At 70.4% G+C, this 56375-nt stretch carries 53 protein-coding genes (2 of these 53 only partly in view); 25 read left to right on the forward strand and 28 right to left on the reverse strand.

The genetic code is table 11. The annotated features are described in order from the left end of the window. The 4 genes from AB0I38_RS03640 to AB0I38_RS03655 all read left to right on the forward strand — a co-directional run. On the forward strand, positions 1-336 hold the 3' end of the coding sequence (locus AB0I38_RS03640; RefSeq protein WP_358461279.1) for an ABC transporter permease. The gene continues 708 nt to the left of window position 1, outside the view; 336 of the gene's 1044 nt are visible here — the last part of the coding sequence; its start codon lies beyond the left edge, outside the window; it ends in the stop codon at positions 334-336. Then, positions 333-1751: a S41 family peptidase gene (locus AB0I38_RS03645; protein WP_358461282.1), complete on the forward strand. Its 1419-nt coding sequence runs from the start codon at positions 333-335 to the stop codon at positions 1749-1751. The genes AB0I38_RS03640 and AB0I38_RS03645 overlap by 4 nt, the downstream gene beginning before the upstream one ends. A 12-nt stretch (positions 1752-1763) precedes the next feature. Then, positions 1764-2918: an alpha/beta hydrolase family protein gene (locus AB0I38_RS03650; RefSeq protein ID WP_358461285.1), complete on the forward strand. Its 1155-nt coding sequence runs from the start codon at positions 1764-1766 to the stop codon at positions 2916-2918. Positions 2919-3257: 339 nt separating this feature from the next. Continuing rightward, positions 3258-3827: a dihydrofolate reductase family protein gene (locus tag AB0I38_RS03655; protein ID WP_030925166.1), complete on the forward strand. Its 570-nt coding sequence runs from the start codon at positions 3258-3260 to the stop codon at positions 3825-3827. A 494-nt stretch (positions 3828-4321) separates the two neighbouring features. On the opposite strand, the gene AB0I38_RS03660 is transcribed toward AB0I38_RS03655, so the two are convergent. The 4 genes from AB0I38_RS03660 to AB0I38_RS03675 all read right to left on the reverse strand — a co-directional run bounded on the left by AB0I38_RS03660 (position 4322) and on the right by AB0I38_RS03675 (position 7260). Beyond that, entirely contained in the window at positions 4322-4861 is a 540-nt protein-coding gene (locus AB0I38_RS03660) for a DUF1062 domain-containing protein (protein WP_358461288.1), read from the reverse strand. A gap of 174 nt (positions 4862-5035) precedes the next feature. Further along, a complete protein-coding gene (locus tag AB0I38_RS03665; protein ID WP_358461290.1) occupies positions 5036-5314 on the reverse strand; it encodes a VOC family protein in 279 nt (92 codons plus the stop codon). Between the two features lie 181 nt (positions 5315-5495). Further along, positions 5496-6554, reverse strand: a complete 1059-nt coding sequence (locus tag AB0I38_RS03670; protein ID WP_358461292.1) for a sensor histidine kinase — start codon at positions 6552-6554, stop codon at positions 5496-5498. A gap of 10 nt (positions 6555-6564) precedes the next feature. Continuing rightward, positions 6565-7260, reverse strand: coding sequence for a response regulator transcription factor (locus AB0I38_RS03675; RefSeq protein ID WP_358461295.1), 696 nt, complete (start codon positions 7258-7260; stop codon positions 6565-6567). Positions 7261-7410: 150 nt separating this feature from the next. Here AB0I38_RS03675 and AB0I38_RS03680 point away from each other — a divergent pair, with 150 nt between their 5' ends. Together AB0I38_RS03680 and AB0I38_RS03685 are read left to right on the forward strand one after the other, a co-directional pair. Next, on the forward strand, positions 7411-8115 hold the full coding sequence (locus AB0I38_RS03680; RefSeq protein WP_358461298.1) for an ABC transporter ATP-binding protein: 705 nt from the start codon (positions 7411-7413) through the stop codon (positions 8113-8115). Next, positions 8115-10526 carry an ABC transporter permease gene (locus AB0I38_RS03685; protein ID WP_358461301.1) on the forward strand — a complete coding sequence of 804 codons (2412 nt, stop codon included), beginning with the start codon at positions 8115-8117 and terminating at the stop codon, positions 10524-10526. The genes AB0I38_RS03680 and AB0I38_RS03685 overlap by 1 nt, the downstream gene beginning before the upstream one ends. 115 nt (positions 10527-10641) lie before the next feature. Here AB0I38_RS03685 and AB0I38_RS03690 read toward each other — a convergent pair whose 3' ends face one another. Genes AB0I38_RS03690 through AB0I38_RS03705 form a run of 4 tightly spaced genes read right to left on the reverse strand, consistent with a single transcriptional unit; the run spans position 10642 to position 15412 of the window. Next, positions 10642-11796, reverse strand: coding sequence for a serine hydrolase domain-containing protein (locus tag AB0I38_RS03690; RefSeq protein WP_358461304.1), 1155 nt, complete (start codon positions 11794-11796; stop codon positions 10642-10644). Positions 11797-11798: 2 nt separating this feature from the next. Beyond that, entirely contained in the window at positions 11799-12800 is a 1002-nt protein-coding gene (locus AB0I38_RS03695; protein ID WP_358461307.1) for an ABC transporter permease, read from the reverse strand. Positions 12801-12809: 9 nt separating this feature from the next. Then, positions 12810-14321, reverse strand: coding sequence for a sugar ABC transporter ATP-binding protein (locus tag AB0I38_RS03700; RefSeq protein WP_358461310.1), 1512 nt, complete (start codon positions 14319-14321; stop codon positions 12810-12812). Further along, entirely contained in the window at positions 14318-15412 is a 1095-nt protein-coding gene (locus AB0I38_RS03705) for a sugar ABC transporter substrate-binding protein (RefSeq protein WP_358461313.1), read from the reverse strand. Before AB0I38_RS03705 ends, AB0I38_RS03700 begins: the two co-directional genes overlap by 4 nt. Positions 15413-15917: 505 nt before the next feature. Here AB0I38_RS03705 and AB0I38_RS03710 point away from each other — a divergent pair. From AB0I38_RS03710 to AB0I38_RS03720, 3 genes are all read left to right on the forward strand, one after another. Further along, positions 15918-16151: a DUF2945 domain-containing protein gene (locus AB0I38_RS03710; RefSeq protein ID WP_358461316.1), complete on the forward strand. Its 234-nt coding sequence runs from the start codon at positions 15918-15920 to the stop codon at positions 16149-16151. Continuing rightward, positions 16148-16477 carry a DUF3140 domain-containing protein gene (locus AB0I38_RS03715; protein WP_358461319.1) on the forward strand — a complete coding sequence of 110 codons (330 nt, stop codon included), beginning with the start codon at positions 16148-16150 and terminating at the stop codon, positions 16475-16477. The genes AB0I38_RS03710 and AB0I38_RS03715 overlap by 4 nt, the downstream gene beginning before the upstream one ends. A 203-nt stretch (positions 16478-16680) precedes the next feature. Beyond that, positions 16681-18144, forward strand: a complete 1464-nt coding sequence (locus AB0I38_RS03720; protein WP_358461322.1) for an MDR family MFS transporter — start codon at positions 16681-16683, stop codon at positions 18142-18144. 182 nt (positions 18145-18326) lie between these two features. Here AB0I38_RS03720 and AB0I38_RS03725 read toward each other — a convergent pair whose 3' ends face one another. Further along, positions 18327-18755 (reverse strand): hypothetical protein, encoded by a 429-nt coding sequence (locus AB0I38_RS03725; RefSeq protein ID WP_358462266.1) that lies wholly within the window; start codon positions 18753-18755, stop codon positions 18327-18329. A 55-nt stretch (positions 18756-18810) separates the two neighbouring features. Then, positions 18811-19401: a TetR/AcrR family transcriptional regulator gene (locus AB0I38_RS03730; RefSeq protein WP_358461325.1), complete on the reverse strand. Its 591-nt coding sequence runs from the start codon at positions 19399-19401 to the stop codon at positions 18811-18813. Positions 19402-19500: 99 nt separating this feature from the next. Between AB0I38_RS03730 and AB0I38_RS03735 the strand changes: the two genes are divergently transcribed. Both AB0I38_RS03735 and AB0I38_RS03740 read left to right on the forward strand, forming a co-directional pair. Continuing rightward, on the forward strand, positions 19501-20730 hold the full coding sequence (locus tag AB0I38_RS03735) for a glycosyltransferase (protein ID WP_358461328.1): 1230 nt from the start codon (positions 19501-19503) through the stop codon (positions 20728-20730). A 210-nt stretch (positions 20731-20940) separates the two neighbouring features. Further along, positions 20941-21333: a peptidase inhibitor family I36 protein gene (locus tag AB0I38_RS03740; protein WP_358461331.1), complete on the forward strand. Its 393-nt coding sequence runs from the start codon at positions 20941-20943 to the stop codon at positions 21331-21333. A 374-nt stretch (positions 21334-21707) separates the two neighbouring features. On the opposite strand, the gene AB0I38_RS03745 is transcribed toward AB0I38_RS03740, so the two are convergent. Both AB0I38_RS03745 and AB0I38_RS03750 read right to left on the reverse strand, forming a co-directional pair. Further along, the gene (locus AB0I38_RS03745; RefSeq protein WP_358461334.1) at positions 21708-22802 is read right to left on the reverse strand and encodes a sensor histidine kinase; all 1095 of its coding nucleotides are present in this window, start codon (positions 22800-22802) and stop codon (positions 21708-21710) included. Further along, entirely contained in the window at positions 22799-23461 is a 663-nt protein-coding gene (locus AB0I38_RS03750; RefSeq protein WP_358461337.1) for a response regulator transcription factor, read from the reverse strand. The genes AB0I38_RS03745 and AB0I38_RS03750 overlap by 4 nt, the downstream gene beginning before the upstream one ends. 151 nt (positions 23462-23612) lie before the next feature. Here AB0I38_RS03750 and AB0I38_RS03755 point away from each other — a divergent pair, with 151 nt between their 5' ends. After that, the gene (locus AB0I38_RS03755; protein ID WP_358461342.1) at positions 23613-25169 is read left to right on the forward strand and encodes a hypothetical protein; all 1557 of its coding nucleotides are present in this window, start codon (positions 23613-23615) and stop codon (positions 25167-25169) included. Between the two features lie 122 nt (positions 25170-25291). Here the strand turns inward: AB0I38_RS03755 and AB0I38_RS03760 are convergent, their stop codons facing one another. From AB0I38_RS03760 to AB0I38_RS03775, 4 genes are read right to left on the reverse strand one after another with little or no spacing between them, the layout of a single operon-like run. Continuing rightward, positions 25292-27007 carry an ABC transporter ATP-binding protein gene (locus AB0I38_RS03760; RefSeq protein WP_358461344.1) on the reverse strand — a complete coding sequence of 572 codons (1716 nt, stop codon included), beginning with the start codon at positions 27005-27007 and terminating at the stop codon, positions 25292-25294. After that, positions 27004-28275 carry an ABC transporter ATP-binding protein gene (locus AB0I38_RS03765; RefSeq protein WP_358461346.1) on the reverse strand — a complete coding sequence of 424 codons (1272 nt, stop codon included), beginning with the start codon at positions 28273-28275 and terminating at the stop codon, positions 27004-27006. The genes AB0I38_RS03760 and AB0I38_RS03765 overlap by 4 nt, the downstream gene beginning before the upstream one ends. Then, positions 28211-28645: a hypothetical protein gene (locus AB0I38_RS03770; protein ID WP_358461349.1), complete on the reverse strand. Its 435-nt coding sequence runs from the start codon at positions 28643-28645 to the stop codon at positions 28211-28213. Before AB0I38_RS03770 ends, AB0I38_RS03765 begins: the two co-directional genes overlap by 65 nt. Further along, positions 28642-29664, reverse strand: coding sequence for an alpha/beta hydrolase (locus AB0I38_RS03775; RefSeq protein WP_358461352.1), 1023 nt, complete (start codon positions 29662-29664; stop codon positions 28642-28644). The genes AB0I38_RS03770 and AB0I38_RS03775 overlap by 4 nt, the downstream gene beginning before the upstream one ends. A gap of 86 nt (positions 29665-29750) precedes the next feature. Here AB0I38_RS03775 and AB0I38_RS03780 point away from each other — a divergent pair, with 86 nt between their 5' ends. Further along, entirely contained in the window at positions 29751-30053 is a 303-nt protein-coding gene (locus tag AB0I38_RS03780; RefSeq protein ID WP_358461355.1) for a TetR-like C-terminal domain-containing protein, read from the forward strand. Positions 30054-30262: 209 nt separating this feature from the next. Here the strand turns inward: AB0I38_RS03780 and AB0I38_RS03785 are convergent, their stop codons facing one another. The 5 genes from AB0I38_RS03785 to AB0I38_RS03805 form a co-directional block, all read right to left on the reverse strand. Beyond that, a complete protein-coding gene (locus tag AB0I38_RS03785; RefSeq protein WP_358461358.1) occupies positions 30263-31246 on the reverse strand; it encodes a threonine ammonia-lyase in 984 nt (327 codons plus the stop codon). A 132-nt stretch (positions 31247-31378) separates the two neighbouring features. Beyond that, on the reverse strand, positions 31379-32338 hold the full coding sequence (gene bla, locus AB0I38_RS03790) for a class A beta-lactamase (protein WP_358461360.1): 960 nt from the start codon (positions 32336-32338) through the stop codon (positions 31379-31381). Between the two features lie 211 nt (positions 32339-32549). Then, complete coding sequence (locus AB0I38_RS03795; protein WP_358462269.1) at positions 32550-33308, reverse strand: MFS transporter; 759 nt, start codon at positions 33306-33308, stop codon at positions 32550-32552. Then, entirely contained in the window at positions 33200-33871 is a 672-nt protein-coding gene (locus AB0I38_RS03800) for an MFS transporter (RefSeq protein WP_358461363.1), read from the reverse strand. The genes AB0I38_RS03795 and AB0I38_RS03800 overlap by 109 nt, the downstream gene beginning before the upstream one ends. Positions 33872-34003: 132 nt before the next feature. Continuing rightward, positions 34004-34282, reverse strand: a complete 279-nt coding sequence (locus tag AB0I38_RS03805) for an aldo/keto reductase (protein ID WP_358461366.1) — start codon at positions 34280-34282, stop codon at positions 34004-34006. Here AB0I38_RS03805 and AB0I38_RS03810 point away from each other — a divergent pair. Continuing rightward, positions 34249-34692 (forward strand): winged helix-turn-helix transcriptional regulator, encoded by a 444-nt coding sequence (locus AB0I38_RS03810; protein WP_358461369.1) that lies wholly within the window; start codon positions 34249-34251, stop codon positions 34690-34692. The two genes, AB0I38_RS03805 and AB0I38_RS03810, sit on opposite strands and share 34 nt — an antisense overlap. 203 nt (positions 34693-34895) lie before the next feature. Then, positions 34896-37172: a hypothetical protein gene (locus AB0I38_RS03815; protein WP_358461372.1), complete on the forward strand. Its 2277-nt coding sequence runs from the start codon at positions 34896-34898 to the stop codon at positions 37170-37172. Positions 37173-37257: 85 nt separating this feature from the next. Here AB0I38_RS03815 and AB0I38_RS03820 read toward each other — a convergent pair whose 3' ends face one another. The 3 genes from AB0I38_RS03820 to AB0I38_RS03830 all read right to left on the reverse strand — a co-directional run bounded on the left by AB0I38_RS03820 (position 37258) and on the right by AB0I38_RS03830 (position 41297). Next, positions 37258-37989 (reverse strand): VOC family protein, encoded by a 732-nt coding sequence (locus AB0I38_RS03820; protein ID WP_358461374.1) that lies wholly within the window; start codon positions 37987-37989, stop codon positions 37258-37260. A gap of 189 nt (positions 37990-38178) precedes the next feature. After that, positions 38179-40560, reverse strand: a complete 2382-nt coding sequence (locus AB0I38_RS03825) for an ABC transporter permease (RefSeq protein WP_358461377.1) — start codon at positions 40558-40560, stop codon at positions 38179-38181. Beyond that, entirely contained in the window at positions 40554-41297 is a 744-nt protein-coding gene (locus tag AB0I38_RS03830; RefSeq protein ID WP_358461380.1) for an ABC transporter ATP-binding protein, read from the reverse strand. Before AB0I38_RS03830 ends, AB0I38_RS03825 begins: the two co-directional genes overlap by 7 nt. Positions 41298-41500: 203 nt before the next feature. Here AB0I38_RS03830 and AB0I38_RS03835 point away from each other — a divergent pair, with 203 nt between their 5' ends. Continuing rightward, positions 41501-42709, forward strand: a complete 1209-nt coding sequence (locus tag AB0I38_RS03835; protein ID WP_358461383.1) for a sensor histidine kinase — start codon at positions 41501-41503, stop codon at positions 42707-42709. Then, the gene (locus AB0I38_RS03840; protein WP_358461386.1) at positions 42691-43380 is read left to right on the forward strand and encodes a response regulator transcription factor; all 690 of its coding nucleotides are present in this window, start codon (positions 42691-42693) and stop codon (positions 43378-43380) included. Before AB0I38_RS03835 ends, AB0I38_RS03840 begins: the two co-directional genes overlap by 19 nt. Before the next feature lie 97 nt (positions 43381-43477). On the opposite strand, the gene rox is transcribed toward AB0I38_RS03840, so the two are convergent. Next, the gene (gene rox / locus AB0I38_RS03845) at positions 43478-44914 is read right to left on the reverse strand and encodes a rifampin monooxygenase (RefSeq protein WP_358461389.1); all 1437 of its coding nucleotides are present in this window, start codon (positions 44912-44914) and stop codon (positions 43478-43480) included. Between the two features lie 271 nt (positions 44915-45185). Then, on the reverse strand, positions 45186-46265 hold the full coding sequence (locus AB0I38_RS03850) for a helix-turn-helix transcriptional regulator (RefSeq protein ID WP_358461392.1): 1080 nt from the start codon (positions 46263-46265) through the stop codon (positions 45186-45188). Between the two features lie 114 nt (positions 46266-46379). On the opposite strand from AB0I38_RS03850, the gene AB0I38_RS03855 reads away from it, so the two are divergent. The 3 genes from AB0I38_RS03855 (at position 46380) to AB0I38_RS03865 (ending at position 49077) form a co-directional block, all read left to right on the forward strand. Beyond that, positions 46380-46802 carry a VOC family protein gene (locus AB0I38_RS03855; RefSeq protein ID WP_358461395.1) on the forward strand — a complete coding sequence of 141 codons (423 nt, stop codon included), beginning with the start codon at positions 46380-46382 and terminating at the stop codon, positions 46800-46802. A gap of 317 nt (positions 46803-47119) precedes the next feature. After that, positions 47120-48034, forward strand: coding sequence for a TIGR03619 family F420-dependent LLM class oxidoreductase (locus AB0I38_RS03860; RefSeq protein ID WP_358461398.1), 915 nt, complete (start codon positions 47120-47122; stop codon positions 48032-48034). A 119-nt stretch (positions 48035-48153) separates the two neighbouring features. After that, positions 48154-49077: an endonuclease/exonuclease/phosphatase family protein gene (locus AB0I38_RS03865; protein ID WP_358461401.1), complete on the forward strand. Its 924-nt coding sequence runs from the start codon at positions 48154-48156 to the stop codon at positions 49075-49077. A 58-nt stretch (positions 49078-49135) separates the two neighbouring features. On the opposite strand, the gene AB0I38_RS03870 is transcribed toward AB0I38_RS03865, so the two are convergent. Both AB0I38_RS03870 and AB0I38_RS03875 read right to left on the reverse strand, forming a co-directional pair. Beyond that, a complete protein-coding gene (locus AB0I38_RS03870; protein ID WP_358461404.1) occupies positions 49136-50281 on the reverse strand; it encodes an acyl-CoA dehydrogenase family protein in 1146 nt (381 codons plus the stop codon). After that, positions 50278-50826, reverse strand: a complete 549-nt coding sequence (locus AB0I38_RS03875) for a DUF4242 domain-containing protein (protein ID WP_358461406.1) — start codon at positions 50824-50826, stop codon at positions 50278-50280. Before AB0I38_RS03875 ends, AB0I38_RS03870 begins: the two co-directional genes overlap by 4 nt. 139 nt (positions 50827-50965) lie before the next feature. Here AB0I38_RS03875 and AB0I38_RS03880 point away from each other — a divergent pair, with 139 nt between their 5' ends. The 5 genes from AB0I38_RS03880 to prfH all read left to right on the forward strand — a co-directional run. Beyond that, on the forward strand, positions 50966-51550 hold the full coding sequence (locus AB0I38_RS03880) for a TetR/AcrR family transcriptional regulator (protein WP_358461409.1): 585 nt from the start codon (positions 50966-50968) through the stop codon (positions 51548-51550). A 136-nt stretch (positions 51551-51686) separates the two neighbouring features. Beyond that, entirely contained in the window at positions 51687-53696 is a 2010-nt protein-coding gene (locus tag AB0I38_RS03885; RefSeq protein WP_358461412.1) for an ABC transporter substrate-binding protein, read from the forward strand. Beyond that, entirely contained in the window at positions 53693-54502 is an 810-nt protein-coding gene (locus tag AB0I38_RS03890) for an ABC transporter permease (RefSeq protein ID WP_358461415.1), read from the forward strand. The genes AB0I38_RS03885 and AB0I38_RS03890 overlap by 4 nt, the downstream gene beginning before the upstream one ends. 255 nt (positions 54503-54757) lie before the next feature. Continuing rightward, positions 54758-55957, forward strand: a complete 1200-nt coding sequence (locus AB0I38_RS03895) for an RNA ligase RtcB family protein (RefSeq protein ID WP_358461418.1) — start codon at positions 54758-54760, stop codon at positions 55955-55957. Beyond that, positions 55954-56375, forward strand: partial view of a peptide chain release factor H gene (gene prfH / locus AB0I38_RS03900; RefSeq protein ID WP_358461421.1) — the 5' portion only. Its footprint extends 235 nt past the window's final position; only the first 422 of its 657 coding nucleotides appear in the window; its start codon is at positions 55954-55956; its stop codon lies beyond the right edge, outside the window. Before AB0I38_RS03895 ends, prfH begins: the two co-directional genes overlap by 4 nt.

Here is a 56375-nt window from a genome sequence, read left to right on the forward strand (position 1 = left end):
GGATATGTGGAGATTCAACTAAAATCGGCCGTTCCCGGCCACGCGGGCGCCTGGGTCCTGTCCGCCAACCTGCTCGATCCGTCCGGGCGTACGCTCGGCACCGGCGGCGAAGGCGCCGCCAAGATCTCCACCACGTCGGGCCCCTGCGCACCGTCGGCGGCCGGCGGGGGCGGCTGCATTGTCGAGATCAACCGGCTCGGCTATCGGCAGCAGGCGACCTACCAGCCCCTTGAGCGCTTCTGGCCCTTCCAGTGGATCGAGACCGGGATCTACTCCCTGCTCACCCTCGGCCTGACCGGGTTCTGCTTCTGGTGGATCCGCAGGCGCCTGTCATGACCATCATCAGGATCGCGGCCGCCGGGCTCGCCCTCGCGACGGCGGCGGGCTGCACGGCACCGCCGCCGCCGCGCGGCCAGGCGAGCACGGCAGCCAGTACGGTCTGCGCAGCGCCCCGGGGAGCTCCCGGGGCGGAGACGGCCACCACGATCGACGTCATCGAGCAGGCCTACTTCTGCATCCTCGGCAACTACTACAGCGGCGCCACGCTGGACGCCCGCTCGCTGCTGAGCGCCGGATTCGCCGCCCTGACCCAAGAGCTCAACCGCAATGGCCGCGACGTGCCCGACGCCACCATGCCCGCGCTGACCGGTGACCGCAAGACCGACTGGACCGCCTTCGAGGCCGCCTACCGCAAGACCACCGATCAGGTCCCCGACCTTCGCGACAAGCTGGCCGTCGTCACCCTCGAAGCCATCGTGGCCGGCCTCGATGACAACCACGCCCGCTGGGCGCAGGGCGTCAAGCGGCCACCCGACTACTACGACGGCGACGGCTACGGCCTGGGTTTCCAGGCGAACGTCAATGGCCCACAGGTGGACGGCAACCCCGGCGTCGCCCTCCCCCCGCTGTTCGTCACCACCGTGCAGGGCGGCGCGGCGCAAGCGGCAGGGCTGCGCCCGGGCGACATCATCGAATCGGTCAACGGATCGGCGCCCTTCATCGACGGGAAGGCCACTCCCGCGATCGCCGCCCTCTACCCGGGGTACCCGGAGGCGCGCCCGGTCCGGTTACGGCTCCTGCGGCAGAGCACCGGCCGCCGCTGGAGCGTGACGCTCAAGCCCGGCCTCTACCAGCGGGATCTGGCCGCCCTGCAAATGGTGCAGTCGAAGCTGCTGGACGACGACATCGCCTATGTACGGCTGCGCGGGTTCGCTCCAGACGCCGCGGACAGGGTCTTCAAGGCGATCTCCAGGCTGCGTACCGGCCGGACCCTGTCCGGCGTCGTGCTGGACCTGCGCGGCAACGGCGGCGGCAGCCCCGTGGAGGCGACCCGGCTGGTGAGCGCGTTCGGCCACGGCAAGGTCACCGCCTACCAGTGCACCGTGGACGGCAAGTGCGCGACTTCGCGGACCGACGACACCGTCGAGCTGGTCGACCTGCCGCTGATGGTGCTCACCGACCGCAGTTGCGCCTCGGCGTGCGAGCACTTCAGCTCCGCGGTCAAGGACCTGCGCCTCGGCCGGCTGGTCGGCACCAGAACCGCCGGCGTCATCTCCGGCCCTGCGCAGCCGTACCTGCTCAGCAACAACACCACGCTGAGCTTCCCGACCAGGCACCACCTCGGGCCCGATCGCGAGGTGATCGACCGGGTCGGCGTGCCGCCCGACCACCACGTGCCCCTGACCCCGAAGGACGCGGCCGCCGGGCGCGACCCCGCGCTGGCCAAGGCCCTGACCTTGCTGAACCGGTGAAGGGACCTCTCGATGAGACACCTCCTGGCAGTCGCCGCGGGACTGGTCGTCCTGGCCGCGTCCGCCTGCTCCGCGCCCACGCCGCCCCGGTCCGCCGCCCCGTCGGCCACGCCGACCGGCCCTGCCACCCTGCCCGTCCCCACCGGCGCCCATCCGGTCGGCACCACCGCCCTGTATCTGAAGGACACCTCCCGCCCCGATCCCTGGAACCTCGACGTCGACGCCAGGGAGCTCAAGGTCACCCTGTGGTATCCGACAGAGCAGCGAGACGGGCAGCGGGCGCCGTACATGACGCCGAAGGAATCGGAGCTCGCCATGAGGCGCTATGGGATCATGGGCGTCCCGGACGACACGCTGAGCAAGACGCGCACGAACGCCATCAAAGACGCCGAACCCGCAGGGCGCAAGCTTCCGCTGGTGGTGCTCTCCCCCGGCTTCACCAATCCGATGAGCACTCTCACGTCCCTGGCCGAGGACCTGGCCAGCCGAGGGTACGTGGTGGCCGGGATCGACCACACCTACGAGAGCTACGCCACGTCCTTTCCCGGCGGGCGGGTCGCCGAATGCCTCGCCTGCGACAGCGACACCGACCCGGGCTTCGGCACGGGGGTGGTCGCGGGACGGGCGGCCGACGTCTCCTTCGTGCTCGATCAGCTGCCATCGAAATGGAACGGTTCTGACCTGATCGACCGCTCCAAAATTGCGATGGCAGGCCAGTCGATCGGCGGGGCCAGTGCCATGGCGACCATGGTGAAGGACTCCCGCGTGCGCGCCGGCATCGACATGGACGGCACCACCTACGCCCGCATCCCCACGAGCGGGTTCTCCCGGCCGTTCATGTTCCTGGGTTCGCCGCAACACGTCCCCGGCGGTCGCGACCATTCGTGGGAGCGCGACTGGAAGCTGCTGACCGGGTGGAAGCGCTGGCTCGTGCTGTCGGGCGCGGAACATCAGTCCTTCACCGACGGCCCGCTGATGGCCGGCACCTTCGGCATCACGCCCGCCTACGGCGTTCTGCCCGCGACGCGCGCCGCCGAGCTCACCCGCACCTACGTGGCGGCCTTCCTCGACCAGCACCTGAAGTCCAAGCGGCAGCCCCTCCTGGACAAGCCGTCCTCGCGCTACCCCGAGGTCACGTTCTGCCCCGCGACCTGCGGCCAGTCCTGAGAGGGTGTTGCTGAACCTCGCCGTCGCTGTTGATCATGCGAGCGATGTGTCACCTGGTGACTCCGACGCGGCTATTCGGCTGAGCACGGCCGGTCCGAGTGCGGTCCCAAGTCGTGCCTGGTGAAGATGGCGATCAGCAGACCGACGGGCAGCCCAGCCTCCGTTGCGAACCTGAACGCCCCGAGCGCCCGAATCGGTCGCGCGCTCGGTCTGCGGTCTGGTTCGCATCACGACGGTGTTGAGCAGGTGGGATCGGGCGCCGATGAGAAATGGCGCCGACAGTCGTCTAAGTAGACGTCCGGTGAAAACGCGCTGCGCGCATCAAGGGAGAGCAACGAGATGAGACCACTTCGATACTCGATCAACGTCACGCTCGACGGCTGCTGCCATCACGAGGCAGGGCTCCCCCCGGACGAGGAGTCGATGCGTTACTGGACCGCCGAGATGGAGCGAGCCGATGCCCTGCTATTCGGCCGGGTGACCTACGAGATGATGGAGTCGGCGTGGCGGAAGCCGGCCACGGACACGTGGCCTGACTGGATGGATGAGTGGCAGATCCCGTTCGCCGAGACCATCGACCGGGCGAAGAAGTACGTCGTGTCGAGCACGCTGAGCGCGGTCGATTGGAATGCCGAGCTGGTGCGAGGCGACTTCGGGCAAGCGGTTCAGCGGCTCAAGCAGGAGTCAGGCGAGGGCCTGTGGGTGGGTGGCGTGACGCTCCCCCTGGCGTTGGCAGATCTGGGACTGATCGACGAGTACGAGTTCCTTGTGCAGCCGGTCCTTGCCGGACACGGGCCGACGTTGCTCGCCGGTCTGCGCGAGCGCATCCAGCTCGAGCCCGTGGACCGCCGTGAGTTCCGGTCGGGGGCGGTCGCCCTGCGATACCGGCCCACGCGAGTTACGGCTTGACGTGATTTATCCTGGCACGTTGGCCGCTCCCTCGCGACAGAACGACGGCTCAAAGTCGCGTTGGCCGCGCTGGCCGTGCCCCCGAACGCGCGGACATATCGACGGGGGACATCGCCCCGAGGTGCCGGTAGCGGACAGGGCAAACGTTGCGAATCGCCGTATACAGCTCGACCTTGGTCGCCGATATGCGCATGGGCCCCAAGCGGGAGAAGCACACCGACTCTCCCACCGCAAGAACCCCACTGCCGTCAAAAACTCGGCGACATCACCCCTCACCACACGAAGCCGCCTTCCCTGCCTCAGCAACAAACGCCTCCGCAACTCACGTACATAGCCAGTGATGCCCAGCGTGACAGCGATGTCGCGGATCCGTGCCTCTGGAGCGCGAGCGATCGCGATCAGCACGCGGGCGTGGTGGGTGATGAACGTCCAGGTGCCGCCGTCTCTGGAACTGCCTCGGTGGAGAGCGTCGCACCGACGCTCTCCACCGAGACCTACTGAACCGACCACACCAGGACGAATGAGAAATCCAGTTTCGTCCTGCGGTTCAGTGGGATATCGATCTTTACTCTGTGAGCGATCTCAGTACGGCTGATGCCTAATCCATGAGCGATGAGTCGTTCGGGACGGACCGGCACGGGATCGTCGAAGGTGACCGTGATCTGAAGGGGCCACGAATCCTCGGGAACGGGAGGCGCGTGGAGTTCCCAGGACCCGTCCCAATCGAGCGCGAACCGGTTGCGCCGGGCGATCAACGGGTCGAGAAGGGTGTCCACGACGAGGGAAGGCGAGTTGGCCGAGTAACCGGCCAGAAGGCCGGCGGGCAGTGAGCGGACCGGGACGCGATCGTGGACGGTGAGCTTGCTGGTCCGGCCACAGGAAACGCAGTTGACCAGGAGCCAGACGTCGAGAAGTTTGCCGTTGGCGTTGACGCGGAATTTGCCGTTGCCGATGGTGGCGCGACCGGAAGGGCAGTCCACGCACCGGAGGGCGAGCAGAGGCAGGCGGGTGCGCCGCACCGCCCAGGGCAGCACGATATGAGGATGTGAAGACATGATCTCTCTGAAGACCTGACGAAGAGCACGGAAAACAGAGCCGACGGCGTCGTCGGCGACCGATGCGCAGGGAAGGTGTCAGGTCTAAAGAGCAGGCGGCGTCATGCGCGCGAAGTCCTCACATAGGGGTCGTTTGCCGGTGCGGGCCGATGCTCAGCTCAGGCGGGCTCGCAGAAGACAGGATTCGTTGTCTTCGGGGTCGGCCAAGACGTGCCAGGGCTCCTCGCCGGTCTGGCTGATGTCGGCCGGGCGCGCCCCGAGCTTCAGGAGCCGTTGGAGTTCGGCGTCCTGATCGCGGTCGGTGGCGTTGACGTCGAAGTGCAGCCGCAGCTTGCCCGCCTTGGGCTCGGTAGTGGGGCTGAAGATCAGAGTCGGCTGCAATCCGCCGAACCCTTCGCGTGGTCCGATAATGCGACAAGCCATGATCGGCATCCTACGGAGCGTCAACGGCAGGCCGCCAATCCTTAAACGGCCCAGGGCCGCGGCGCGGCGGGCACCCGGGAGCGGCGGTCCGGCCCGGTCCGGGCTGCCTTGCCGCCCCATTTCTGATCAGCATCATGAGGCGTCCATGACCGCACCAGCACCTTGTCCCCGGCGGCCGGCAGCTCCCGCGTCACTGCGGTGGTGGGGTGGGCAGTTGAACGACGATACGGAGTCCGCCCGCAGGGCGCGGGACGATGGTGAGCGATCCGCCGTGTACTTGGGTGATGCTCTTGACGATTGCCAGGCCGAGGCCGACGCCCGCGTGGTCCTTGCGTATTCTTCGGGTGCCGCGCTGAAACGGTTCGGTGAGTGTCGAGACCAATCGCGGGGACAGCTTGTCGCCGCTGTTTTCGACGGTGAGCACCACGGTCTCGGGGCGGACGCTGGTCTTGACCCACACGGTGCCCTGTTCGGGCAGGTTGTGCACGATGGCGTTGTGCACAAGGTTCGTCGTCATCTGCAGCAGGAGCGCTTGCGACCCGATAGCCGGGGTGATGTCACCGGAGGTATGGATGGTGACACCGCGTTTCTCGGCGAGCGGGAGCAGTGTTTCGGTGGCCTCTTCCATGAGTAGGGACAGGTCCACAGATTCTCGGGTGAAGGACCTCTGGTCAGCGCGGCTGAGCACGAGTAGCGACTCAGTGAGGTCGATCGCTCGGGCGTTGACGGAGTGCAGCCGGTCGACGAGTTCGCCGTGGTCGTGTGCCGGATCATTGCGGGCCACGTCGAGAAGTGACTGCGAGATCGCCAGCGGGGTGCGCAGTTCGTGAGAGGCGTTGGCTGCGAATCTCTGCTGTTCGGCGACGTGTGCTTCGAGCCGTGCGAGCATCGTGTCGAAGGCGTCGGCGAGTTCGCGGAACTCATCTCTGCGGCCCCGTAGCCGGATCCGGTGGGAGAGTGACCCGTTCGCGGCCATGCGTGTCGCGTCCGTGATGCGGGTCAGCGGGGCGAGCATGCGTCCGGCCAGAATCCACCCTCCCAGGAGACCGAACACCAGCAGGAAGACCAGCACCGTGCCCGCGGCCGGCGCGAAGTCGCGCAGGAGGATGAAGCGCTTGGGAACCATCCCCGCGGTGGTCCTGATCGCACCGTCGACACGCAGGAACACCCACACCGCCGCGAGCAGCAAGCCGCCGGCGAGCATGAGGAATCCGGCGTAGCTGAGGGTGAGTTTGAGGCGAACGCTCAACCTGGGCGCTCTATCCACGGTCTCCTTCCTCACGTCCGGTGCCGGGTGCTGTGTCGATGCGGTATCCGGCGCCGGGCACCGTGGTGATGATCCAAGGCTCACCGAGGCGTTTGCGCAGTGCCGAGACCGTGATGCGCACGGCGTTGGTGAAGGGGTCGGCGTTCTCATCCCACGCTCGCTCCAAGAGTTCTTCGGCGCTGACGACACCGCCTTCGGCAGCGACGAGGACGTCGAGCACGGCGAACTGCTTCCGGGTGAGCGCGACGTAACGGCCGTCGCGGTAGACCTCGCGGCGGAACGGATCCACCCGCAGACCTGCGATCTCTCGCACGGGCGGCCTGCTGTACGCGCGCCTGCGGTCGAGTGCTCTGAGACGGAGCACGAGTTCTCGGAGCTCGAACGGCTTCGTGAGGTAGTCGTCGGCGCCGAGTTCGAACCCGGAGGCCTTGTCGTCGAGCCGGTCGGCAGCGGTGAGCATGAGGATCGGCATGCCGCTGCCAGAGGCGACGATGCGTTCGGCGATCTCGTCGCCGGAGGGGCCGGGGATATCGCGGTCGAGGACGGCGAGGTCGTAGGCGTTGATGCTCAGCAGTGCCAGAGCGGTGTCACCGTCACCGGCGATGTCGGCGGCGATCGCTGCCAGGCGCAGGCCATCGCGGATGGCTTCTGCCAGGTAGGGCTCGTCCTCGACGATCAACACACGCATGCTCTTGAGGCTACGAGCTGGCGCATATCGCCGGCATATCGAAAACCTCATACGTGCCGGCAACACTGCGCCGCCTTGACTACGGGCATGGTCGACCTCCGACGATCGATCCCCGAACGACTCCAGCCGTCAACCGGAAGCCTCTACGCCATGACGAACACCCCCCAGCGAGCCACCCAGGAAACCGTGGCCGCCGGCGCGCGGGACCTGACCAAGACCTACGGCCAGGGCGATGCCCAGGTGCATGCCCTGCGCGGCATCGACCTCGACCTCCCACGAGGCAGGTTCACCGCGATCATGGGGCCGAGCGGGTCGGGCAAGTCCACGCTGATGCACTGCCTGGCCGGACTCGACCAGGCCAGTGGCGGCACCGTCACCGTGGCCGGCACCGACCTCGGATCACTCGACGACGACGCGCTCACGATCTTCCGCCGCGAGCACGTCGGCTTCGTGTTCCAGTCGTTCAACCTGCTGCCGATGCTCACCGCGGGCGAGAACATCGTGCTCCCGCTTGAGCTGGGCGGTCGCCGGATCGACGACGCGGCGCGCGAGCGCGCGCACATCCTCGCGGAAACCCTCGGCGTGGCCGACAGGCTCGGCCACCGGCCCGCCGAGCTGTCCGGCGGCCAGCAGCAGCGGGTCGCGATCGCCCGGGCCCTGATCACCCAGCCGGACCTGCTGTTCGCCGACGAGCCCACCGGAAACCTGGACAGCACCACGTCGGCGGAGGTGCTGGATCACCTGCGCCGGTCGGCGCGCCAGCTCGGCCAGACCGTCGTGATGGTCACCCATGAGCGGGACGCGGCGACGTACGCCGACTACGTGGTCACCATGCAGGACGGGCGGATCGCCTGATGCGTACCGTCTTCCTCGCGTCGCTGCGCACCCACATCCGCAGGTACGTCGCAGCGGCGATCGCGGTCACCGTCGGAGTCGCCTTCGTCGTCGTGGTCGGCGTGCTCACGTCCGGGGCGCACAGCGGGCTCATGGACGGCCTGGGGGCGCCGTACCGCAATGCCGACCAGGTGGTCTCGCCGGCGGGATGGCCCTCGTCCGAGCTGGACTCGGAGGCCGTGATCGCCTTCGCCGAGCGTCACGGCGAGAACGCCTCCGCGATCGGCCGGGCGGCGCTGCCGGCGCGCGCGGGCGGCCGGCGGCTCTCCGAAACGACCGTGGGGCCGATCGCCACCTCGCAGGAGTGGCGCTGGCAGGAGCTCAGCTCGGGTCGCTTCCCAGCAGGCACGGGCGAGGCGGTGGTGGACGTGTATCTCGCCTTGGCCGAGGACATCGCGGTCGGCGACCGGGTTCGGATCGGCGAGGGCGCCGCCGCGACCGACGTACGAGTGGTCGGTCTCGTGGAGTCGCCCTCGCCCACGGCCCAGGCCTCGATGTACGTCACCTGGCCGCAGTTGCTGCAGTGGCGCGACCATCTCCATCTGGGCTCGGTGGCGGTGCGCGGGGAGGTAGGTCAGCTCCCGGCAGGCGCGAAGGCGCAGTCGCCGGAGGAGTTCGCCGCGGAACGGCTGACCTATGTCCAGAACAGGGTGAACAGCTTGTCGGTGATGCTGCTGTTGTTCGCCGGCATCGCGCTCTTCGTCTCAGTCCTGGTCATCGCGAACACGTTCTCCATCCTGTTCGCGCAACGACTTCGCGACTTCGCACTGCTGCGCTGCATCGGCGCGACGCGGCGGCAGGTGGTGCGTTCGGTACGCCGCGAGGCGGCCGCCGTCGGGGTGCTCGCGTCGCTGACCGGGACACTGGCCGGCGTCGGTCTCGGCTACGGGCTGATCGCCCTGGTCAACGCCCTCGCGCCCACCGCCCCGATGGGCGCCGCCGAGCTGCCCGCGCTCTGGCTGCTGGGCGGGTTCACCGTCGGCCTGGTGGTCACCATGGTCGCGTCCTGGTTGCCGACCCGGCGGGTGGTCCGGGTGAGCCCGCTGGCGGCGCTGCGCCCGGACGCCGCGGTCGACGTACACACGGCCACCGGCCTGGTGCGGCTGGCGCTCGCCGCGCTCCTCCTGGTCATCGGTCTGGTCCTGCTCGGAGTGGCGATGATCCAGGACAGTACGGCGCTCATGCTGGCCGGCGGAGGATCGGCGTTCGCCGGGGTGCTTCTCTTCGGGCCGGTGCTCGTCCCCCGCCTGGTCCGGATCACCGGCGCGCTGCTCGGCCCCGCCGGGCGGCTGGCGACCAAGCACGCTGTGCGCAATCCGCGCCGGACCGCCACCACCACCGCCTCCCTGCTGGTCGGCGTCACCCTGACGACCGCCGTACTCACCGGGATGGACACGTGGCGTTCGACGTTGGATGAGCACATCGGAAGGGACCACCCCATCGATGTCGCGCTCACCTCGCCCGAGGAGCCGGTCACCACTGACCTCCTCAACCGGGTACGTCGCACTCCCGGCGTGGAGCGGGCCATTCCAGTGGACGGCGCCGTGGCCCGGGTGGCCGGGCTCGACGAACCGATCCCGGTTGTCACCGCGCCGGCCGCGGAGCACGTGGCCCGCGACGGCGGGGCGTTCGCCCGGGTCGAGCCGGGGAAGATCAGAGTCGATTCCGAGGCTTTCGGCAAGGACCTGAGTCTCCGGCCCGGTGACCGGGTCACGGTACGCGTCGGCGACCGGCGAGCCCAGTTGCAGGTCGCCGTCGGCACCGGCTGGGGCCCGGCGGGCGTGGTCGCGCCCGAGACGCTGGCCATGCTCACCGACGCCCCCGAGCCGCATGCCATCTGGATCCGCGCCTCCTCCGGCGCCGACCCGGCTCAACTCGGCAGTGACCTGGACGAGCTGGCGGATCCGGTCGGCGCGACGATCGAGAACGGATTGCGAACCTGGGAGTCGCTGGACCAACAGCTGGGAATCCTCACCTGGTCAGTGCTCGGCCTGCTCGGCATCGCCGTCGTGATCGCCCTGATCGGGATCGCGAACACCCTGGGGCTGTCCGTGCTCGAACGCGCCCGCGAACACGCGATGCTGCGCGCGCTCGGGCTCACCCGCTGGCAGTTGCGGCGGATGCTGGCGACCGAGGCGGTGCTGCTGTCGGTGGTGGCCACTCTGCTCGGCACCGTGATCGGCGTCGGGTTCGCCTGGGTCGGCTACGAGACGTTCGTGACGCGGGCTCTCAGCGACGCCACCATGCGAGTCCCCTGGCTGTCACTCGGCGTCGTCGGCCTCATCGCCGCCCTGGCCGGACTCCTCGCCGCTGTTCTCCCGGCACGCCGGGCCGCCCGGGTGACTCCGGCCGCAGGGCTGTCCCTCGGCTGACACCCTCGTCAATCGCTTGGCCGGCGGCTGCTGACGTCCGCGCAGTGTCGTCGCCGTGGCGACGAGATCCCGCCCGATCAAGCGATCGGGCGGGAAAACCCGCGGACCGGCGTGATCAGTCGACGCACTGGTCGAGCGCGTCGAGCAGGGCGGCCACGGTGGACACGTTCCCGTAGGTCTCCAGCCTGATCTGATTCATCGCGTACCCGAAGGTGACCGCACGGGAGCGATCGGCGAAGCCGAGCGCCCCGCCCATCCCGCTGAACCCTGCGGCATTGACGAACGGGCCGTAGGAGATGCCGTCATCGGTGGCCAGGCCGAAGCCGAGTCCGGTACGGGACCAGAAGCCGAAGGCGCGGTCCCGGTCGGAGAACTGCTCCCGGGTGTGCTCGGCCACGCTCGCCTCGGGGATCAGACCGCCCTCTTCCTGGCTCGTGGTCAGCAAGGAGTACAGGCGCGCGATGCCGCGCGCGTTGCCGACGCCTCCGGCGGCGCAACCGCCGAGAGCCCAGTAGGAAGGCATGCCCGCGATCTCCCACATGGGCCTTGCCTCCGGGCCGTAGAACATCGCCCGCGCGGCATCACCCTGGGTGTCCGCCTTGCGGGTGTCGCTGATGTGCTTCGGCGGAACCAGTTCGGCCACGCGACCAGGGTCTCCGCGATAGCCGATCGCGAAGTCCGCGTCCAGTGGACCGGCGAGATCCTGTGCCAGCACCTCACCGATCGTCCGGCCGGTGGCCCGGCGGACGACGGCGTCGGCGATCCATCCGTAGGTGAAGGAGTGGTACGCCACCTGGGTCCCCGGCTCCCACAGCGGCGCCTGCCTGGCGATGCAGTCCTCCACGTGATCACGTGAGGCCCAGCCTTCGATGGAGTCGAAGCTGACGATCTCACTGGAACCGTCGAACCACGGCAGGCCCGCGGTGTGCGACAGCACGTGCCGCAGGGTGACGCCCGCCTTCCCGTTCTGCGCGAACTCCGGCCAGACCTCGGCGATGGGCGCGTCGATGCGGAGGTCACCACGGGACGCCAGGTACGTGAGAACGATGGCGGCTATCCCCTTCGACACGGAGAAGACCGGCGCCATGGTCCGCTCCTCCCAGGCCCGCCCGTCGCCCGCGCTCCCCGCCCACAGGTCGACAACCAGTGATCCCCGGTGATGAACCGCCACCGAGGCCCCCACCTCGCCCAGCACGGCGAAGTTCCGCTCGAACTGGGTGCGAACGCGCTCGAATCCAGGCGCGACGTGCCCGTGAATCTGAGTTTCCACGGTCACACCTCCATTCCCCTCTTGCGATAGGTCGTGAGCAGTCGGTCCAGGCCCAACGCGGCCAGGACGATGAGTCCGGTGATGATGTCCTGCAGGTGTGACGAGAGGTTCAGCTGCGTGAATCCGTTGCCGAGGCAGGCCAGGATGGCCAGGCCGATGCCCGTACGCCAGATGGCCCCCACCCCGCCGGACAGCGACGTGCCGCCGATGATGACCACCGTCAGCGCGTCGAAGAGGATCGAGATGTCGGTCGTCATCTGACCCGCGCCGAGCTGGGAGGCGGAGATGATGCCGGCGACGGCCGCCGCGAGCCCCGAGAGCATGTACGTGGTGATCAGCGTCCGGTCGACCCTCAACCCGGCGAGGCGGGACGCCTCCTCGTTACCGCCGATGGCGTAGAGAGATCTTCCGAACACCGTCTTGGACAGCACCAGGCCGGCGATGACGAGGAGGACGAGCAGCAGCACCCCCGAGTAGGGGATCGTCCACAGTCGCCCGCTGCCCAGCCACTGGAACGAACCATCGTAGATGTAGAAGGGCTGCGCATTGGTGATGGCGAAGCCGATGCCGGTGATGATGAAGCTGGTGCCCAAGGTCGCCACGAACGGGTTGATCCGGCCGAGCCGTACGATCAGACCGTTCACCAGCCCCACGACGCAGCCCACGGCGATGGCGGCTGCGTAGGCCGGGATCGTTCCATACTGGGTGCCGACCCCGGCCGCGACCACGGCGCAGAAGGCGAATGTCGCACCCATCGACAGGTCGAATCCACCGGCGATGATGAGATACGTCGCGGCGATGGCCAGAACACCGACCGCCGCCCACTGGCCGGTGAGGTTGGCCAGGTTGGCCCCCGTGAAGAAGGAGGGGCTGAGCACGGCGAGCGCGAGCACGATGACCACCAGGAGCGCGACCACCGCGTGGTCGAGCAGCCAGGTCGTGGCTCGGACAGCGCTTCGTTTCCCAGAGGTTGGTTGTGTGGGGGCAAGTCTTTCGGTGGTCATGGATCACTTTCAGGCTGGTTGGGCGAACGCCAAGTGCAAAATGTCCGACTCCGTGACGGCTTCGGAGGAGAACTGGCCCACGATGCGGCCGCTTCGCACGACATTGATGCGATCACAGGCGTGGATGAGCTCCTGCAAGTCGGAAATCACGACGATGACCGCGGCCCCCTCGCTCGCGAGGCCGCGGACAAGGTCGAGGATCTGGGCCGTGGCCTGCACGTCGATGCCCGCAGTGGGCTCGTCGAGCAGGACGACCCTGGGCTTCAGTGCGAGGAGCCGGGCCAGCAGAACCTTCTGCTGGTTGCCTCCCGAGAGGTTCCTGACCGGTTGGGATTCCCTGCCCATGGGGTAGCCGACATGCTGGAGCACCTCGTGCTGGCTTCGCATCTCGGCTGACCGGGAAACGTGTCCGAACCAGCGTCGCCGGTCGAAACCGCCGAGTGCCACGTTCATGGTGGTGCTCTCGCCGCCGACCAGGCCGAACCTACGCCTGTCTTCCGCGACCAGGTGGATGCCCAGGCTCTTGGCCTCACGTACCGACCTGGGCCAGGCCACCTCTTCGCCCATGAACGAGATCTGGCCTGACTGAACGCGGTCGGCTCCGGCGATGGCGCGCAGGATCTCGGAACGGCCGGAGCCGAGAAGACCCGCCAGGCCGACGATCTCACCGGCGCGCACCCGGAGATCCACCTGATCGGCGCCCGACCTGGTCGTCAGGTCGGTGATCTGGAGGACCTCGGCGCCCATCGACCGATCGGTCACCGAGCGTGGCGCGGATTCGATCGTCTGGCCCGTCATCGCGGTCACCAGGTCGTCCCGCGTCATGCTCGACGCCGCCTTGGTGCACACCAGGCCGCCATCGCGCAGCACGGTCACCGTGTCGCAGACGTCGAGCACATCGTCGAGGTCGTGGGAGATGAACACCACCGCGAGGCCGGCTCCACTGAGCCTCGTGATCACCTCGAACAGCCTGACCCGCTCCTCCTCCGGCAGGGCGCTGGTGGGCTCGTCGAGGATCAGCACTGTCGACGCCGATCGAATCGCGCGCATGATCTCGATGAGCTGGCGATCTCCCAGCGAGAGACTCGCCGCGCGAGCAGACGGATCGATCGAGACCTGCAACTCCCGGCACAGTTCCTCGAACCGCGCCCGCATGTGACCGCGGTCGACGAACGGCCCACGGGTCGGCAGGTCGCCGAGGAAGACGTTCTCGCACGCGGAGAGCGCGGGCACGACTCCAGGATCTTGGTAGATGACCGCGATTCCCGCATCGCGGTGCGCGGCCACGCCCGGCGCGAGCAGCTGCCCGTTGACCGAAACGGTCCCGCTGTCAGCGTGCTCGGCCCCGGAGATCACCTTGATCAGCGTCGACTTGCCGGCGCCGTTCTGGCCCACCAGCCCGCGTACCTCTCCGGCATCGACCGCGATGGAGACGTCGGTTAGCGCCCTGACCCCCGGGAAGGTCTTCGAGCACCCGTTCACCTCCAGGGCGGTCGCGCCGGATTCGGTCGCGCCGCTCATCCGTAGCTCGGGGTGTAACGGTCGACGTTCTCGACGGTCAGGATCTCGCTGCCCGGCCCGTCCTTGATCCCGTCCCAGTCGCCGGTGCTGGACCAGCCCTTCGTCTGCTGCCCGGTGTCCAGGGCGCGGACCAGCTCAACGATCGAGAACCAGCCTTCGGGCTTGGGGTCGGACTGCACGGTCGCGGTGAAGTTGCCCTCCTTCACCTGCGACAGCCCGTACGGGGTGCCCCCGATGCTGAACAGCTTGACGTCCTTACCGACTTTGCGTCCGGCGTCGCCGAGCGCCTGCAGGACTCCCCGGGACATCTCGTCGTACGCCGAGATGATGACGGAGACGTCGGAGTGGGCGGTCAGCGCGTCCTGCGTGATGCGCAGTGCCTTGTTGGGGTCGTAGTCCGCGGGCTGCTCGACGACGATCTCCACATTGGGGTACTTCGCCGACGTGTCCTTGATGGCTGCCTGGAGCCGACGCCATCCGTCCTGGCCGGCCACGCCACCGATGACAGCCGCCTTGCACGGCTTGCCGTCGCACGAGTCGAAGATGTGCTCGAGGTACTTGCCGTAGTAGGCCTCGGTGCTGGTGGCCACCATTCCGGTGGTGCCTTCGTGGTAGTCCTTGTCCTGGCATACGGGACTGTTGGCCTGCTGCACCGGCAGGCCGGTGTCGAGCAGGAGCTTGATCATCTGACAACCCGGGGCCGCGGCGACCGGCTGGAAGATGAACCCGTCGTAGCCGCCCTTGGCGATGGCGTCCTGCACCTGCCGAAGCTGCTTGGCCGGGTCGAACGCCGCGTCGTACACCTCAAGGGTGATCCCGTACTTCTGCGCCGCTTCCTTCTGGTACTTGGACATGGCCTGGCACCAGGCGTTCAGGTCGGAACACGTGTTGAGGGCCGCGATCTTGTAGTTGGTGGACGCCTTGCCCACGGCCTTGTCGTACGCCTCGGCCTGATCCATCGGCGAGAGGCTCGCGCTGATCTCCGGCGCGTCGATCTTGGGCTTCGCGGCGGCGGCCGTGTCCGCGGTCTCGCCCGCTCCGCAGGCGCTCAACGCCAGGACCCCGGCGAACACCAGGCCCGCGAACTTCACGGGGCCACGTCGCGTGGATCTAGGGCGGGACAGGTGCATGAATCGAGCCGACATGGGCTATCTCCAGGGTAGGAGCGACGATGTGCTGCACATAATCCTCAGATGTATTCACAAGCGTCAAGGTCGGCGATGCCATGTAACCCAACCGCAATACATCATACGACCCCTCCTGCTTGGGCCTTCTAGCACATTCGCCCGCAAGGTGGCTAGTCATACCTCAGATGTTTCACAGCTGATCATGCTCTAGGGCAAGGCGGGAATGCGCCGAGCTTTCCGACGATGCCGTTGCTCCGCTTCGACAGGTACGGGCGCCGGGTCTGGCGCGGACGCTTGGGCACGCCGGCGTGCCCAAGGTGGGCTTTCAGGCCGCGATCGCCGGCCAGGGCTGTCCCTCGGCTGACACCCGTATACGGGCGTAGCTACATAGCGGAGTACATAGTGGAAAATAGGCGTATGCAGGGCTGCGCTGAGTGGTGCGAGCGCAGGTCGGGGTAGTGCACAGCACATGACGAAAAAGCGGAAGGAAGGCCCGTCGGCAGGCGACGAGGTCACCTGGCGAAGCCATGGATCAACCGTCCATGGCGAGGTCGAGAAAAAGATCACCGGCAGGCGGAAGGAAGCCGGCCGCACCGTGGCCGCCTCGCCCGACGACCCCCAGTACGTGGTGCGCAGCGAGAAAAGCGGCAAGAAGGCCGTGCACAAGCCGTCGGCCCTGCGCAAGGACAAGGGCTCGCGTTGACCGAGGAGGAGCGGGCGGTCGCGACCGAGTTCGGCCAGGCGGTGAACATGACCGCCAAGGAGCTGGAGCGCTGGCTCGCCACGGATGAGTCCAAGACGGTGGGCCAGAAGAGCGACGGCGGCGAATCCACCGGACACGAATCCGGCCGCAAGATCGTCGGACTGCTCTCCGCGAAGAAGTCGTCCCTCACCGAGCAGGACTACGCGCACATGCGCAAGGTGATCGGCTACATACACCGGCACCTGGCGCAGCGCCCCTCCGGCGACGTCCGGGAGACCAGATGGCGTTATTCGCTGATGAACTGGGGCCACGATCCCCTCAAGTGAGCCAGGTCCGGCAGGACTTCGGCTGCCCGGCATCCCCAGTAAACCGGGTGACATTTCGCAGCAGTTGCCGCAGTGTGGGGCGCGGTCGATGAGTTTTGTCAGTGGTGCAGGTCAGTCTGTCCATGACCACAACGCCTTGTGCGACCACTGGCCGGGACGCCAGTCGTAATCGCATTTCGCCCGCCGATCCCGATCGAGGTGCCGTGTCCAGCCCACAGCTCGACTCACTCCCCAAGCCCGCGGCCGCTGCTTTCGGTCGTACGCCGGCCGTGATCCGGTTGCTGGTGCTCGCCACATTCGTGGTCATCCTCAACGAGACGATCATGATCAACGCGATCCCGAGTTTGATGGACGCGCTGCACATCACCGAGCAGACCGCGCAGTGGCTCTCCACCGCCTTCATGCTGACCATGGCCGCGGTCATCCCGGCCACCGGGTGGTTCCTGCAGCGGGTGACCACCCGCCGCGCCTACACCACCGCGATGGGTTTGTTCCTGCTCGGCACGGCGTTGGCGATCGTCGCGCCGTCTTTCGAGGTGCTGCTGGGCGCCCGCATCATCCAGGCGTCCGGGACGGCCGTGATGATGCCCCTGCTGATGACCACGCTGATGCAGGTGGTGCCCGAGCAGGACCGGGGCCGGGTGATGGGCAACGTCACCCTGGCCATCTCGGTCGCGCCGGCGATGGGCCCGACGGTCTCTGGGGTGATCCTCCAATTCGGGTCCTGGCGCCTGTTGTTCGCCGTGGTGCTCCCCATCGCCGCCGTGATCACCTGGCGTGGCCTGAAGCGGCTCGAGAACATCGGCGAGCCGCAGTTCAGCAGCATCGACTGGCTCAGCGTGGTAACCGCCGCCGCCGGCTTCGGCGGCCTCGTTTACGGGCTCAGCCGGTTCGAGAGCGGTGACGTCCGCGTCGCCGCCGCGATCGCGGCGGCCGGGCTGGTCACCATCGCCGTCTTCGTTGTCCGCCAACTGTCGTTGCAGAAGCGCGGCGTGCCGCTGCTGGACCTGCGCACGCTGCGCCACCGCACCTACACGGTCGCGCTGATCCTGATGGCGGTGGCCTTCATGGCGATGCTCGGCTCGATGATCTTGCTGCCGTTGTACCTGCAGAGCGTCCGCGGGCTCAACCCCCTGGAGACCGGGCTCCTCGTGATGCCGGGTGGCCTCGCGATGGGGCTGCTGGGTCCGGCCGTCGGCCGCCTGTTCGACAAGTTCGGCGGCCGGGTGCTGGTCATCCCCGGCGCGATCGGGATCATGCTCGCGCTCACCGGCTTCACCCAGGTCTCGATGACCATGCCGTACTGGCAGATCCTCGGTCTGCACGCGCTGCTGATGGTGAGTCTGGCCGCGACCTTCACGCCGGTGTTCACCCTCGGGCTCGGAGCGGTCCCCCCGCGGCTCTACTCCCATGGCAGCTCGATCCTGAGCACGCTGCAGCAGGTCGCCGCGGCCTTCGGCACCGCGCTCGTGATCACCATTATGAGCGCGCGAGCCGATGCCCTGAGATCCGCGGGAGCCACCGAGGCGCTCGCCACCCTCGGCGGCATGCGACTGGCCTTCATCATCGGCGCGGTGCTGTCCGCGGCCGTGGTCGTCACCGCCTTGCTCCTACCGGCCCGGGGGTCTTCTCCCGAACGTGACCCCAGCCATCAAGTAGCTCTGTGATGGGTGATCGTCACAAGTGAGGCATACCGGCCGGTAGCGGTTCTTGGGGTGCCGTTGAGAACGTGTCACCAGCCGCAAACGAGCGTGTTCGGGCAAGTCAGCGGCGGGGCGCGTACATGATCTCGCCGAGCTGGCCCGGCCGGCCGCAAGCGCAGCGGGCCGCCATCGCCTCGTTCCGCCCCTTACTTGACGGCGCCCCCATGATCGCGGGCATCGTCAAGTGCCGTCTGTTCGCTCCGGTCCCCGCCGGTGCCGGGAACGGGGCGGGTGACGCGGACCATGGCGCGATACAGGGCGGCGGGTACGGGGGCCTGTTCCAGCGGCGGGAGGTCGGTGTCGGCGGTGGCGTAGGCGCGCAGCATCTGGCCGACCAGGCGGCGCCAGGCGTCGGGGGCGGCGTCCGCGGTGGCGGCGACGACGCCGGCGTTGGCCATGAGCAGGATGACGAGGTCCTGTGAGGTGAAGTCGTCTCGTAGGTGGCCGCTGGCCTGGGCTCGGGCGATGAGTTCGAGGAAGCCGTTGTAGGCCTCGCCGCGGCGGGCCTCCAGCGCCTTGGCGGCGGGGAAGGTCATGGCCAGCACGTCGGCGAAGCCGCGGTCGGCGGCCTGCATGGCGCACACGACGCCACATCACGCCGGAGCACTTCCCTGGCCACCGCTACGGCCATCACCCCGCGCGGAGCCGCGCCAAGTGGTAGTCGAGCAACGCCGCGACCTCCTCGGGCGTGTAGTGCCCGACCAGGGTGGCGTTCACGATGCCCTGCGCGAAGGCGTACAGGATGCTCGCCTCCTTGCCGACATCCAGGTGGGCGACGAGCTGCCCGGCGGCCTGGGCGGCCCTGATCTGCTCAGCGAGGAAGGACAGCAGGGACGAATACCCCATCCGCATAACGGCCGCCTGGTTCTCGGACACCACCGAGCTCGCCTGGAACGCCTGCCCGATGCGGTTCAGGTAGCTGCGCTCCTCGTCCAGTGGCAACAGCTCCAGCACGGTCGTCCGCAGCACGTCGAGCGGCGTGGTCTGGTGCGCGACCACGGCCGCTACCCGCTCCCCGATCCAGATCCCGATGCGCTCCAGCGCCAGCAGCAGCATCTGGTCCTTCGTCGTGACGTAGTACTGCACCGCCCCCATGGACATCCCGGCCTCGGCAGCGACCTCCCTCAGGCTGACGCTCTCCATTCCCTTGTCGTGGATGACGCGGTGCACGGCCCCGGCGATGTGCCGCCGCCGGGCCTCGTGGTCGACGATCTTCGGCATCTCCCGCCACCATTTTTCTCATGCGAGTGCATGGTAAAAGCCGTCCACTTCCGTTTATCATGCGACTGTATGACAAAAGGGGATGGCAGGGGGATTCGGATGCGGGTTCTGATCATCGGAGTCGGCACACGCGGGGACGTGGCGCCGTACACGGGGCTGGGGGCGCGCTTACGCGAGGCCGGGCACGAGGTGGCGATCGCCGCGCACGACCCGTACGCGGAGCTGGTGACCGATGCGGGCCTGGAGTATCTGCCACTTCCCGGAGACCCGCTCACCGCGCTGACCGGCCGCTTCTCCATCAGCGCGTTCAGGGAATACAGCGAGCAGCTCATGGACGGCCTGACCCAGATCGCCGAGCAGGAGGCAGACCTGCTCCTGCTGGGCATGGCGGGCGCGCAGGGCTATCACGTCGCCGAGGCGAGGGGCGTGCCGAGCATGGGGGTGCACCTGCAGCCGATCGACCCCACGGGGGAGTTTCCGCCGGTCATGAGCCTGTTCCGCCGGTCGCTCGGGCGGTGGGGGAACCGCAGGGCGGCCCGGCTCGCGTTCGAGGTGCCCGCCGCCGGCCCGATGCTCGCCGGGATGAGCGCGAAGATGCGGGCCCGGCTCGGGCTGCCCCCGATGACCCCGCGCGCCCTGTACCAGCACCGGGAGAGCACACGCTGGCCGGTCTTCCACGGGGTCAGCCCGCTGGTGCTGCCGCGCCCGGCCGACTGGCGGCCGGGACTGGAGATCGCGGGTTACTGGTGGCCGCTCCGGCCGCGAGGCTGGCAGCCGGATCCGGTGCTGCGCGACTTCCTGACGGCGGGGCCCACACCGGTCTTCGTCGGCTTCGGCAGCCTGGCGGGCGCACGGGCCGAGCAGTACACGGACCTGGCCGTGCAGGCGCTGCGGCGGGCCGGGCTGCGCGGCGTGCTGCAGACCGGCCTGCGGGGACGCCTCTCGGACGACGTGCTGGCGGTCGGCGACGTGCCGCACGACTGGCTGTTCCCCCGGATGGCCGCCGTCGTCCACGCCTGCGGCAGCGGCACCACCGGGGCCGGGGTGCGGGCGGGCGTGCCCGCCGTGGCCGTGCCGGTCATGAACGACCAGCCGTTCTGGGCGTCCCGGCTGGCGACACTCGGCGTGGCCCCGGCCGCGATCCCGTTCCGCCGCCTGACGCCCGCGCGGCTGGCCGCCGCCCTCACCACCGCGGTCACCGACCCGGCCTACCGGCAGCGAGCCCAGGCCCTGTCGGTCCAGATCTCGGCAGAGGACGGCGCGGCGCCCGTCGTCGAGGCAGTGAACCGGCTCCGGGTCACGCGCGGGCCCGGCCGCCGAACAGGGTGACAGCCGCCGCACATCCAACGCATGTGGCCGACCAGCAGAAACGGCACTCCGGATCGATATCACCGTAGGCACGGCAGCTCGCTCAACCTGTGGAGCCGGCCGGCTTTCGAATCTTGGCGGAGAAGGGTAACCGGTGTACCCTGTTGACAGGTGTCGCAAGATCCCCCTTTGTCCCATCGGTTCAGCCCGGATCATCCGTCTCAACCCCCGATGAAGAGGAAAACCGTGACCTTAAAAATACGACTGGGAATCCCCTTGGCCGCGCTGACCTTGGCGCTGACTGGAGCGGTCGCCACCGCTTCGCCCGCCCAGGCGGACTACACCGACTGTTTCAGCGGTCGGCTCTGCATTTGGCAGGACTACGAGTACAGCGGCACGCTCGGCATGTACTCCCCCTCGACCTCCTGCTACAGCATGGGTGTCATGAACAACGAGACCACCTCTGTCTACAACCGCAGCGGTCGGACCGTTCGCCTCTACGACAGCGGGAACTGCACGGGCGACTACTACTCCATCAGCAACGGTTTCAGGGTCTGGAACCTCCGCTACGGCCCCCAGGGGTCCAACTGGAACGACCGGATCTCGTCCTTCAAGCAGGTCTGACGGGGAGGACGACAGCGAGCGGCACCGCGACGGTGAGGTCCCGGCATGGATGGCGGGCGGCGTCAGGTGCACGAACTGCCCGGCACCACCTTCTCCAACCCGGCCGAGCGCGGCAGCTACGACAGCCAGGCCAGGGGCGGTGCTGACCGTCGCCGAGCTGAACCGGTGGCTGCGCGCATCCGTGCAGCCGACTTCGGAAACCGACAGCGGCGGCGCGCGGCGCGGGGCCCGGTCACACCCAGGTGGGCAGAGCCTGTTCGACGTAGCGGGCGCCGAACCCGCCGTTGAGCGGGATCTGGGCGATGGCGTCCAGGTCGGCGGCGGGTAGGCGACGACGAACCCGATCCCCAGCTCGCGCAGCAAGCGCCTTGTGATCAGTGCGCGAACCGTACGGTGATGGACAGGCCGCCTTCGGGCCGGGCGCTGGTGGTGAGGGTGGCGCGGTGAGCTTGGGTGACGGCATGGACGATGGCGAGGCCGAGGCCGTAGCCGTCGCGGCGGCCGTGACGATCAGGCGCCAGTCGCTGGAAGGGTTGAAAGAGGCGCTGGATCTGGTCGTCGGGGATGACCGGCCCGCTGTTGGTGACGGTGAGGGCCACCTGCGTGCCGGAGGTCTGGGTGGTTATCTGGACGTGTCCGTCCGCGTGGTTGTGGCGGATGGCGTTGTCGATGAGGTTGGCGACGAGGCTCTCGATCAGTCTCGGGTCCCCGGACGTCACTGCGGGCGTTAGGTGTTCGGCCAGGTCGATGCCTGTCAGCGCTGCTCGGTCGCGGCGGGACGCGAGCACTCCTTCGACGACGTGGGCGAGGTCGAGGGTGTCCCAGCGGGTGACGCCGCGCTCGCTGGTGGCCAGCGCGAGCAGTGCTTGGACGAGCCGCTCCTGGCTTCCGCCCAGAGCGAGGGCCTCCTGGCAGGCGGAGCGCAGGGTGTCGGTGTCGGCATCGGGGTCGGCGAGGGCGACTTCGAGGAGGGTGCGCAGGCCGGCGAGAGGGGTGCGCAACTCGTGCGAGGCGTTGGCGACGAAGTGGCGTTGGGCATCGAAGGACGCCTGCAGGCGGGCGAACAGGTCGTCGAGGGTGTGGCCGAGCTCGGTCAGCTCGTCCGTGGGCTCGCCGAGATCAAGGCGCCGGTGGAGGTTTCCGGCGGAGATGATTGTGGCGGTGGCGGTGATGGCGCGCAGCGGGTGCAGGAACCGGCCGGCGACGTACCAGCCCAGGGTCAGGGCGACGGGAATCAGCAGGATCAGGGCGACGGCGGACCCGATGAGGAGTTGGGGCAGGCTGATCCCGGGCCCGGTTTCGGTGATCGTGCTCGCTGAGGAGGAGCCTTGGGGCGTGGCCGCATCGATGCTGGCGAGCGGAATGTCGACGAGCACGAGCACGAAGACTCCGGCGGCGTAGATGCCCGCCGCGTAGGCGAGCGCGAGCCGCGTCTGCAGGGACCTTCTGCCGAGCGTCTGGGGGGTCATGACGGTCCGATGCGGTAGCCGCCTTCGCGGATGGTCTCGATCACGGGCGGGTCGCCGAGCTTGGCTCGTAATCGGTGCATGGTGTGCTTGACGGCGCTGCTGAAGGGGTCGGCGGCCTCGTCCCAGACGCGTTCGAGCAGTTCCTCGGCGGAGATGACCAGGCCGGGTTCGGCGAGCAGGCATTCGAGCAGGGCGAACTCCCTGGGGCTCAGCTCAAGGCGCCGGCCGGCCCGGAACGCGATACGGCGGGCCGGATCCAGGGTGATGTCCCCGCATGCCAGGGTGGGCGGTAGCGGCGGGGTGGCGCGGCGGGCCAGGGCACGGACACGGGCGACCAGTTCGGCGAACGCGAACGGCTTGGGCAGGTAGTCGTCGGCGCCGAGGCTGAGCCCGTCGACGCGGTCCTCGATCGTGCCGGAGGCGGTGAGCATCAGGACGCGGGTCTCACAGCGGCCGTGGGCCAGTCGCCGGCAGATCTCGTCCCCGTGGACGCCGGGCAGGTCGCGGTCGAGGATCACCACGTCGTAGCGAGTGGCGGCCAGGCGGTCGACGGCGGCGGTTCCATCCAGGACGACGTCGACGGCCATGCCCTCGCGGCGCAGCCCGGTTCCGATGGAGCGGGCGAGGACCTCGAAGTCCTCGACCACGAGGACCCTCACCGCCGCTCACCGCCGGTCGTCGTGCGGGCGGGACGGACGAACCGGCCGCCGGGTCGAGGTGCCATGGGCCAACGATGTCAGATCCCCGGTTCCAGCCGGGTCGCAGCGGCTGCGACCCGGCTGGAACCGCGTGCCGCGTACAACCGTCGGCATGAGTTCATTCACGCCTTACCGATCCAGCCAACGGGCCGGGCAGGACCGTTTCCCTCAGTTGCTGCGCGCGGAGTGGACCAAGTTCCGCTCCACGCGAGGCTGGGTGCTCACCATGGCGGCCTCCGTCCTGGTCACCGTGTCGCTCGGACTGCTGATCGCCGGGGGCGCCCGCAGCACCTGCGCGACCTGGAAAGGCGAGGGCCCCTGCCCCGCGCCTTTGGTGGGTCCCGATGGCACGGCGGTGAAGGACACGTACTACTTCGTGCACCAGCCGCTCAAGGGGAACGGCAGCATCACCGCCCGCGTGTCGGACATGACCGGGCAGATGCGCATGCCGGACGCCGTACCCGGGGTGCGCAACGTCAAGGAGGGGGTGGTGCCCTGGGCGAAGGCCGGGCTCCTCGTCAGGCAGAGCCTCACGCAGGGCACGCCGTACGCCGCCGTCATGATCACTGGCAGCCACGGCGTGCGGATGCAGCACAACTTCACCCACGACGTGGCCGGCGGTCCTGTGAAGGGGCCCCTGTGGCTGCGGCTGACCAGGTCGGGCGACACGCTCACCGGCTACGAGTCAGGCGACGGTAAGACGTGGACCGAGGTCAGCACGGTCAAGCTGACCGGACTGCCGGAGACGGTCGAGATCGGGCTGTTCGCCACCTCGCCAGGCGTCCTGTGGGAGATGGCGAAAGCCTTCGCCCAGGCCACCGCCACCTTCGACCAGATCACGCTGCAGGGCGCGAACGGTTCGTGGCGGCGTGATGACGTCGGCGTCTCCTTGGGGCCCGATGGCAAGACCCTGCATCACCCGGGCGGGGTCGTCGAGTCCGGCGACAAGCTCATCGTGACCGGAGGCGGTGACATCGGGCCCGCCACGGTGGAGGGCGGTCTGCGCGCTGACCTCATGCTGATCGGCGGGGCTGTGGGGCTGATCCTGGTGCTCGTGGTGGCGGTCTTGTTCTTCACGGCGGAACACCGGCAGGGGCTGATCGGGACCGGTCTGCCGGCCGAGCCGCATCCAGCACGGCTGCTGGCGGCCAAGGCCGTGGTGGTCGGCGCGGTCGCGTTCGTGGCGGGGCTGGTGACCTCGGGGGTCGTGGTCCCTGTCGGCCTGGCGATGTTGCGTGCCAATCAGAACCCGATTCAGCCGATCACCCTGGGTACCGAGCTGCGGGTGATCGTCGGCTACGCGGCGCTGACCGCGGCCGCCGCGGTGCTGGCTCTGGGCCTGGCCGCGCTGGTCAAGCGGGGCATCGTCGCCATCGGGCTGGCCATCGCGCTGGTCGTCGTGCCCTACCCGCTGGCGATCGCGGGCCTGGCCCCATGGCTGCTGATGATCACCCCTGCCGCCGGGTTCGCGATCACGCAGAGCGTCCCGGCGTTCGCGCACGTGGACGTCGACCTGTCACTGCTCGGGGGCTATTACCCGCTCCCGCCATGGGCAGGTTTGACCGTGACCTGCGGATATGCCGCCCTCGCCCTCGCGATGGCGATAGCCGTACACCGTAGGAAAGCTGCAGACCTGGACGAACGCGGTCCGCGAAGACGACCTGCCTGAGCCGCACTCCTTCGTCACCGGGCTACGCCGGGATCAAGACGCCATGTCCAGACTCGATGCGCTGCCATCGCCCGCGCGGGACGATGGCAGCGGTTCCGGCCGTCAGCCTGATCTCTTCCTCTTCATTCACTCGCCGCCGGTGTCATGGCGATGTCCCAGAAGGCGGCGTAGCGGCCGCCGCGTCGCAGCAGTTCGTCGTGGCCGCCTTCCTCCACGACCCGGCCGCCGTCCAGGAAGACGACGCGGTCGGCGCGTTGGACGGTCCGCATCCGATGCGCCACCATCACCACGGTCCGGCCCGCCATCAGGCGCTCGATCCCCTCGTGGACGGCCGCCTCGTTCACCGGGTCCAGGGCGGAGGTCACTTCGTCCAGCAGCACGATGGGCGCGTTCTTCAGCAGCGCCCGCGCGATCGAGACGCGCTGACGCTCACCGCCCGACAGCAGCGCGCCGCCCTCGCCGACGTTCGCCGCCCAGCCGCCGGGCAGTCGTTCGATCACTTCCTCCAGCCGCGCCGCGCTCGCCGCCGCGCGTACCTCGGCCTCGCCGGCGTCGGGGCGGCCGAGACGTATGTTCTCCTCGATCGTGCCGTCGAAGAGGTAGACGTCCTGGAAGACGATGGCGATCCGCGCCATCAACGCCTCGGCGCTGATGGCGCGCACGTCCACGCCGCCCACGCGCACCGCGCCCGCGTCGACGTCGTAGAAGCGCGCGAGCAGGTGCAGCAGTGTGCTCTTGCCCGCCCCCGACGGCCCGACGACGGCGAGCCGCTGTCCCTCGGGCACGGACAGCGACAGGTCGTCGACCACCGTGCGGTCGCCGTGCCGGAAGGTGACGGCGCCGAACTCCAGGTCATGGCGTTCCGGCTGGATCGGTTCGCGCGGTTCTGGCAGTGGCTCGGTGCGCAGCACCGTGTCGAGTCTGGCCAGCTCGAACCGTGCGCCGCGCAGCTTGCCGCCGATGTCCGACAGCGACAGCAGCGGATCGGCGCAGCGGGCGGCGAGCACCAGAATCGTCAGAACCTCTGCCGCGCCGATGTTCCCGCCGAGCGCGAGGTAGGCGCCCAGGACCAGCAGCACGGTGAAGATCGCCTGCACCGTGAGTGTCAACCCCACCGCGCCGGGCAGCGTCGCCAGCACCGTGCGGCGGGAGGCGCGCTGCACGTCGCGCAGGGAGTCGTCCAGCGCCTCGAAGCGTTCGCCGGTCCGGCCACCGGCTCGCAGCACCGGCTGGGCCTGGAGGTATTCGATGACGCGCCCGGTGGCCTCCTGGTCGCGTTCGTGACGCTCGGCGTCGGTGGCGGCGATCGAGCGTGCCGTCCAGACCTGGATCGCCGCCACGATCGGAGCGGCGAGCAACGCGGCCAGCCCCAGTCGCCAGTTGAAGGCGAGCATCACGGCCACGATCGTCAGAGGAGTCACCAGGGCGGAGATGAACGGTGCCAGCAGATGCGCGATCACGCTCATCGCCCGCAGAAGGCCACGGCTGGCCATGACGGACACCTCGCCGACCCGGCCGGCGCTGTACCAGCCGATCGGCAACCGGGCCAGATGCTCGCCGAGCCGGTGATACATGCCGCGCAACAGCGCGGTCCCGACCCGCATACCGGCCAGATCGCTGATGTAGCGCAGCACGGCGTAGACCGCGACCGCGGCCCCGAACGCGATCAGCCACGGCCAGGCGTCCGCGGGCGAGCCGCCGAGCAGGGCCCGCAGCACCGGAACCAGCAGCGCGTAGGACAGACCCTCGGCGACCGCGGTCACCGTCATCAGGGCCACGGTGCGGCGCGTCGCCCGCGCGTACTCGGGTCCCAGCACGCGGAGCAGCAGGCGAATCATCGGGGTTCCTCTCCTCGCAGGACGGCATCGTCGGCGGCCACCGATCGGTGGGATCGCCAGAACGTGGCGAACTTTCCGCCTCGTGCCAGCAGTTCGGCAGGGCTGCCGCGCTCGACGACCGACCCGTTCTCCAGCATCACGACGGTGTCGGCGTCGGCGACCGTCTCCAGCCGATGGGCGATCACCAGAATCGTGCGATCACCCTCCAGCGCCGCCAGGGCCCGGCGCACCGCCTGTTCGGTCTGCGGATCGGCGAAGGAGGTCGCCTCATCGAGCACCAGAACGGGCGTGTCGGCCAGCAGGGCCCGGGCGAGGGAGATCCGCTGCGCCTCGCCACCCGACAATCCGGCCTCTTCACCGATCACCGTGTCGTATCCGCGCGGCAGCTCAAGAATTCGATCGTGGATGTTCGCCAGCCGGGCGGCGCGAACCACGTCATCGCGGCCGGCATGCGGGACGGACAGCGCGATGTTGTCCGCGACCGACGCGCGCAGCAGGCGGACGTCCTGGAAGACGAAGGAGACCAGCCGGTAGAGCTCCCGGCTGCCGATCTCGCGCAGATCGACACCGCCCAGGACGACCGCGCCGTGGCTCGGGTCGAAAAACCGTGGCAGCAACTGGACCAGCGTGGACTTCCCGCTTCCCGACGGCCCGGCGACCGCGGTGACGGTCCCCGGTTCGAGCACCAGGTCGATCCCGCGCAGCACCTCGTGATCGGCGTCGTAACCGAAGCGAACCGCACGCAGTTCCACCCGGTGCCCCTGAGGCGCGACCGGGTGCGCGGGCTCCGGCAGCGGGGGCACCTGAAGTACCTCCTTGATCCGGCCGACCGCGCGCCGGGCGGCCTGCATGTCGTCGAAGCCGTGGCCGAGGGCCGCCACCGGAGCGGTCAGCCCCAGCCCGAGCAGCAGGAAGGGCAGCAGATCGGCCGGCGCCATGCCGCCGGACGTGATCAGAGCGGCACCGCCGATCAGCACGACCAGCAGCACGAACGGCGGCGAGAGCGCCAGTTGCATTCCGGCGGCGACCAGGGACATGCCGCGCACCCACCGGGAGAAGATGCCGACGAAGTCATCGGCGGCGGTGCGGAATCTGCGGTGGGCGCGTTCAGATCCGCCGAACGCCTTGACCACCGAGATGCCTTGGACGAACTCCACGACGGAATTCGCGATCCGCCCCATGGCCGCGTCGAACTCCTCCTGCTCACGCAGCCGGCTCGGGGTCATCATCAGAGGAACCAGCGCCACCGCCAGCACCACCGGGATCAACGTGATCAGCGTGAGCCGCCAGTCGCCGGCGAAACGCCAGCTGCACCCGGCCGTCGAGGACATGCCCGAGCCCGGACGACACGGCCGTCAGCAGCAGCCGGACCAACAGACCGGCCGCCCCCGCGATCACCACGAACCACACATGACCGTGATCGATCGGGCCGTGCGACAGCAGGACACGACCCAGTTCGACGACCGCCAGCAGCGGCGCCAGCCCCGCGACAGCACCGATCACCTGCAGGAGGACAACGGTGGCGAAACTCCGGAGATGAGGGCGCAGCAGCCCTGCCAGGGGCTGTCCCGTCGCTGAATCGGCATCCGGTGGGGGTGTGGACCGCTCCCTCGCCTGAGCAAGGTCGGTGGTGGTCATTGCTCTCCCGTCTTTGCTCCGGTCGCGGGCAGGAGGGTGCCTCGGAGGAACTCGACGATCTCCGCCCGCGCGGCCTTCGCTTGTGGCACCACGCCCGGCATGCTGAGGAACGCGTGCGTCGCTCCGGGATACTCGGCGAGCCGTGCCGGCGTCCCGGCCGCCCGCAGTCGTTCGGCGTAACAGCGGCCGTGATCGGCCACCGGGTCGACGGTCGGCACCACCACGAGCGCGGGGGCCAGCCCGCTCAGATCGTCGGCATACAGCGGCGACACCGCACGAGGATCTGCTCCGGGCGGAACGGCGAGCCGCTGGAACAACTGCATCCGCGTCAGGGTGAGGGTCGGGCTGTTGGCGTGCCGGCTGATCGAGGCGTGGTCGAACGCCGTCGAGGTCAGGTCGACAGCGGGGTTGGCCAGCACCTGCGCCCGCAGGACCAGGCCGGACTCCCTGGCCCGGATCGCGGCCAGGGCGGTGACCATCGCGCCGGTGCTCTCACCGAAGACCGCGGTCCGTGCCGGGTCGACTCCCCACCGAGCGGCGTGGCGCACCACGTGCCGGAACACGTCCCAGCCGTCGTCGACGGCCGCCGACAGCGGAGTCTCCGGGTCGAGGAGGCGGTGCTCGACCGAGACGACGACCGCGGGCAGCCGCGCGGCAAGGTGGCTGTTGACCCAGTCGCTCTGCACCGCCGTGCCCACGAACCCGCCTCCGTGCACATGGAGCACGAGCGGCAGGCCGGCTTGGCCCGCGCCCCCGCCGGTGCGCTCGGACGACGGCCGATACACCCGGACCGGGAGACCGCGGTCGGGTAGCGCCACCTCCTGCCACTGGATCGTGGCACCGCGATCAGGAAGCCCGCTGATCACCCGCGCCAGACGGGAGGCTCGCTTGCGGTTCACCTTGTCGCGTAAGGCGACCAGTTCCTCGGCTGTCATCGCCGGCCAGTCCGGCTCCTTTCCCAGAGCGTGCAGCAACCGGATGCCCAGCGGTGGCCGCTCCGCATCAGTGATCTTGTTCATGGCCGTCGAAGGGCGAGCTGATCGTGGACTGCCTCCTTGACGCGTTCGGCCCGGTGCCGCTAGAGGGCGCAGATCGAGCCGAGCTCATGTCCTCGGCCATCCACTGGGTCGCTGCGAAGATCGCCCAGCCTGGGGTAGGCGACGCGTTCGCAGGCGTGTTCAGTGATGCCGTCAGCGATCCGGCCCTGCGCGAGATCCTGTCCGCGCGGTTGCAGGACCCGTACCGGCTCGCGCTCCAGGACGCGCTCGGCGAACCGGAGAACCGGGTCCTGCTCTTCATCGACATCGTCGTCGGAACCTTGCTCCACCGGATGGGCATGACCGGCGAGCCGATGGTCGACGCCGACGTCGACGCACTGGCCGAGATGATTCCGGCGTACTTCGGCTGACGATGCCGGTCCGGCCCAGACCTACTGCCGCCCTGGCGATCCCGGTGCTCCTCCGGGTCGGACCCTCGCTTCGACTTCGCGCTCGAGGCCATGCTGCGCGGCTTCGCCACACTCTGACCCTCCCGGATGAGCCCGAGCTTCGCGTCGGCTGATCCACATGGTGATCGCCGGGCCGCACGCTCCCGCGGCGCGCCGGCGACGCGACGGACTCAAGGAGGATTGATCGTGGGAGCCGCGCCGACCCAGCGGTGATAGGCGTCTACGTCGACGTTGCTGCCGCACACGATGGTGACCACGTGTCGGCCGGCGAAGCGGTCACGGTCTTCGAGGATCGCCGCGATGCCGAGCGCGGCCGACGGTTCGACGACGAGGCCGGCGTGGTCGAGGAGCATCCGCATCCCGGCGGTGATCGACGCCTCCTGGACCAGGACGGCGTCGTCGGCGACCAGGAGGAGGTCGTCCAGGACGGCCGGGATGGGACGCCGGCCGGCGACGCCGTCAGCGATGGTGTCGGTCGAGTCGGTGGTGACGACGCGCCGTTGGCGCCAGGAGTGTGTCATCGCCGGTGCGCCCAGCGGCTGGATGCAGATCACCTCGACTTCGGGCGCCATGGCCTTCACCACATGACCCACACCGGTGGCCAGCGCCCCACCGCCGAGAGCGATCAGGACGGCGTCGAACGACGGCACGGCGTCCACCAGTTCCAGGCCGATGGTCGCCGCGCCCTCGCAGGTCTCGAGGTCCAGGCTGTCTTCGACCAGCCGGATGCCGTCGTATCGCGCGATGGCCGCCGCCCGCTCGCGAGCCAGGTCGAAGTCGCCGTCCACCAGCTCCAACCTGGCGTCCAACGCGCGGATGCGATCAAGCTTGGCCGCAGGCGCGAAGCGGGACGCCACGACGGTGACGTCGAGCCCTCGGCCGCGACCGGACCAGGCGAGGGCTTGGCCGAGGTTGCCCGCGCTGGCGCACACCACGGCTCGCGAGCCAGTGTCGGCGAGCAGGCTCGCGACCAACTCGGTGCCGCGGGCCTTGAAGCTGCGGACCGGGTTCGCCGTTTCGAGCTTGATGCTCACCGTGCACCCGAGGTCGGGCTCCAGCGCCTCGCAGCGGTACAGCGGGGTGTCGAGAAAAATCGGGTCGATCACCCGGCGAGCAGCCCGGATCCGAGCAGTGTCGAGGCGCGTCTCTCGCATGACACAGCAGCGTAGCGTCGCCGGCGCTGCTCGGATCCGGGTGAACGCCTGGCGACGGGTGCCCGTACCGGGAGGTGGGTCAGCACCGGCGGAGAGGGAATGCCGTGCGACCTGCCGCTGGCCGGGCGCCCGCTACGCGCGGCCCAGGCCGCGGACCAGCAGGGCCGCCGTCTTGGCGATCACGCTGTTGTCCATGGTCGCGGCCGGGTCGTTGCGGTTGGTGTAGACGGCGATGATCACCGGGGCACCCGTGGGCGGCCAGGCAACGGCGATGTCGCTGCCCGGCGCGTAGGCGCCGGCGCCGCCCCCGGTCTTGTCGCCCACGATCCAATGCGGCGGGAGTCCCTTGCGGATGCGCTCGGTGCCGGTGATGCTGGCCCGCAGCCAACCGTTCAGCCGCTGCCGGTCCTGCACGTGCAGGGTGCTGCCGACGGTGAGCTTTTGCAGGCTGCGGGCCATGGAGGCCGGCTTGATGGTGTCGCGCTTCTCCCCCGGCTTCCAGTCGTTGAGTTCCGGCTCCCATCGGTCGAGCCGCCCGATCGGGTCTCCGAGCGAGCGGTAGTAGCGGGTCAGGCCCGCGGGTCCGCCAATCTGCTTGAGCAGGACGTTCCCCGCGGTGTTGTCGCTGACCGTGATCGTGGCGTGGCAAAGGCGCTCGGTGGTCATGCCGTTCTTGATGTTCTCCGGCAGTTCGGTGATCGGGGAGTCGCTGACCACCTCCCGCGCCGTCCAGCGCAGCGTGCGGTTCAGCAGGCCGGGGTCGGTGGTCCGGGCCTTGGCCAGGATGGCACCGCACAGGATGGCCTTGAAGGTGGAGCGGCTGGGGAATCGCTCGCCGCCCCGGTAGGAGATGGTCTTGCCGGTGCCCGTGTCGATCGCGAAGGCCCCGATGCGTCCCTGGTAGGAGATCTCCAGCTCACGCAGTTGCTTCTTGACGTCGGCCGCGCCGGTGAGGGCCCGCGCGGCCGGCGCGGGGCGCGTGTCGGCTCCCGCGGATCCGCCCAGGCCGGCGACGGTCACGAACGCCGTGGAGATCGCCAGTACGGAGGCTCCCAGCCTGGCTCGGAGTCGGCTGTGACGAACGTGCCTCATGTCAGCTCCCTGCTCTCAATTCTCGATCTTCATGGGGGGGCATCAGGAGATCACGGGCAGCGGAGAGATGTCCAATATCGATATGAATGCCTGGATCATGCGGATTTCGATATCAATCCAGGTGGTCCGGTCCGGCAGCCCTCGCCGATGCAGGAAGGCGGGCACGGCTGCGGGGCGGGCAGACATCGCGGCAGCGCGCAGGTGGGCACGGTCATCGCGGCACGCGAGAGGGGAGGCGGACAGCGTGCGCTGCCAGCCCACCGGCCGCGAACACGACCGTCGCCGCCAGGTAGAGCTGCCCCGGGCCCCAGCCGGTGTCAAGCAGCCGGCCGGCCACCAGCGGGGAGACGAGCGAGCCGAGGCGGCCCATGCCGACCCCCCAGCCCACGCCGGTCGCGCGTACCTGGGGCGGGTAGGCGGACAGGGCGAAGGTGTACACGCCGGCCACACAGCCGTTGATGGACAGGCCGATCAGCACGCCCAGGGCGAGCAGCAGCCCGTACAGGGAGAGGGCCGGCATGAACAGGGCGAGCAGCACGGCCGTGGCCAGCGTGTAACCCACCAGCAGGTGCTTGAGCGCGAACCGGGCGGCCAGCAGACCCAGCAACAGGGTGCCGAAGATGCCGCCAAGGTTGAGCAACACTCCCCAGGTGATGCCGTGGGCGGCCGTCAGGCCGGCTTCCACCAGCAGTTTCGGCGTCCAGTTCGCGACGAAGTAGAACACCGACATGGCGGTGAAGAAACCCACCCAGGTCAGCAGCGTGGTGCGGCGTAGCTGCGGGGTGAGGATCTGCCGGATCCCGGGCCCCCGCTCGGCGGGCGAGTCCGGGCGGTCGGGCAGGGATTCCAGCGCGGGCTGCTTCATCGCGGCAAGCAGTCCGTTGAGACGGTCCAAGGCGCGCGGTGAGCGCTGGGTGAGCAGAAAGTCCAGGGACTCGGGAAGCCGCCACAGCACCGCGCCGATGAGCAAGGCCGTACCGGCGCCGCCGACGATGAACACCGATCGCCAGCCGGACAAGCCTGCAGCACCACGGTGATGACCCCGCCCGCGGTGGCGCCAACGGCATAGCCGGCCACATTCAGGCCGGCAGCCAGACCCCGCCATCGGCCGTTGGCATACTCGGCGGCTATCACGTTGCTGGCTGCCAGGACGCCGCCCACGCCGATTCCGGTGAGCACCCGCAGCAGGCCGAGCTGGACGGCGTTCTGACTCAGCGCCGATCCCAGCATCCCGGCGGAGGCGATCACGAGGCAGGCCAGGATCAGTGCCCGCCGCCCGACGCGGTCGGCCAGCGGGGCCAGGATCAGCGACCCTGCCGCCATCCCGGCCAGGCCCGCGCTGAGCAGCAGGCCGAGCTGCGAACTCGACAGCGACCATTCGTCCGACACTGCGACGGCCGTGAAGGACATGACCAGAACGTCGAACCCGTCCGCCACGTTGAGCAGGACACACACGGCGATCGCCGACCATTGCAGGCGCGACATCGGGGAGCCGTCGACGCGGGCGCGCAGCTCCGCAAGTTTCGCATCCATCTGGCCGGCCTTTCGGGACGACTGGTTCGCTGTCCATGTCTGTCTACCTCGCCGGATTTCGGTCCAGGCGGAGGTGTACTCATGGCCGTCGCCGGCTTCCTGGCCGCCCAGGACACCGCCCAGCAGGACCGATCATCCTGGCCTTCGACTTCTACCTGACCGCATCGGAGAGTGTGCGATCGCCTGTGCCTCGGCGACCTGGTCCGCCGTCGCGTTGCTCACTCCGAGGTGCCGGATCAGGCCCTGCTGCTGGAGTTCGACGAGCGTCTCGAACGGCTCTCGGCCCCTTGCTGCAGTATGGGAAGGTAACTTCCTGACGGGAAGTAGGCACCTCGAAGTGCGTAAGGTACCCACCCACCGGTTAGAGGAGCGAATCGATGGCAACGATGGCGGCGGCCCAGAAGAGGGCACAGGCCAAGGCGGAATATGACGCTTTCCTGGCGGCGTGTCCCAGCCGCAAGCTGCTCGACCGGATCTCCGACAAATGGGTCACGCTGATCCTGGCCGCGCTGGGCAGCGACGGCTCGCATCAGCCAGGCGCCGACTGCGCCGGCGAGCCCCGGTCGATGCGCTACTCGGAGCTGTCGCGCCTGCTGGCCGGCGTCAGTCAGAAGATGCTCACTCAGACGCTGCGCTCCTTGGAGCGTGACGGTCTGATCACCCGCACCGCGACGCCGACCGTGCCCGTCACGGTCTCCTACGAGCTGACCGACCTCGGTCTCTCACTGCACCAAATGATGCGCGGCCTCAAGATCTGGGCCGAGACGCACATGGACGATGTGCTCGCCAACCGCGCGACGTACGACACCCGCACCGCCTGAGCCGAGGAGCGGAGACGTCACAGCGGCCTCTCTCCGGGGAGGATCGCCGAGTTCCGGATGCGCGGCACCGGGGGTCACCGGTCGGCTGTTGGCCTTGCGTCGGGAGATCGGCGATCGCCATGGCTTGATCAACTTCCTGGTGGCTCGCTAGGGTTGGGCGCCCCTTGTTCGGAACCTGTTCACTCGTTCTCGAGGATGTTTCCGTGCGCCGCTACCGTTTCGGCAGAATCGCCGCGCTCGCCGCCGCCCTCTATGTGTCCGTGGTCGTCGGGTCCGGCGTGCTCGCGCTGGCCACCGGCGACCCGGCGCTGCTGCGCGAGATCGTCACCGGTGGATGGGGCGCGGACTTCGTGCCCTACACCTGGTGGGTGGAGCTCCTCATGGTGGCGGGCGGCATCCTGCAGGGATGGGCCTACTGGCAGGTGCTGCGCGGGCGGCCGGCCGGGGCGGCCGCCGTCAACGACAGGCCGGTCCGGCTGCTGCGGGTGGCCCTGTATCTCGGCGTCGCCTGCACGCTGCTGTACCGGCTGCCGATCCCGTATCTGTGGTGGGTCGGCCTGCCCTCCCCGCTGCTCGACCTCGCCGTCGTCTGGCTGTTCTTCGTGGTCCTCGCCGGCGCCTTGCCCCGGTGGCTGCGCGTGCTCGGGCTCGTGGCGGGCCTGGTGAACGCCGCCACGGGAATGGCCGCCACCGTCATGTACGGCATCGGCCAGTTCTCCCTCGTGCAGTACATCGCTCCGTACCAGCTCGGCAACGTCGTCTATCTGCTGTGGCTGGTGCCGGTCCTGGCCGGGCAGGCCAGGGACGCGCGCTGGGCCCGGGGAACCGTGCGGATGGGCATGGCCTCGGCGGCGCTGTCGCTGCTGTCGTCCGGCGGGCATTCCATCATCTCGTTCGGCGGTTGGGGCGTCGACTACGACCTGGTGCTCGTCATGGTCCTGGGCGTCCTGGGCGTCTTCGCGACGGTGTGGCAGGCCCGCTCCGCCCACGACCTGGGCGGCCCGCCGCCCGCACCGTCCCCGCCGCCTCCGGCCCGGGTCGCGTCGGCGCGACCATGGCCCCTCGCCGCCGTGGCCGTGGCGCTCCCGCTGATCCCCGCGGTCGTCAACCTCGCCGGCGGGATGCCCGTGTGGACCGGCCCCAGGGGCCTGGTCGACGACCTCTTCCACGGGCACGTGGGCTACCCGGCGACCGTGCTCTGGGTCGTCGTGGACGTGCTCGTCGGGGTCGGCGCTCCGGCCGTGCTGATCCTGGTCGCCGTCGTGGTCAGGACCCGGCGGCTGTTGCGCGTGACGATGTCGGCCCTGATCATCGCCGCCGCCGCGGGCGTCGTCAGCGCGTTCACCACGGAGCGCGAGGCGGACTGGCAGCTCATCCCCGAGATGGCCGAGCAGCGGCTGGCCCTGTACCCGGGCGGGCTGTTCGACCGGAATGAGAACGGCGAGATCCTCTTCGGCCTCTCGCCGCTGTGGTACAGCGCCGCCCTGGCCGCCTCCGCCCTCGTGCTGCTCCTCCTGTACGGCGCCCCACCCGCCGCCCGCCTGCGACACCACGTCCTCGTGACGGTGCTGGCCACCTCCGTCGCCCTGTGCTTCCTGCCGGCCGCCGACCAGTCACGCGGCCCGGTCACCACAGCCAAGGACTGCTCGCCGCCCGACCCCTGGGAGACGAACGGCGAGCCGGTGGCGTCCGAGCCGCTCACCGGCCCGCGCGCCTTCATCTGCGCGATACGCCAGCAGAAGGCGCTCACGTTCGCCGCCACCACCCCCGACCAGGTGCTGCTCGGCCACGGCCGCCGCCTGTGCGGCGCCTACACCCGCAACGACCCGCGCGAGCTGGCCCGCCTGCGGGAGGCGGAAGGGGTGAGCGTCGGCCACCTGAGCGGGGTGCTCGCCGGGATCTGCCCGGCCGCGAACGCGAAGGTCACCGCGGAGGCGGCGGCCCAGCAGCGCGAGTTCGACGAGTTCGATGCCGAGGAGCGGCGCAAGTGTGACGCCACCCCGCGCCACCGCCCCCTCATCCGGCCCGCCCGGGCGATCCGCCTCAAGGAGCCTGAGTGGCCCGAGGCGGGGCTGGAGCTGTACGACGAGTTCTCCGTCGAGGGCAAGAGCACGAACGCCGGTCCGGTCGACGTCGCCCCCGGCCATGTGATGGTAAACACGAGTTCCGACTTTCACGTGTGCGTCACGCTGGAGACCTACACGCGCCGCCCACCGGTCGAGACCAAGGGCTGGGACCATGTCGTCGAGGTCGGCTTCGACAACCGGAGCGGCAAGATGACGTTCATGGACGGCCTGAGCGGCACCGTGCTGCCCGATTTGTCACTCAACGGCCGCGAGGGGCACTACCGCATCCGCGTGCACCTGGCCTGGTTCCCCTGGAAGGGCGACGAGTACGGCACCCAGCGGCTGCTGATCATGGCGTACCCGGGACCGGGAGACAAGGCCGTCGTCTACCGCAAGCCTGCCAAGAACCGCTGACAGCTCACGTCGTCCCTCCCCCATCGAGCCGTTGACCATCGAAAGCGGCCCTCAACAGGGACGGTCGAGCTTCAGAAGTAGCCGATCAGGGGCTGGTCACGCCATCGGGGAGCAACACACAGAACTCATTGCCATCGGGATCGGCCAGCACCACCTGACCGCGCTCACCTATGTCGATTCGAGTCGCTCCGAGGGAGATGAGACGGTCGACCTCCGCTTGCTGATCACCGTGCGCAGATGGAGCGAGGTCGAAGTGCAGCCTGTTCTTCCCTGTCTTCGGCAGCACGGGCGGACCGCCCCAGGTGATCTTCGGGCCGCCGTGCGGCGAGCGGATCGCGGTCTCCTGGTTCTGGTCCCAGACCAAGGGCCAGCCCAGCGCTTCGCTCCAGAAGTATCCGACCTCCTGCGAACCGTCGCTTGCGAGCGCGCCGATGAATCCGCAGTCAGCGAGGAAGTCGTTGCCCGGCTCGATGACGCAGAACTCATTGCCTTCGGGGTCGGCGAGCACCACATGACCCTCCTCCGGGCGTTGCCCGATGTCGATGTGCCGCGCACCGAGTCCGAGTGACCTCGCCACCGTCTCCTGCTGGTCCTCGAGGGATGTACTCGTCAGATCGAAGTGCATCTGGTTCGGGCCGGTCTTCTTCTCCTGGGTCGGCAGACATCGGATCCGGAACCCGGTGTCATCGCTCGGCAGGAGCGCGATGCCATCATGAGGGTCGTTGGCCACCTCCCAGCCCAGGACTCCGGCCCAGAAACGAGCGAGACCGAGCGGATCGTTCGCATCGAAGCAGAGCGCGACGAGCTGAGAAGTCATCCCGCGTCTCCAATCTGTGACTTACGGGCGCAGTCAGGACACTCCGCCTCACGCATGACAAAAGCAACGTTAGCCAGCTCAAGAACTGCGACGCCAACGCTTTTATCAGTCAGCGGGCGACGCTCCCAGCGCACGATCCGCGATCAGTACAGCGGCCGGCCGCCGATCTGTTTACGATCATTGTTCCTGTCAGCGCCTCGCCGCGCGCAGTGCGGCGGGGCGTGCCGCGAGTACGGCGGCGCAGGCGGCGAGGGCCAGGCAGACGGCGATCACCCCCACGATGAGCGGCCACGGCACCACGAGGGAGACGTCCGCGTGCATGGCCGTGGCGAAGGCGCGTCGCATGCCCAGCAGCGCGGGCAACGCCACCACGAGCCCCAGCCCGGTGCCGAGCAGCACCACGAGCACCGACTCGGCGGCCACGGTCCCGAGCACCTGCCGGACCGTCGCGCCGGACAGGCGCAGCACCGCGAGGTCGCGGACGCGCCCGGCCGCCGACATCACCATCGTGTTCACGATCGCCACACCCGCGTAGGCCGTGGAGACCACGACGAGGAGTACGGTGGCGATCCACACCAGGCGGTCCTCCTCGGCGTCCGCCTCCGCCGAGTAGGTGGGGACGTCCACCACGCGCGCCCCCGGACCGGGCGGCACGGTGGCGCCCGCGACGTACGCCTCCCCGGCGAGGGCCACCGGGTCGTGCCTCCTGAGCACTTCCCGGGAGAGCAGCACGTCGGCGCCCGCCTCCCGGACCACGCCCGCCACCGTCGGCGACGCCGACGTGCCGTCCTCGAACGACACCGGCAGCGTCGAGCCCGGCCGCAGCCCGCGGTCCTCGGCCAGCCAGTCCGCCACGAGCACCCGGTCCTCGTTCCGGAGCGCGTCGAGCGAGCCGGACACCACCTGGACGTCACCCGCCCGCTCCAGCAGTTCCGGGGTGGCGCCGATGGCGCTCAGAACGCCGCCGTCCGGCTCGAACAGGGCGGTGAACAGGGAGGACTCCGCACCTGCCGCCGACGCCGCCGCGTCCGTCAGCCCCGGCGTGCCGTCCGGCACGATCACCGCGTCCGCCCGGATCGTGGTGGCGCGCACCTCCGCGAACGCCGCGGCGGTCGTCTGCACCATCCCGGTGATCAGTACGGCGCACCCCACCGTGATCAGCACCGGTGTGGCCGTGGCCGCGGTGCGGCGGACCGCGGTCAGCGCGTTCTCCCGGACGAGCATCCCGATCGCGCCGCGGCCCCGGACGAGCGGCCACGACACCAGCCGCGCCACCGGCGGCACGATCGCGGGTGACAGCAGCGCCAGCCCCGCGATCACCCCGATCGCCGCGACCAGGCCCGACATCACGAACGCGGCCGAGCCGGCCGAGCCGGCCGAGCCGGCCGCGGCCGCCAGACCGAGCGCGCAGAACGCCGCCCCGGCGATCCACCGCACGCGCGGCATCGGACGGTCGTCCACCTCGGCCTCGCGCAGCGCCTCCAGCGGGCGCACCCGCGCGGCCCGCCGGGACGCCGACCACACACCCGCCAGCGTGACGACCACACCCACCGCGAACGAGCCCGCGAGCGGCAGCGGCGACAACCGCACCGCGAAGCCCGGCGGCTCGAACCCGGCACTGATCAGCACGTCCCCCAGCACGGGGCCGAGCGACGCGCCGGCCGCCACCCCTGCCGCCGTCGCGGTGACACCGACCAACAGCGCCTCGCCGTACACCATCCGCCGCACCTGGCGCGGCGTCGCGCCGACGGCGCGCAGCAGGCCCAACTCGCGGCGCCGCGGCGCCACCCCCACCGCGAACGTCGAACCCACCACCAGGATCGATACGAACGCGGACAGCGCGGCCATGGCGGTGAGCACCTGAAGGCCGATCCAGCGGGTCCGCTCGTGTTCCCGCGTCTCCAGGACGCCGCGCCCGTCCCCGGTGCGCACCACGCCGGCCGCACGGGCGGCCGTGGCGACCGCGGCGATGTCCGCCCCCGGCTCGGTGACCAAGCCGATCACGCGCACCCCCGCCGAGAGGCGGGCCGCCTCCGCGTCGCTCAGGTACACCCCCGGCCCGTTCACCGTGCCGGACACCGTGTACGTCACCGGCCCGTGCACGGTCAGCACGGACACCCGCTCCCCCGGCGCGAGCCCCAGCGACCGGTCCAGCGCCACCTCTCCCTCCCGCGGCGCGGTGCCCGCCACCAGCGTGTACGGCGCCAGCATCGCCGCCGACCACGCGTACCCCCGGTCACCCGCCACCGGCTTGCCCCCGATGACCGGCTGCGCGTAGAACGTCCGATCCGGTACGGCATGCGCCACCCCGGGGATCGCGCCCAGCCGTTCCCGCAGCGACGCGACCGCCTCGGGCGACCACGGGCGGTCCGGGGCGAAGTTGCCGTCGCCACGCTCGATCGTCGGCACCGAGACGAACACGGGCGTCCCCGCCAGCCGGTCGGGGACCCTCGCCCCGGCCGAGGCCAGAGCCAGGACGCTCATCGACACCATCGCCATGCCGAGGAACAGCACGACGAACCCCCCGGCGAAGGAGGGCCACCTCTCCCGCAACGTCGCGAAGCTCAGCACGGCGCGGCCTCCAGTGCGGCCATCCGGGCGGCGACGAGCTCGGCGGTGACGGTACCGGTGTATTCGTCCACCACGCGCCCGTCGGCGAGGAAGAGCACCCGGTCGGCGTAGGAGGCCGTCACCGGGTCGTGCGTCACCATGATCATCGTCTGTCCGTGCTCGTCGACCAGCCCGCGCAGCATGCCGAGGATCTGGCGCGACACCCTGGTGTCGAGCTGGCCGGTCGGCTCGTCGGCGAACACCACGGCGGGCCTGGTGATCAGCGCCCGCGCGATGGCCACACGCTGCTGCTCGCCGCCGGACAGGCCGCTGGGCCGGTGCCCCGCCCGGTCCGCCAGGCCGACCTCCGCCAGCGCCGCCCGGACCAGGCCCGGCGGGGCCGCGCGGCCGGCCAGGCGCAGCGGCAGCGCCACGTTCTGCTCGGCGGTGAGCGCCGACACCAGGTTGAACGCCTGGAAGACGAACCCCACCCGCTCGCGGCGCAGCAGCGTCAGGCCGTTCTCGCTCAGCGAGCCGAGGTCGGTGCCGTCGATGGCGACCGTGCCGTCGGTCGGCCGGTCCAGGCCCGCCGCGCAGTGCAGCAGCGTGGACTTGCCGGATCCCGACGGACCCATGATCGCCGTCAGCGTGCCCGCGTGGAAGCTCGCCGTCACCCCGTCGAGGGCCTTCACCAGGTGGGCGGCCGTGCCGTACAGCCGGCGCACCGCCCGCAGCCGCACGGTCTCCTTGTGATCCACGCCGGTCTCTGCGGGGTGCGCGCGGTCACGGCCGCCGGTGGGCTCTGTCGGGTGCCTGCGGTCTCGGCCGCCTGCGGTGTCTTCCGGGTGCATGTGGTCCAGCAAAGCCGCCGTGCCGTGCCGGCGCATTGGCGCTGAGGCGAGAGTCAGGGGTAGACCCAGCACTACCGTGCCCGAGCATCCGGATCGGTTAACGTCGGGGGGTGCTCGCCCCTACCGCTCTGGCGGCGGTGACCCGCAGGCCGTCGGCGTTCCTCCGCTCGTCGTGGCCCTGGCGTTCGCTGGCCTATCTGCTGTGCAGCGTGGTCCACGCGGTGGCCGCGGGCGGGATGATCTACGCCGCCTACGCTCTCGGCGTCGGGGTCGCGACCGTGGTCGCACTGCTCGCCCTGGCCGTGCTCACTGTGCCGGCGGCGGCGTTCGAGCGGTGGCGGCTCCGGTTGGTGGACCACGCGCCCGTGGACGATCCGCACCTCAAGCCACCGCGGCCGGGTCCGCGGGCCTGGCTCGCCACCCGCCTGCGCGAGCAGGCGACCTGGCGCGAACTGGGGTTCGCGGTCGTCGCGGTGTCCGTGATGTGGTGGATGGACCTGGGACTGGTCTCGTCGGCGATCTGGCTGCCGTTGCTGCTGATGTCGGGGCCGTTCCAGCCGAGCCTGAACCCGCTGGAGGGCCTGCCGTTGTTCGCGGCCGGGCTGCTGCTGTTTCCGCTCTTCGCCTACATGATGGCCGCCTGGGCAGGCACCCGCGCGCTGATCGCGCGGGCGCTCCTCGCGCCGGGCGACGCGGAGATCATCCGCTCCCGAGCCCGGCTGGTCGACGCGTTCGAGGCCGAACGCCGCCGGATCGAACGCGACCTGCACGACGGCGCCCAGCAGCGACTGGTGGCCCTCAGCATGAAACTCGGCCTGGCCCGGCTCGACCTGCCGCCGGGGTCGCCCGTCGAGGCGCAGATCGCCGAGGCGCACGACGAGGCCAAACGCGCCCTGACCGAGCTGCGCGAGCTGATCCGAGGCGTCCATCCCCAGGTGCTCACCGACCGGGGGCTCGGCGCGGCCGTACGCGACGTGGCGGGCCGGTCTCCCGTCCCCGTCGACGTCGACGTCTCGCTGCCCGGCCGGTTGCCGACCCCGATCGAGGTGACCGCCTACTACGTCGTTTCTGAGGCGATGGCGAACATCGCCAAGCACAGCCGGGCGCGGCGCGGTTTCGTACACGGCCGGCTCCACGACGGCGCGCTGGTGCTGGAGGTCGGCGACGACGGAGTGGGAGGCGCCGACCCCGCGGCCGGGTCCGGGCTGGCCGGGCTCGCCGACCGCGTCGCCGTGACGGACGGCGTGATGACCCTGTCCAGCCCGCCCGGCGGGCCGACGTCGCTACGTGTGGAGATCCCGTGTCCCGTCTCCGGATAGCCCTCGCCGAGGACGGTGTGCTGCTCCGCGAGGGGCTCGCCGGGCTCCTCGACCGGTTCGGTCACGAGGTCGTCGCCTCGGTCGGCGACGGCGAGGCGCTGATCGCCGCCGTGGCCGAGCACGAACCCGACATCGTCGTCGCCGACGTGCGCATGCCGCCCGGCTTCGCCGACGAGGGACTGCGCGCCGCGCTCGCACTGCGCGCCTCCCACCCGGGGCTCGCCGTACTGGTGCTCAGCCAGTACGTCGAGCAGACCTACGCGGCCGAGCTGCTCGACTCGGACGGCGGTGCGGGGATCGGCTACCTGCTGAAGGACCGGATCGGCGAGGTGCGGGAGTTCGTGGACGCGGTGGAGCGGGTCGCCGGGGGCCACACGGTCGTGGACCCGGAGGTGGTGCGACAACTGCTCAGCCGCCGCCGCGGACCGCTGTCCCGGCTGACCCCGCGCGAGCGGGAGGTCCTCGGCCTGGTCGCGGAGGGCCGCTCCAACGCCGCCATCGCCCGCGTGCTGGTGGTCACCGACGCGGCGGTGGCCAAGCACATCGCCAGCATCCTGGCCAAGCTCGACCTGCCCCCCGCGGGAGACGACCACCGCCGCGTCCTCGCCGTCCTCGCCTACCTCCGAGGCCGGCCGGGCGGGCCGGAGCCGAAGTGGCCGCACCGGCGCTGATCCGTGACGCGGGACCTGGCGAGGCAGGGTACGGCGCCGGACCGTGCCCGAACGCGGCCGGAGACGGGCCCCACCTCGTCGAGCCACAACCGCGCGCTCAGCCGGCGGCTGAGCCGAACCACTTGGGCAGCCGGCTGAGCAGTTCCTGCTGGTCTTCACCGGCCCACGCCACGTGGCCGTCCGGCCGCAGCAGCACAGCGGGCACGTCCAGTTCCTCGCTGCCGTCGACCACGTCGACGACGTGGTCGACCCGATCCGCCCAGCCCGCCACCGAGAGCCGGCCGGTCTGGTCGAGCAGGAGCCCGCGTCCGCCGTGCATCAGCTCGTAGAGGCGTCCTCGCTTCAGCCTCACGTCCCGCATCCGCCGGCCGAGCAGCTCATGTCCCCCGCCGAAGTCGTAGCGGATCCCGATCGCGATGATCTTCTCGATCAGGTAGCGGTTCACCTCCTCGAAGTCCATCAGTTCCGACAGCAGCCGGCGCACTGACCGGGGACCCGGCTCGGTGGATATCAGCTCCATCTGCGCGCGGGTGTTGTCCAGCACGTCGGCGGCCACCGGGTGCCGTTCGGTGTGGTAGCTGTCCAGCAGTCCCTCCGGCGCCCAGCCGCCGACCTCGGCGGCCAGCTTCCAGCCGAGGTTGAACGCGTCCTGGATGCCGAGGTTGAGCCCCTGCCCGCCGACCGGCGGGTGGATGTGCGCCGCGTCGCCGGCCAGCAGCACCCGGCCGGCCCGGTAGCGCTCGGCCAGCCGGGTGGCGTCGCCGAAGCGGGACAGCCAGCGCGGTGAGTGCACGCCGAAGTCGGTGCCCGCGAACACCCGCAGCTGTCGCTTGAACTCCTCGAGGGTCGGCGGGACCGAGCGGTCCTCGGCCACCCCCTCGGCGGGCACGACGACGCGGTACACGCTGTCCCCGAAGGGCCCGACGCCGAACCTCAGATTGGTCTTGCGGACTTCGGCCACCACGGCGGCCACCGTCTCCGGTGGCACGGCCACCTCCATCTCGCCCAGCAACGTGTCGGCCCTGGAGGGCTCGCCGGGGAAACCGACGCCGAGCAGCTTCCGCACCGTGCTGCGGCCGCCGTCGCAGCCGACGAGGTAGCGCGAGCGCAGCTGCGTGCCGTCGGCCAGCTCGACGGTCACCCCGTCCTCGTCCTGGCTCAGCCCGGCCAGCTCGCAGCCGCGCCGAATCTCGGCGCCCACCTCGGTGGCGCGCTCGGCCAGCAGGCGATCGGTGGTGGGCTGCGGGATGCCGAGGACATAGGGATGCGTGGTGTCCAGCCGGTCGGGCGAGGGCTTGGCGAGGCCGGCGAAGAAACCGCCGACCGGATACTGCTTGCCGTGCGCGAGGAACCGCTCCAGCAGGCCGCGCTGGTCCATCACCTCGATGCTGCGCACGTGCAGACCCAGCGCGCGGACATACGCGGTCGGCTCCGTCTCCTTCTCCAGCACGAGCACGTGCACGCCGTGCAGCCGCAACTCCCCGGCCAGCATCAAGCCGGTCGGTCCGCCGCCGGCAATGATCACGTCGATCATGAACCCCCCATTCGACAAGGTCGTGTTTCGGCCAGTTGCTCCGCGTACGCCCGCACTTCCGCGCCGGGAGCCCGCAACCGCACCCCGGGCCCAATCGGCGGTTCGACGTCCGCGAGAGCCACACGTCGACGCAAGAACACGTACGTTCGCGAACCTGTATCCGCAGGTTCTGGCCTCGGCCGACGATTCTGCAGCACGACCCGGGTCTTGCCGCAAGCCCCCCGGTGCGCTATACGTTGAAAGTGGCAAGGAGCGGATGACCTCCTTGCTTTTACCTTTTGTCGCCGTTGTGGACGGACAAGCTCCTCCCGAAGCGGTGACGCCCGCGTCGGCTTCGACCGCACCGGTGAGCGTCGTGGTGCCCTCGAGCAACGACGGCGTAGCGGCGGGCCAGGTGCGCGAAGGCGTCCTTGAGCTCGGCCGGGCCGACGACCTCGATGGCGGCGTCGAACCTTCCGATGGCGGCGGCCAGGCCGAGCCAGGACCACGAGCCCAGGACGAGCCGGCAGCGGTCCGGGCCGAGTTCCTCGACGACTCCGTCGCGGATGTACTCGGACACGGCGGCGGCGGGCAGGCCCAGGATCACCTCGCCGCGGCACGGCCAGTCGCCGGAGCCGTCGCCGGAGCCCCGGAACCTGCCGGCCACGAAGACGGCCACGTCGCCTCCGGGCAACTCGCGCGGGGTGAAGCGGGGCCCGGTAAGAGGGCGCGGAGTGATCCGGTCGGCGCGGAAGGTGCGCCAGTCGTCGCGGTCGAGGTCCCAGGCGACGAGGTACCAGCGCCCGCCCCAGGTGACGAGGTGATGGGGCTGCACCCGGCGCGGCGGGGACTGGACGCCCAGGACACCGGTGTCGTCGTCCGGCGCTGCGGTGTAGTCGAAACGCAGCACCTCGCGGGCGTGGACGGCGGCGCTGAGCGCCATGAGCACCTCGCTGCCGACCTGCGGGGCCGGTCGGAGCGCGGGCAGCTCGACGGCGGTGACCTGGAGGGTGTCGATCCGGTGGCGCAGCCGGGCGGGCATCACCTGCCGCACGGTGTTCAGCGCGCGCGCCGCGCCTTCCCCGATGCCGGCGCCGGCGGTGGTGGCGATCTGGAGCGCGATGGCCAGGGCGACGGCCTGCTCGTCGTCGAACAGCAACGGGGGCAGTCGCGTGCCGGCTTCGAGCCGGTATCCGCCGTCGGGCCCCTTGAAGGTCACGATGGGATAGCCGAGCTCGCGCAGGCGGTCGACGTCGCGGCGCACGGTACGCGGGCTGATGTCCAGCCGCTCGGCCAGCAGTGCCCCCGGCCAGTCGCGGCGCGTCTGGAGCAGCGAGAGCAACGCCAGCAGTCGCGCTGAGGTCTTCGGCATGATTCCCATGGTGCCGTGAGAAGCGGCCACAACCTGACCTCTTCCCCTGTGACTGTGGTCTCGCGCCGGACAACAGCGCCCAGAAACGACATTCGAAAAGTCAGGAGCCAGAAGATGGCCGTCAAGTCCGTAACTCATCTGAACTTCCGGGGCGACGCCCGCGCGGCGCTCGAGTTCTACCAATCCGTGTTCGGCGGGCACCTCGCCGCCGTCACGTACAAGGACGCCGGGAACGTGCAGGACCCCGCCGAGGCGGACCAGGTGATGTGGGGCCAGGTGCTCGCCGACAACGGCTTCCACGTGATGGCCTACGACGTGCCGTCAGGCCTGCCGTGGAACCAGGGCGAGAACTCGTTCTTCGTCTCCGTCCGTGGCGAGACCGCGCAGGAGATCACCGCGTACTGGGAGAAGCTCTCCGTGGGCGCCACCGTCGTGCAGCCGCTGGCGCCCGCGCAGTGGGCTCCGCTCTACGGGATGCTCAGGGACGGCTTCGGCGTCGTCTGGGTCCTGGACGTCGTGAGCGAATACGGCGGGTGAGCATCTCACGGGCCGGGTCCCCATCGACGGCATTCGCGCCCGCTGAACTCCGCCGCGGTCACCCGCCGCGGAATTTCCCTGGCAAGGCCCGCGACCTGTGGCCGGCTCCGACGGGGGATCATCCGCAGTGGACCGGCCATCACCTCGTCTTCCCTTCGATGGCCGGGCGGCGCCCACAGCGCCGTTCACCATGGAGCCGGAACCGGTGACGGATTTTCGCGAGGCGGACCGCAAGAATTCTCCGGTGGCTTCGACCATGTCCGGAAGAGCGCCTGAACTGGGTGTCCGTGTCCAACCGTTATCACTGGAGAATAGGGATGAACCTTCCGCGCATCGGCGTCAGCCTGCCGCACGTGGGCCCGTACGCCGGCCCCGACGCCGTCGTCACCGTGGCCCAGGCGACCGAACGGCTCGGGTTCCACGCTGTGTCCGCCAGCGACCGGCTCCTGATGCCCGCCGCACCGGGCTGGGACAACGACGCGGGCCTGCCCGAGTCTCACGCCTGGGACTCGCTGGAGATGCTGACCTGGGCAGCCGCGCACACCCGGCGGATCCGCGTGAGCACCAGCATCCTGAACTCCATCTTCCACTCCCCCGTCATCCTGGCCCGCAGGCTGGCCACGCTCGACCGGCTGTCCCAGGGGCGGCTGGACGTCGGCATCGGCCAAGGCGGCGGCACCCGGCTGCCGCCGTTCTACATCCCCGAGGAATTCATCGCGGCGGGGGTGCCGGCCAGCCGCAGGGGCGCCGGATTCGTCGAGCACATCGCCGCGATGCGCGCCTGCTGGACCCCCGACCCGGTCGAGTTCCACGGCGAGCACTACGAGATCCCGCCGTCCCTGATCGGCCCGAAGCCGGGGGCGAACACCATCCCCCTGTTCATCGGCGCGACGACCCGCCACACCATCGAACGAGCGGCCCGCGTCGGAGACGGTTTCATCACCGTCGCCGTCGACTGGGACGAAGCCCGCACGCAGGTCCACTGGTACCGGCAGGCCGGCGGCGCCGGCACCGTCATGGTGAACACGATCCCGCCCCTCGGGGTCGATCAGCTCTCCCCGGGCGCCTTCACCGACGCCGCGCTCGGCGACCTCGACCGCGCTGCCGCACTCGGCGCCGACGAGATGCACATCGCGCTCCATCTTCTGCCCACCCGCCCGGAGCAGCAGGTCGAGTTGCTGGAAGCGCTCGCGGCCAAGCTCGGCCTGCCCACCCTCTCGGCGACGCCGTAGAACCGCCGAAGGCGCACGGTCTCGGTCACGACTCTTGCTTCGGCGTCGCGCGCACGCTGCACGCCCTTCTCATGAACGCGTATCGGGCTTTGTGGCGATACAAGGGCGTGCGTACATGGATGAGCTGGATCGCCGTCGTACCGTTCGCCGGGTGGGCGCTGGTGCGGCTGAGCGGGTTCGAGCCGGACTGGCCGTGGGTGCCGGTGGTGGCCTTCACGCCCTACGCGGCGGCCGGGTCGTTGATCGGCATGGTGCTGGCGTGGGTGCTGAGACGGCGGACGGCGGGGATGGTGGGGATCGCGGCCGTGGTGGCGTTGGGGCTCACAGTCGCGCCCCGGGCCTTCGCCGACGGCAATCCGGCCGCGAACGGGCCGGTGTTGCGGGTGCTGGCGGCCAATCTGATGGTGGGCCAGGCGGACACAGGCCGGCTGATGGCCCTGGTCGACCAGGTGCGGCCGGACGTGCTGACGTTGCAGGAGCTCACACCGAAGGCGATGCTGCGACTGGAGGCGGCCGGCCTGCGCGAGACGTTGCCGCACGCCGTCACACGGCCGTTGCCGGGCGTCGGCGGGTCCGCCGTGTACGCGCGGCATCCGCTGACGGCCGGAGAGACGATCCAGCTGGGCGCGTTCGGGCAGGCCAGGGCGTGGCTCGCGCATCCCGGCGGGGCCCGCGTGGAGATCGTCTCCGTGCACCCGTGCGCGCCCAAGCGCACCGGCCGGCAACCGTGCTGGCAGGGCGGCCTCGACGCGCTGCCGCGCGGCGGCGGGGAGCTGCGGCTGCTGGCGGGCGACTTCAACGCCACGCTCGACCACCTGCCGATGCGTGAACTGCTGGCGTCCGGCTATCGGGACGCGGCCGACGTCATGGGGCGCGGACTCACGGCGACCTGGCCGCAGGCGCTGGGCCGCACGTTGCGGTCGCCCGGCGTGGCGATCGACCACGTGCTGGCGGACTCGCGGATGGCGGTGCGTGACTTCCGCGTGCTGGAACTGCGGCACACCGATCACTGGCCCGTGTTCGCCGAGGTCAGGCTCCCGTAACAGGGCCACTGCGCACCGGCGGCTGTGCGTCCAGGACAGGTCCCCGTGACGCGGGCGATCAGGTCCTCGCCGCCCCCGTGGCCCAGCCGGCGGGCGGGGTCGCCGGCTGTGACAGCTCCCAGCGCAGCTGGGTCTCGCTCGGTGACTGCACCGGGAGGAACGCCGCCTCGCGCAGCCGCCGGTTGGCCGGGGTGTCGGTGGCGTAGCCGCGCCCGCCGCTCGCGGTCGCCTCGAGACGGGTGGCCGCCAGGGTGAGCTGGGCGGCGTCATATCGCAGGCGGGTGATCTCGCGGGGGTCCGCGGCGGCGGGTGCGTGCTGCGCCCGCCGCGCCTGTTCGGCGGCCTGGGCCAGGCGGGTCGTCGCTTCCTCGAGATCGGGTACGAGCACGGTGCCCTCTCCCTGGATGAGCCCGCGGGCCTCGTCCAGGGCCCTGCCCGCCAGCCCCAGGCAGAACGCGGTCTGCAGCAGCAGGAGCACCGGCCGGACCCGCCGGACGAGCGCCGCCAGATCGTCGGTGAGGACATGCCCGGCGTCCACCTGGGCGCCGGTCAGGGTGATCGAGGAGGACGCGGTCGCGTTGAGCGCCAGCAGTCGCTGCGGCGGCGCGACCACGACGCCGGGATCGCCGACGCGTACGACGGCGACGATGCGGCCCCCGCCGTCGCCGACCCGGGCGGGCAGCACGACCGCGGCCCCGGGGGTCAGGTTGGAGGCCCACCTGATCGGGCCGTCCAGCCGGTACCCGCCGGCGTGCGGTGTGGCGACGACGGGCACGGGACGCATGCCGGCCATCTCCTGGAGGGCGGCGGCCATCGCGGTGGAGCCGACCTCGGTGCCCGCGGCGAGCCCGGCCCGCAGACGTCCGAGAGGGGTGTCGCGGCCGGACTCCCGCAGATACTCGATCACCATCCGGTGCGCCCAGAAGGAGAAGGCGGAGCTCAGGCACTCGGCGGCGATGAGCTCGATCAGGCACGCGACCTCGGCCACGCCGGTGTCGCCGGGCTCGGCGTCCAGGCTCAGCAGGTTGCGCTGCCCGAGGCGGCGCAGGAGGTCGCGCGGGCCGGTCGGGTCGTCGTCCCCCGGGTGAACGGGCCGATCCTGGGGCTGGTGCACGCTCTGGTCCAGCGTCGCCGCCCGGCCGGCGACGTGGGCGAGGACGTCGGGCAGGTGCCGCCGCCAGGCGGGCGCCTCGGCCTCGGTCATCCCTCCCTCCCCTCGGGGCCCTGGTCGAGGGCGTAGAGGCGGCTGACCGGGGTGGACACCGCGGCGCGCGCCCGCCGTACGGCGGACTCGTCGGGGCCGTCGTACAGGCACAGGCACTTGCTGGTGTCCTCGCGTACGTACGTGCGCAGGAAGCTCACCTCGGGCACCTCCGCGTACAGGGGCGCCTTGGCCTTCTTGCGGGCGAGATAGTCCTCCATCCCGAGGTCCTCGGGGATGTCCCACTCCACCAGGTAGCCGACTCTGCCCTTCGCCGACTTGATGTCAGCGAGGTCGGCGCCGACGAGCCGCACCTCGTCCGGCCCGGCGATCGCGGTGATCCCGGGCAGGGCCTTCTGGTCGAGGCGCAGGCCGGCGCACGAGGCGGCCTCGATGACGACGTAGACCTGGGACAGATCCCCCGTCACCTGGGATTCGATCAGCTCGCCGCCCAGGGCGGCGGCCTGCCGTCCGACCTCGGTGATGGCAGCCTCGACGGCGGGCCGGTCGGCGGCCGTCGCGGTCAGTTCGATCAGGTAAAGCGGCACAGAGACTCCAGTCGTCGATTCGCCGGCCCCGTGCGCGGCGGGGCGGTTCTGACCTTAGAGAGTAAAACAGATCTGTCTGATGGGAAATACCTGGGATTCGGTCCCGGCCCGCCCGGCCGCCCCGGCGTACACTCCTTGGATGGCCGCCCGTCCCTCCCTCCGACCCGCAGACCGCCTCCTCGAAGCCGCCACCCGGCTGTTCGCTCTCCACGGCATCCACACGGTGGGCATCGACCAGATCATCGCGGCGGCCGGGGTCGCCAAGTCGAGTCTGTATCAGGCGTTCGGCTCCAAGGAGGCACTCGTCGTGGCCTACCTCGAACACCAGGACGCCGCCGACCGGGCGGCCTACCGGGCCGCGGTGACCGGCGTCCACGCCGGGGCCGAGCGGGTGCTCACCTCGTTCGACCTGGCCATCGCCGGGGCGGGGCGGCGCTCGTACCGCGGCTGCCTGTATCTCAACGCGGCCACCGAGTTCCCCGAGGCCGGCCATCCGGTGGCGGAGGCGGTCGAGACGCACCGCGCCTGGGTGCGCGCCCGGTGGTCGGAGGCGCTCGGCGACCGGGGCCCCGAGCGCGACTCCCTGATCGAGCGGATCCAGATCCTGTACGACGGCGGGATCGCCGGGGTCAAGTGCGCCCGCTCGACGGCGCCGATCGTACTGGCACGCGCGATGGCGGCCGAACTGCTGGACGCGGATGTCTCTCATAAGACCCCTCGATAAAAACCTTCTTGTCTGGTAGGTTTTGTGGCCGAAGGTGGTTCCCGCCGGATCCGCCTGCCCGTTCACCGTGCGCCGGGGTGAGAGGCCGAGGCCTCTCGCGCCGCGCCACCCCACCGTGCCATCGGGGGACAGCCGCATGCAGCAGAAGATCGCCGAGCTGGCCGGCGTCAGCGTCCGCTACGGACGGCAGGACGTTCTGTCCGGCATCGACCTGCAGATCGAGCAGGGTGAGTTCCTCGCCCTCGTGGGACCGTCGGGAGCCGGGAAGTCGACCCTGCTGCGGGTGTTGTCCGGGCTCCAGGCACCGGCCTCGGGCACCGTTCGCCGCCCCGAGGACGACGGCGGCGCGACCCGATCGGTCTTCCAATCCCCGCACCTGCTGCCATGGCGGACCGTCGCGCGCAACGTGCGGCTCGGCCTGGAGTACCGCGCCAACGACGGGCGGTGGCTCGGTGGCAAGACGGCCGCCGACCAGCGGGTACGCGAGGTCCTGTCCGACCTCGGCATCGGCGACCTGGCCGGCCGCTACCCCGCGCAGCTGTCCGGCGGCCAGGCCCAGCGGGTCGCGGTGGCCCGCGCGGTCGTCGCCGGGCCCTCCCTGCTGCTCCTGGACGAGCCGTTCGGCGCGCTCGACCCGCTCACCCGGGCCGACCTGCAGGACTGGCTGCGCTCGGTGCACGCACGGCTCGGCCTGTCCACGGTGCTGGTCACCCACGACCTCGACGAGGCGCTGTTACTCGGCGACCGGATCGGGCTCCTGCACGCCGGGCCGCACCCCCTGGAGGTGGTGACCTCCCCGGTGACGCGCCGCGAGCAGCTCACCGACGGCTTGGCCCGGCGCGAGCTGCTGGCCCGCTTCAGCTCCCCCGCCGAACGCGACGACCTGGGCGGCGACGACAGCGCCGCACCGGCCGTACCGGACTCCCCCGCCGATCCCAGGACGGCCAGCACGCGGCGGGAGGCGCTGACCATCACCGGGTCGCTCGCCCTGCTCGCCGCCCCCGTCATCGGCTCCCTGCTGACCTCCGGCGACCGGCGGGCCGCCACCGCCGCCACCGGCCCGGCCGGACACGGTGGCGGCGGCGGGACCGCCGCGACGCTGCGCATCGGCTACCTGCCCATCACCGACGCCGCCCCGCTGCTGCTCGCCCACGACTCCGGCGAGTTCGGCAGGCGCGGCATCACCACGCCCGCCCCCATCCTGTACCGAGGGTGGGCGCCCCTCGTCGAGGCGCTGCAGGGCGGCAACGTCGACATCGTGCACCTGCTGATGCCGCTGGCGATCCAGCTCCGCTACGACGCCAAGGTGCCGGTCAAGGTGCTCGCCTGGAACCACGCCAACGGCTCGGCCCTCACCGTCGCCAAGGACGTCGAACGTGTCGAGGACCTGGCCGGCACGAAGGTCGCCGTCCCCGCGTGGTTCTCCGTCCACAATGTCGTGCTGCAGAAGCTGCTGCGCAAGGCGGGCATCGAAGCCGTGCTCGACACCGCGCCGAGCGCCGGTGCGCGGACGACGCAGCTCGTGGTCATCCCCCCGGCCGACATGCCCACCGCGCTGCAGTCGGGCTCGATCTCCGGGTACATCGTGGCCGAGCCGTTCTGCGCCGCGGCCGAGGTCCTCGGAATCGGGAAGATCTTGCGCTTCACCGGCGACGTGTGGAAGGACCACGCGTGCTGCGTCACGGTCGTCCGCGAGACGCTCGTACGCGACAACCCAGACGTGGCGCTGCGGGCGACCGAGGCGATCATCGCCGCGCAGCTCGCCATCAGGGCCGACCGCGAGGCGTCCGCCCGGCGGCTGTCGGAGGGCCGCTACCTCCCGCAGCCGCTGCCCGCGCTGGAACGCGTCTTCACCACGCGCCGCGACCCGGCGTACGTCACCTCCGGCGCCATCCGGCACCCCGAATGGGAGTCGCAGCGCATCGACTTCCAGCCCCATCCCTATCCGGGCTACACCGGCGAGCTCGTACGCGCGATGAAGGAGACGGTCGTGGACGCGAACGTGACCTGGCTCGAACACCTCGATCCCGCGCAGGTGCACGGCGACCTCGTGGCCACCGACATCTCGGCGGCCGCGCTCGACGCCACCGGCGGCCTGAGCGCCTTCGGCGCGGCCAGGGTGCGCACGGAGGTCATCGCGCCGTGAGCACATCGGTCGGCTTCCTGAGGCGCGAGACCGCGCTCGTGACACCGGACGCGCACCGCCGCCGGTCCGCGATCTGGGCGGCCTGGCGGGTGGCCGTGGTGATCCTGGTGGTCCTGCTCTGGGGGCTCACCACGGACGTGGTGTTCTCCGGCAACGCCGTACTGTCGCGCATGGGGCCCGTCTCGGCCGTCGGCGCGCTGGCCGAGACGCTGGGCGAGGACGTCACCCTCTCGGCGGTCACCGCGTCGCTGCGGCGGCTGCTGTCCGGCCTGCTGATCGCGACGGCGGTCGGCGTGCCCCTGGGGCTCCTGTTCGGGTCGAGGGTCCTGGTGGAGTACGCCACCGCCCCGGTGGTCCAGTTCCTGCGCATGACCTCCCCGCTCGCCTGGGCGCCTCTCGTGATCGTCCTGCTCGGCTCGGACGACGCCCCGGTGATCACGCTCATCGCGCTGGCCGCGGTGTGGCCGATCGTGCTCGGGGTGTCCTCGGGCACGCGGGCGCTCGACCCGGGCGCGGCGCTCGTCGCGCGCTCGCTCGGGGCGACCCGGTGGGAGGTGCTCCGCAGCACGGTCATCCCCGGCCTGGCCGGGCCGCTGCGGACCGCCCTGCGGGTGGCCCTCGGCATCGCATGGGTGGTGCTGGTGCCGGCGGAGATGTTCGGCGTCTCCAACGGGCTCGGGTACGCGGTGCTCAACGCGCGCGACAACCTCGACTACGAGCGGCTGGCGGCGACGATGCTGCTCATCGGCGCGATCGGCTTCCTGCTCGACCGGTTGCTCAGCGGGGGTCGCGCCGAGCGGCGATGACGGCGCGCCGAGCGCGGGTTCTCCAGTGCATCCCGTCCCGCTCGTCCCGTTCGTCGACGTCGGGTCGTGCCTGGCCGGCGCGGGCGCCGCCACCGGTGTCGTACGGCCGAAAACCGGTTGCCTCTTGTGGCGGGCTCCGGAAACGTGGTGTCCATGATCCTCTGACGGACAGCACACCCCTCCTCCGAGATGCCACGGCGCCGAATCGCGCCGCGATGCCGCCTGCCCACACCCTGTTCAGCGAAGAGAGCGTCTTTGTCTCAGCGACACTCCCGGCAGGAGTCCCCCCTGCCGTCCACCCCGGCCGCGCATTCGGCCACCGTCACCGTATTCGCCTCCCCTGCGAGCTGGATCGAGTCCGAGGCCCTCGCGCAGTGCCACCAGGTGGCCGCCCTGGACGGCATGACGCACGTCGCCGCCATGCCTGACCTGCACCCCGGCAAGGGCGCCCCCATCGGCGCCGCCATGGCGTCGACCACGCTGTATCCGTTCCTGGTCGGATCCGACATCGGCTGCGGCATCGCCGTGTTCCCCATCAAGCTCAAGCGCGCCGACCCCGAGAGACTCGCCGCCCGGTTCCCCGACCTCGATCGCGCGCTGGACCCTGAGCGGGACGCCGACGACCCGGCGTGGGCCGTGCTGAAGGGCGACATTCCCGCCGGTCACGTCGAGAGCCTCGGGACGGTCGGCCGGGGCAACCACTTCGTCGAACTGGCGCGGATCGGCACCGTCTTCGAGCCGGACCACGCGAGCCGTCTCGGACTCGCCGCCGGCGACCTGGTTCTCATCGTCCACAGCGGTTCCCGGGGGCTGGGCGAACGGATCCTGCGAGCGCACACCGCGGTCCACGGCGCGGGCCCTGCCCCCGATCCCGGCGCCTACCTGGCGATGCACGACGACGCCGTACGCTGGGGATCACTCAACCGGCGGCTGATGGCCGCCCGGGTCGCCCACGCGCTGGGGGCCGAGCCCACCGAGCCGATCGTCGACCAGTGCCACAACCTGGTCGAGCTCCGCGACGGGATCTACCTGCACCGCAAGGGGGCCGCGCCGGGTGACGGCCGCGACGTGCTCATCGCCGGCACCCGGGGCAGCCAGTCCTACCTCGTGGCCGCGCACGCCGGGCCGGACGCCGGCCATTCCGTCGCGCACGGCGCGGGCCGCAAGATGTCGCGTGCCGACGCCCTGCGCCGGGGCCGGGCCAAGCACACGGTCGAGGAACTGCGCCGCACACCGGTGGGGTCGCTGGTGGTGTGCGGCGACCGCCAGCTGCTCTTCGAGGAGGCGCCGACGGCCTACAAACGCATCGAGCAAGTGATCGCCGACCTCGTCGACCACGACCTGGCCACGCCGGTGGCCACCACGATCCCCCTGGTCACCTACAAGACGGCCGAGCTCGGGTCCACTCCCCGGAAGGGCCACCGGGACCAGCGCCGCAAGCGAGGCCGGCAGTGAGCGTCCACCTGCTCCTGTCGGCCGGGCGCGGCCCGCAGGAGTGCGCCTGGGCGCTGGCCCAGCTGCTGCACCGCCTCGAAACCGACGCCGCCCGGCGCGACCTTCGGACCAGCCGGGTCCAGACCGTTCCCGGCGACCGGCCTGGCACCTACCGCTCGGTCCTCATCCGGATGACAGGAGCCGGCGCCGAGGCGTTCGCCGCCTCGTGGACCGGAACCCTGTGCTGGCAGGCCCCCAGCCCCTACCGGGCCAGCACCGGCCGGAAGAACTGGTACGTCATCGCCCAGCCGGTCCAGGTCGACACCCCCCGCACGACGTTCGCGGAGACAGACGTCGACATCGTCGCCTGCCGCACCGGCGGCCCCGGCGGTCAACACCGCAACAAGGCCAGCACCGCGGTACGGGCGACCCATAGGCC

It is taken from the genome of Nonomuraea cavernae, assembly GCF_040655715.1.
In the GTDB taxonomy this organism is placed as follows: domain Bacteria; phylum Actinomycetota; class Actinomycetes; order Streptosporangiales; family Streptosporangiaceae; genus Nonomuraea; species Nonomuraea cavernae_A.

Bases quoted from the DNA above. Each gene is read 5' to 3' on its own strand.
- AB0I38_RS03645 (WP_358461282.1), top strand. From the start codon at position 333: ATGACCATCATCAGGATCGCGGCCGCCGGGCTCGCCCTCGCGACGGCG.
- AB0I38_RS03650 (WP_358461285.1), top strand. From the start codon at position 1,764: ATGAGACACCTCCTGGCAGTCGCCGCGGGACTGGTCGTCCTGGCCGCG.
- AB0I38_RS03655 (WP_030925166.1), top strand. From the start codon at position 3,258: ATGAGACCACTTCGATACTCGATCAACGTCACGCTCGACGGCTGCTGC.
- AB0I38_RS03665 (WP_358461290.1), bottom strand. From the start codon at position 5,314: ATGCCGATCATGGCTTGTCGCATTATCGGACCACGCGAAGGGTTCGGC.
- AB0I38_RS03675 (WP_358461295.1), bottom strand. From the start codon at position 7,260: ATGCGTGTGTTGATCGTCGAGGACGAGCCCTACCTGGCAGAAGCCATC.
- AB0I38_RS03680 (WP_358461298.1), top strand. From the start codon at position 7,411: ATGACGAACACCCCCCAGCGAGCCACCCAGGAAACCGTGGCCGCCGGC.
- AB0I38_RS03685 (WP_358461301.1), top strand. From the start codon at position 8,115: ATGCGTACCGTCTTCCTCGCGTCGCTGCGCACCCACATCCGCAGGTAC.
- AB0I38_RS03695 (WP_358461307.1), bottom strand. From the start codon at position 12,800: ATGACCACCGAAAGACTTGCCCCCACACAACCAACCTCTGGGAAACGA.
- AB0I38_RS03700 (WP_358461310.1), bottom strand. From the start codon at position 14,321: ATGAGCGGCGCGACCGAATCCGGCGCGACCGCCCTGGAGGTGAACGGG.
- AB0I38_RS03710 (WP_358461316.1), top strand. From the start codon at position 15,918: ATGACGAAAAAGCGGAAGGAAGGCCCGTCGGCAGGCGACGAGGTCACC.
- AB0I38_RS03725 (WP_358462266.1), bottom strand. From the start codon at position 18,755: ATGCAGGCCGCCGACCGCGGCTTCGCCGACGTGCTGGCCATGACCTTC.
- AB0I38_RS03730 (WP_358461325.1), bottom strand. From the start codon at position 19,401: ATGCCGAAGATCGTCGACCACGAGGCCCGGCGGCGGCACATCGCCGGG.
- AB0I38_RS03735 (WP_358461328.1), top strand. From the start codon at position 19,501: ATGCGGGTTCTGATCATCGGAGTCGGCACACGCGGGGACGTGGCGCCG.
- AB0I38_RS03740 (WP_358461331.1), top strand. From the start codon at position 20,941: ATGAAGAGGAAAACCGTGACCTTAAAAATACGACTGGGAATCCCCTTG.
- AB0I38_RS03745 (WP_358461334.1), bottom strand. From the start codon at position 22,802: ATGACCCCCCAGACGCTCGGCAGAAGGTCCCTGCAGACGCGGCTCGCG.
- AB0I38_RS03755 (WP_358461342.1), top strand. From the start codon at position 23,613: ATGAGTTCATTCACGCCTTACCGATCCAGCCAACGGGCCGGGCAGGAC.
- AB0I38_RS03760 (WP_358461344.1), bottom strand. From the start codon at position 27,007: ATGATTCGCCTGCTGCTCCGCGTGCTGGGACCCGAGTACGCGCGGGCG.
- AB0I38_RS03770 (WP_358461349.1), bottom strand. From the start codon at position 28,645: ATGACCACCACCGACCTTGCTCAGGCGAGGGAGCGGTCCACACCCCCA.
- AB0I38_RS03775 (WP_358461352.1), bottom strand. From the start codon at position 29,664: ATGAACAAGATCACTGATGCGGAGCGGCCACCGCTGGGCATCCGGTTG.
- AB0I38_RS03780 (WP_358461355.1), top strand. From the start codon at position 29,751: ATGTCCTCGGCCATCCACTGGGTCGCTGCGAAGATCGCCCAGCCTGGG.
- AB0I38_RS03785 (WP_358461358.1), bottom strand. From the start codon at position 31,246: ATGCGAGAGACGCGCCTCGACACTGCTCGGATCCGGGCTGCTCGCCGG.
- bla (WP_358461360.1), bottom strand. From the start codon at position 32,338: ATGAGGCACGTTCGTCACAGCCGACTCCGAGCCAGGCTGGGAGCCTCC.
- AB0I38_RS03800 (WP_358461363.1), bottom strand. From the start codon at position 33,871: ATGGATGCGAAACTTGCGGAGCTGCGCGCCCGCGTCGACGGCTCCCCG.
- AB0I38_RS03810 (WP_358461369.1), top strand. From the start codon at position 34,249: ATGGCAACGATGGCGGCGGCCCAGAAGAGGGCACAGGCCAAGGCGGAA.
- AB0I38_RS03820 (WP_358461374.1), bottom strand. From the start codon at position 37,989: ATGACTTCTCAGCTCGTCGCGCTCTGCTTCGATGCGAACGATCCGCTC.
- rox (WP_358461389.1), bottom strand. From the start codon at position 44,914: ATGATCGACGTGATCATTGCCGGCGGCGGACCGACCGGCTTGATGCTG.
- AB0I38_RS03850 (WP_358461392.1), bottom strand. From the start codon at position 46,265: ATGCCGAAGACCTCAGCGCGACTGCTGGCGTTGCTCTCGCTGCTCCAG.
- AB0I38_RS03855 (WP_358461395.1), top strand. From the start codon at position 46,380: ATGGCCGTCAAGTCCGTAACTCATCTGAACTTCCGGGGCGACGCCCGC.
- AB0I38_RS03860 (WP_358461398.1), top strand. From the start codon at position 47,120: ATGAACCTTCCGCGCATCGGCGTCAGCCTGCCGCACGTGGGCCCGTAC.
- AB0I38_RS03865 (WP_358461401.1), top strand. From the start codon at position 48,154: ATGAGCTGGATCGCCGTCGTACCGTTCGCCGGGTGGGCGCTGGTGCGG.
- AB0I38_RS03870 (WP_358461404.1), bottom strand. From the start codon at position 50,281: ATGACCGAGGCCGAGGCGCCCGCCTGGCGGCGGCACCTGCCCGACGTC.
- AB0I38_RS03880 (WP_358461409.1), top strand. From the start codon at position 50,966: ATGGCCGCCCGTCCCTCCCTCCGACCCGCAGACCGCCTCCTCGAAGCC.
- AB0I38_RS03885 (WP_358461412.1), top strand. From the start codon at position 51,687: ATGCAGCAGAAGATCGCCGAGCTGGCCGGCGTCAGCGTCCGCTACGGA.